The sequence below is a fragment of the Streptomyces sp. NPDC054757 genome (assembly GCF_053612185.1).
Genome location: NZ_JBSHBW010000008.1, coordinates 1 through 56,911, shown reverse-complemented (window position 1 = coordinate 56,911; position 56,911 = coordinate 1). Strand labels below are relative to the sequence as shown.

General features: G+C 71.1%; 51 protein-coding genes and 1 pseudogene (1 of these 52 cut by a window edge). 17 read left to right on the top strand and 35 right to left on the bottom strand.

All coding sequences use genetic code 11. The features are described from left to right. Positions 1-6,883, bottom strand: partial view of a type I polyketide synthase gene (locus ACWGKJ_RS13230; RefSeq protein ID WP_453315728.1) — the 5' portion only. Its footprint begins 7,586 nt before the window's first position; the window shows 6,883 of its 14,469 coding nt (coding positions 1-6,883); its start codon is at positions 6,881-6,883; its stop codon lies off the left edge, out of view. Positions 6,884-7,638: 755 nt separating this feature from the next. After that, positions 7,639-8,307, bottom strand: coding sequence for a DUF1707 SHOCT-like domain-containing protein (locus ACWGKJ_RS13225; protein ID WP_385027198.1), 669 nt, complete (start codon positions 8,305-8,307; stop codon positions 7,639-7,641). Positions 8,308-8,906: 599 nt separating this feature from the next. Here ACWGKJ_RS13225 and ACWGKJ_RS13220 point away from each other — a divergent pair. Next, positions 8,907-9,935 (top strand): methyltransferase, encoded by a 1,029-nt coding sequence (locus ACWGKJ_RS13220; protein ID WP_385027201.1) that lies wholly within the window; start codon positions 8,907-8,909, stop codon positions 9,933-9,935. Positions 9,936-10,052: 117 nt separating this feature from the next. Here the strand turns inward: ACWGKJ_RS13220 and ACWGKJ_RS13215 are convergent, their stop codons facing one another. Beyond that, positions 10,053-11,519 (bottom strand): MFS transporter, encoded by a 1,467-nt coding sequence (locus ACWGKJ_RS13215; RefSeq protein WP_385027204.1) that lies wholly within the window; start codon positions 11,517-11,519, stop codon positions 10,053-10,055. An 81-nt stretch (positions 11,520-11,600) separates the two neighbouring features. Here ACWGKJ_RS13215 and ACWGKJ_RS13210 point away from each other — a divergent pair, with 81 nt between their 5' ends. Both ACWGKJ_RS13210 and ACWGKJ_RS13205 read left to right on the top strand, forming a co-directional pair. After that, the gene (locus ACWGKJ_RS13210; protein WP_385027207.1) at positions 11,601-11,990 is read left to right on the top strand and encodes a winged helix-turn-helix transcriptional regulator; all 390 of its coding nucleotides are present in this window, start codon (positions 11,601-11,603) and stop codon (positions 11,988-11,990) included. Between the two features lie 209 nt (positions 11,991-12,199). Continuing rightward, on the top strand, positions 12,200-12,799 hold the full coding sequence (locus tag ACWGKJ_RS13205; RefSeq protein WP_385027210.1) for a GOLPH3/VPS74 family protein: 600 nt from the start codon (positions 12,200-12,202) through the stop codon (positions 12,797-12,799). 89 nt (positions 12,800-12,888) lie between these two features. Here ACWGKJ_RS13205 and ACWGKJ_RS13200 read toward each other — a convergent pair whose 3' ends face one another. The 13 genes and pseudogenes from ACWGKJ_RS13200 to ACWGKJ_RS13140 form a co-directional block, all read right to left on the bottom strand. Then, positions 12,889-13,764, bottom strand: coding sequence for a class I SAM-dependent methyltransferase (locus tag ACWGKJ_RS13200; protein WP_385027213.1), 876 nt, complete (start codon positions 13,762-13,764; stop codon positions 12,889-12,891). A gap of 30 nt (positions 13,765-13,794) precedes the next feature. Beyond that, on the bottom strand, positions 13,795-14,139 hold the full coding sequence (locus ACWGKJ_RS13195; protein ID WP_385027216.1) for a VOC family protein: 345 nt from the start codon (positions 14,137-14,139) through the stop codon (positions 13,795-13,797). A 1-nt stretch (position 14,140) separates the two neighbouring features. After that, a complete protein-coding gene (locus ACWGKJ_RS13190) occupies positions 14,141-14,320 on the bottom strand; it encodes a CopG family transcriptional regulator (RefSeq protein ID WP_385027219.1) in 180 nt (59 codons plus the stop codon). Positions 14,321-14,378: 58 nt separating this feature from the next. Next, positions 14,379-14,999, bottom strand: a pseudogene (locus tag ACWGKJ_RS13185) (FAD-dependent monooxygenase); the annotation flags it as partial. A 134-nt stretch (positions 15,000-15,133) separates the two neighbouring features. Continuing rightward, positions 15,134-15,385 carry a helix-turn-helix domain-containing protein gene (locus tag ACWGKJ_RS13180; protein WP_385027322.1) on the bottom strand — a complete coding sequence of 84 codons (252 nt, stop codon included), beginning with the start codon at positions 15,383-15,385 and terminating at the stop codon, positions 15,134-15,136. Positions 15,386-15,401: 16 nt separating this feature from the next. Further along, complete coding sequence (locus ACWGKJ_RS13175; protein WP_385027222.1) at positions 15,402-16,109, bottom strand: glycerophosphodiester phosphodiesterase; 708 nt, start codon at positions 16,107-16,109, stop codon at positions 15,402-15,404. Continuing rightward, positions 16,106-17,473, bottom strand: coding sequence for an ABC transporter substrate-binding protein (locus tag ACWGKJ_RS13170; protein ID WP_385027225.1), 1,368 nt, complete (start codon positions 17,471-17,473; stop codon positions 16,106-16,108). The genes ACWGKJ_RS13175 and ACWGKJ_RS13170 overlap by 4 nt, the downstream gene beginning before the upstream one ends. Next, positions 17,470-18,366 (bottom strand): carbohydrate ABC transporter permease, encoded by an 897-nt coding sequence (locus ACWGKJ_RS13165; protein ID WP_385027228.1) that lies wholly within the window; start codon positions 18,364-18,366, stop codon positions 17,470-17,472. Before ACWGKJ_RS13165 ends, ACWGKJ_RS13170 begins: the two co-directional genes overlap by 4 nt. Further along, positions 18,363-19,322, bottom strand: coding sequence for a carbohydrate ABC transporter permease (locus tag ACWGKJ_RS13160; RefSeq protein ID WP_385027231.1), 960 nt, complete (start codon positions 19,320-19,322; stop codon positions 18,363-18,365). The genes ACWGKJ_RS13165 and ACWGKJ_RS13160 overlap by 4 nt, the downstream gene beginning before the upstream one ends. Positions 19,323-19,888: 566 nt before the next feature. Then, complete coding sequence (locus ACWGKJ_RS13155; protein ID WP_385027234.1) at positions 19,889-20,524, bottom strand: hypothetical protein; 636 nt, start codon at positions 20,522-20,524, stop codon at positions 19,889-19,891. A 35-nt stretch (positions 20,525-20,559) separates the two neighbouring features. Next, a complete protein-coding gene (locus ACWGKJ_RS13150) occupies positions 20,560-20,727 on the bottom strand; it encodes a hypothetical protein (protein WP_385027237.1) in 168 nt (55 codons plus the stop codon). Next, the gene (locus ACWGKJ_RS13145) at positions 20,728-22,428 is read right to left on the bottom strand and encodes a sensor histidine kinase (RefSeq protein WP_385027325.1); all 1,701 of its coding nucleotides are present in this window, start codon (positions 22,426-22,428) and stop codon (positions 20,728-20,730) included. Further along, the gene (locus ACWGKJ_RS13140; protein WP_385027240.1) at positions 22,428-23,138 is read right to left on the bottom strand and encodes a response regulator; all 711 of its coding nucleotides are present in this window, start codon (positions 23,136-23,138) and stop codon (positions 22,428-22,430) included. The genes ACWGKJ_RS13145 and ACWGKJ_RS13140 overlap by 1 nt, the downstream gene beginning before the upstream one ends. A gap of 273 nt (positions 23,139-23,411) precedes the next feature. On the opposite strand from ACWGKJ_RS13140, the gene ACWGKJ_RS13135 reads away from it, so the two are divergent. After that, the gene (locus tag ACWGKJ_RS13135) at positions 23,412-24,314 is read left to right on the top strand and encodes a DUF3152 domain-containing protein (RefSeq protein ID WP_385027328.1); all 903 of its coding nucleotides are present in this window, start codon (positions 23,412-23,414) and stop codon (positions 24,312-24,314) included. A 21-nt stretch (positions 24,315-24,335) separates the two neighbouring features. Here ACWGKJ_RS13135 and ACWGKJ_RS13130 read toward each other — a convergent pair whose 3' ends face one another. Continuing rightward, positions 24,336-25,529 (bottom strand): serine hydrolase domain-containing protein, encoded by a 1,194-nt coding sequence (locus tag ACWGKJ_RS13130; protein WP_385027243.1) that lies wholly within the window; start codon positions 25,527-25,529, stop codon positions 24,336-24,338. A gap of 345 nt (positions 25,530-25,874) precedes the next feature. Here ACWGKJ_RS13130 and ACWGKJ_RS13125 point away from each other — a divergent pair, with 345 nt between their 5' ends. Beyond that, entirely contained in the window at positions 25,875-27,206 is a 1,332-nt protein-coding gene (locus tag ACWGKJ_RS13125) for an MFS transporter (RefSeq protein ID WP_385027246.1), read from the top strand. Positions 27,207-27,233: 27 nt separating this feature from the next. On the opposite strand, the gene ACWGKJ_RS13120 is transcribed toward ACWGKJ_RS13125, so the two are convergent. Further along, on the bottom strand, positions 27,234-27,836 hold the full coding sequence (locus ACWGKJ_RS13120) for a TetR/AcrR family transcriptional regulator (protein WP_385027249.1): 603 nt from the start codon (positions 27,834-27,836) through the stop codon (positions 27,234-27,236). A 148-nt stretch (positions 27,837-27,984) separates the two neighbouring features. Between ACWGKJ_RS13120 and ACWGKJ_RS13115 the strand changes: the two genes are divergently transcribed. From ACWGKJ_RS13115 to ACWGKJ_RS13105, 3 genes are all read left to right on the top strand, one after another. Next, on the top strand, positions 27,985-29,586 hold the full coding sequence (locus ACWGKJ_RS13115) for an AMP-binding protein (protein ID WP_385027252.1): 1,602 nt from the start codon (positions 27,985-27,987) through the stop codon (positions 29,584-29,586). A gap of 98 nt (positions 29,587-29,684) precedes the next feature. Next, positions 29,685-30,881, top strand: a complete 1,197-nt coding sequence (locus ACWGKJ_RS13110) for an acyl-CoA dehydrogenase family protein (protein ID WP_385027255.1) — start codon at positions 29,685-29,687, stop codon at positions 30,879-30,881. A gap of 112 nt (positions 30,882-30,993) precedes the next feature. After that, positions 30,994-32,127 (top strand): CaiB/BaiF CoA transferase family protein, encoded by a 1,134-nt coding sequence (locus ACWGKJ_RS13105; protein WP_385027258.1) that lies wholly within the window; start codon positions 30,994-30,996, stop codon positions 32,125-32,127. A gap of 42 nt (positions 32,128-32,169) precedes the next feature. Here the strand turns inward: ACWGKJ_RS13105 and ACWGKJ_RS13100 are convergent, their stop codons facing one another. From ACWGKJ_RS13100 to ACWGKJ_RS13075, 6 genes are all read right to left on the bottom strand, one after another. Further along, positions 32,170-32,751 (bottom strand): hypothetical protein, encoded by a 582-nt coding sequence (locus tag ACWGKJ_RS13100; RefSeq protein WP_385027261.1) that lies wholly within the window; start codon positions 32,749-32,751, stop codon positions 32,170-32,172. Further along, positions 32,751-33,896, bottom strand: coding sequence for an ROK family glucokinase (locus tag ACWGKJ_RS13095; protein ID WP_385027264.1), 1,146 nt, complete (start codon positions 33,894-33,896; stop codon positions 32,751-32,753). The genes ACWGKJ_RS13100 and ACWGKJ_RS13095 overlap by 1 nt, the downstream gene beginning before the upstream one ends. A gap of 25 nt (positions 33,897-33,921) precedes the next feature. Then, positions 33,922-34,866, bottom strand: coding sequence for an ATP-binding cassette domain-containing protein (locus ACWGKJ_RS13090; RefSeq protein ID WP_385027267.1), 945 nt, complete (start codon positions 34,864-34,866; stop codon positions 33,922-33,924). After that, a complete protein-coding gene (locus tag ACWGKJ_RS13085; protein WP_385027270.1) occupies positions 34,863-35,900 on the bottom strand; it encodes an ABC transporter permease in 1,038 nt (345 codons plus the stop codon). The genes ACWGKJ_RS13090 and ACWGKJ_RS13085 overlap by 4 nt, the downstream gene beginning before the upstream one ends. Further along, positions 35,897-36,901 (bottom strand): sugar ABC transporter substrate-binding protein, encoded by a 1,005-nt coding sequence (locus ACWGKJ_RS13080; RefSeq protein ID WP_385027273.1) that lies wholly within the window; start codon positions 36,899-36,901, stop codon positions 35,897-35,899. Before ACWGKJ_RS13080 ends, ACWGKJ_RS13085 begins: the two co-directional genes overlap by 4 nt. Positions 36,902-37,274: 373 nt before the next feature. Further along, positions 37,275-37,994 carry a GntR family transcriptional regulator gene (locus ACWGKJ_RS13075; RefSeq protein WP_385027331.1) on the bottom strand — a complete coding sequence of 240 codons (720 nt, stop codon included), beginning with the start codon at positions 37,992-37,994 and terminating at the stop codon, positions 37,275-37,277. 121 nt (positions 37,995-38,115) lie between these two features. Between ACWGKJ_RS13075 and ACWGKJ_RS13070 the strand changes: the two genes are divergently transcribed. Further along, positions 38,116-39,120 (top strand): Gfo/Idh/MocA family protein, encoded by a 1,005-nt coding sequence (locus ACWGKJ_RS13070; protein ID WP_385027276.1) that lies wholly within the window; start codon positions 38,116-38,118, stop codon positions 39,118-39,120. Between the two features lie 48 nt (positions 39,121-39,168). Here the strand turns inward: ACWGKJ_RS13070 and ACWGKJ_RS13065 are convergent, their stop codons facing one another. The 6 genes from ACWGKJ_RS13065 to allB form a co-directional block, all read right to left on the bottom strand. After that, positions 39,169-39,597 carry a PaaI family thioesterase gene (locus tag ACWGKJ_RS13065; protein WP_385027279.1) on the bottom strand — a complete coding sequence of 143 codons (429 nt, stop codon included), beginning with the start codon at positions 39,595-39,597 and terminating at the stop codon, positions 39,169-39,171. A gap of 43 nt (positions 39,598-39,640) precedes the next feature. Further along, positions 39,641-40,828, bottom strand: coding sequence for a cytochrome P450 family protein (locus tag ACWGKJ_RS13060; RefSeq protein WP_385027282.1), 1,188 nt, complete (start codon positions 40,826-40,828; stop codon positions 39,641-39,643). A 4-nt stretch (positions 40,829-40,832) separates the two neighbouring features. Further along, positions 40,833-41,516, bottom strand: a complete 684-nt coding sequence (locus ACWGKJ_RS13055) for a response regulator transcription factor (protein WP_385027334.1) — start codon at positions 41,514-41,516, stop codon at positions 40,833-40,835. Further along, positions 41,504-42,718 (bottom strand): sensor histidine kinase, encoded by a 1,215-nt coding sequence (locus ACWGKJ_RS13050; protein WP_385027285.1) that lies wholly within the window; start codon positions 42,716-42,718, stop codon positions 41,504-41,506. Before ACWGKJ_RS13050 ends, ACWGKJ_RS13055 begins: the two co-directional genes overlap by 13 nt. Positions 42,719-43,020: 302 nt before the next feature. After that, positions 43,021-43,845, bottom strand: coding sequence for an AIM24 family protein (locus ACWGKJ_RS13045; RefSeq protein ID WP_385027289.1), 825 nt, complete (start codon positions 43,843-43,845; stop codon positions 43,021-43,023). Positions 43,846-44,109: 264 nt separating this feature from the next. Further along, positions 44,110-45,450: an allantoinase AllB gene (allB, locus tag ACWGKJ_RS13040; protein ID WP_385027292.1), complete on the bottom strand. Its 1,341-nt coding sequence runs from the start codon at positions 45,448-45,450 to the stop codon at positions 44,110-44,112. A 297-nt stretch (positions 45,451-45,747) separates the two neighbouring features. Here allB and ACWGKJ_RS13035 point away from each other — a divergent pair, with 297 nt between their 5' ends. After that, positions 45,748-46,551, top strand: coding sequence for an IclR family transcriptional regulator (locus ACWGKJ_RS13035; RefSeq protein ID WP_385027295.1), 804 nt, complete (start codon positions 45,748-45,750; stop codon positions 46,549-46,551). A gap of 138 nt (positions 46,552-46,689) precedes the next feature. Here the strand turns inward: ACWGKJ_RS13035 and ACWGKJ_RS13030 are convergent, their stop codons facing one another. Continuing rightward, the gene (locus ACWGKJ_RS13030) at positions 46,690-47,367 is read right to left on the bottom strand and encodes an ABC transporter ATP-binding protein (RefSeq protein ID WP_385027298.1); all 678 of its coding nucleotides are present in this window, start codon (positions 47,365-47,367) and stop codon (positions 46,690-46,692) included. Next, a complete protein-coding gene (locus ACWGKJ_RS13025; protein ID WP_385027301.1) occupies positions 47,364-48,404 on the bottom strand; it encodes an ABC transporter permease in 1,041 nt (346 codons plus the stop codon). The genes ACWGKJ_RS13030 and ACWGKJ_RS13025 overlap by 4 nt, the downstream gene beginning before the upstream one ends. Before the next feature lie 135 nt (positions 48,405-48,539). Between ACWGKJ_RS13025 and ACWGKJ_RS13020 the strand changes: the two genes are divergently transcribed. Both ACWGKJ_RS13020 and ACWGKJ_RS13015 read left to right on the top strand, forming a co-directional pair. After that, a complete protein-coding gene (locus ACWGKJ_RS13020; protein ID WP_385027304.1) occupies positions 48,540-49,745 on the top strand; it encodes a sensor histidine kinase in 1,206 nt (401 codons plus the stop codon). Beyond that, positions 49,742-50,386, top strand: a complete 645-nt coding sequence (locus tag ACWGKJ_RS13015; RefSeq protein WP_385027307.1) for a response regulator — start codon at positions 49,742-49,744, stop codon at positions 50,384-50,386. Before ACWGKJ_RS13020 ends, ACWGKJ_RS13015 begins: the two co-directional genes overlap by 4 nt. Here ACWGKJ_RS13015 and ACWGKJ_RS13010 read toward each other — a convergent pair. Both ACWGKJ_RS13010 and ACWGKJ_RS13005 read right to left on the bottom strand, forming a co-directional pair. Beyond that, positions 50,355-50,711 (bottom strand): VOC family protein, encoded by a 357-nt coding sequence (locus tag ACWGKJ_RS13010; RefSeq protein WP_385027310.1) that lies wholly within the window; start codon positions 50,709-50,711, stop codon positions 50,355-50,357. The two genes, ACWGKJ_RS13015 and ACWGKJ_RS13010, sit on opposite strands and share 32 nt — an antisense overlap. Next, positions 50,711-51,019, bottom strand: a complete 309-nt coding sequence (locus ACWGKJ_RS13005) for a DUF5955 family protein (protein ID WP_385027313.1) — start codon at positions 51,017-51,019, stop codon at positions 50,711-50,713. The genes ACWGKJ_RS13010 and ACWGKJ_RS13005 overlap by 1 nt, the downstream gene beginning before the upstream one ends. 194 nt (positions 51,020-51,213) lie before the next feature. On the opposite strand from ACWGKJ_RS13005, the gene ACWGKJ_RS13000 reads away from it, so the two are divergent. The 4 genes from ACWGKJ_RS13000 (at position 51,214) to ACWGKJ_RS12985 (ending at position 54,869) form a co-directional block, all read left to right on the top strand. After that, complete coding sequence (locus ACWGKJ_RS13000) at positions 51,214-51,846, top strand: nucleotidyltransferase family protein (protein ID WP_385027316.1); 633 nt, start codon at positions 51,214-51,216, stop codon at positions 51,844-51,846. A gap of 214 nt (positions 51,847-52,060) precedes the next feature. After that, on the top strand, positions 52,061-53,683 hold the full coding sequence (gene aceB, locus ACWGKJ_RS12995) for a malate synthase A (RefSeq protein WP_453315727.1): 1,623 nt from the start codon (positions 52,061-52,063) through the stop codon (positions 53,681-53,683). A gap of 179 nt (positions 53,684-53,862) precedes the next feature. Further along, positions 53,863-54,183 (top strand): divalent-cation tolerance protein CutA, encoded by a 321-nt coding sequence (gene cutA, locus ACWGKJ_RS12990; protein ID WP_385034104.1) that lies wholly within the window; start codon positions 53,863-53,865, stop codon positions 54,181-54,183. Positions 54,184-54,215: 32 nt separating this feature from the next. Then, a complete protein-coding gene (locus tag ACWGKJ_RS12985; protein ID WP_385034101.1) occupies positions 54,216-54,869 on the top strand; it encodes a TIGR03086 family metal-binding protein in 654 nt (217 codons plus the stop codon). Positions 54,870-54,923: 54 nt separating this feature from the next. On the opposite strand, the gene ACWGKJ_RS12980 is transcribed toward ACWGKJ_RS12985, so the two are convergent. Beyond that, complete coding sequence (locus ACWGKJ_RS12980; protein ID WP_385034098.1) at positions 54,924-55,607, bottom strand: alpha/beta fold hydrolase; 684 nt, start codon at positions 55,605-55,607, stop codon at positions 54,924-54,926. Between the two features lie 311 nt (positions 55,608-55,918). Here ACWGKJ_RS12980 and ACWGKJ_RS12975 point away from each other — a divergent pair, with 311 nt between their 5' ends. Continuing rightward, positions 55,919-56,803 (top strand): chitosanase, encoded by an 885-nt coding sequence (locus ACWGKJ_RS12975; RefSeq protein WP_385034095.1) that lies wholly within the window; start codon positions 55,919-55,921, stop codon positions 56,801-56,803. Positions 56,804-56,911: the final 108 nt, after the last annotated feature.

Sequence of the window (56,911 nt, the reverse complement as noted above, 5' to 3'; positions counted from 1 at the left end):
CGCGTACGGCCGCGGCGGGCATCACCACCGACAGCATGCCGCCGCCGGTGCCCAGACCGGACAGCTCCTGGCTGCGCACCGCCACGACCCTGGCCGCGTCCGGGAGGGAGAGGATGCCGGCCACCGTGGCAGCGGCGATCTCCCCCTGCGAGTGGCCGACCACCGCGCCGGGGGTGACACCCGCGGCCTCCCAGACCGCGGCCAGCGACACCATCACCGCCCACAGCGCCGGCTGCGCCACGTCGGCACGCTCCAGCCCCGGCGCCCCGTCCGCACCGGCCAGCACATCGGCCGGCGACCAGTCCACGTACGGTTCGAGCGCCGCGGCGCACTCCGCGAACCGGGCCGCGAACACCGGCGATGCGGACAGCAGTTCCCGGCCCATGCCGGCCCACTGGGCGCCCTGGCCGGGGAAGACGAAGACGGGCTCGTCGCCCTCGACGGCCGCGGCGGTACCGGCGACCACCCGGGGGTCGCTCTCCCCGGCGGCCAACGCGGCCATTCCCGCAGCGAGTTCGGCACTGTCGCCACCGGTCACCACAGCCCGGTACTCGTGCACCGAGCGGGTCGCCGCAAGGGACCAGGCGACATCAGCGGGGTCCGCCCCGGGGTGAGTCGCCAGGTGCTCCGCCAACCGGGCCGCCTGCCTGCGCAGACCGTCCGCCGTACGCCCGGACACCAGCCAGGCGACACCGCCGGTCGCGTCGAGGACCGCGGGGGGCCGCGGCGCCGCGGCCTCAGCGGCCCCGGCCCCGCCGGACGGGCCGGTGGCCGCGACCACGTCCGACCCGGCCGGCTCCGGGGCCTCTTCGAGGATGACGTGCGCGTTGGTGCCGCTGACGCCGAAGGAGGAGACCCCGGCCCGTCGTGCCCGCACGCCGTCGGACGGCCAGGGCTGCGCCCTGGTCAGCAGCCGTACGTCGCCCGCTTCCCAGTCCACGTGCGGCGACGCCTGCTCGGCGTGGAGGGTTTGCGGCAGCTGCTCGTGCTGGAGCGCCAGGACCATCTTGATCAGGCCGCTGATACCGGCCGCGCCCTGGGTGTGCCCGATGTTGGACTTCACCGAGCCCAGCCAGAGCGGCCGGCCGTCGGGGCGGCCCTGGCCGTAGGTGGCCAGCACCGCCTGTGCCTCGATGGGGTCGCCAAGGGTGGTGCCGGAGCCGTGTGCCTCCACCGCGTCCACATCGGCCGTGGTCAGCCCGGAGCCGGCCAGCGCCTCCCGGATCACCCGCTGCTGCGAGGGTCCGTTGGGCGCGGTGAGGCCGTTGGAGGCACCGTCCTGATTGACGGCGGAGCCGCGCACCACGGCCAGTACGGGGTGGCCGTTGCGCCGGGCATCGGAGAGCCGCTCAAGGACCACCATGCCGACGCCCTCGGCGATGCCCATGCCGTCCGCGTCGGCGGAGAACGACTTCGAGCGGCCGTCCGGGGCCAGCCCGCGCTGCTTGCTGACCCAGACGAACAGTTCCGGGGTGGACGCGACGAAGGCGCCACCGGCCAGCGCCAGCGTGCACTCCCCCGAACGCAGCGCCTTCGAGGCCATGTTGACGGCCACCAGCGCCGAGGAGCAGGCGGTGTCCACGGTGACCGCGGGGCCCTCAAGGCCGAAGCTGTAGGCGATGCGGCCGGAGAGCACGCTGGTCGTGGTGCCGGTCAGCAGGTGCGCCTCCAGGCCCTCGGTGGCGTCCGGGCGGGACAGGCCGTAACCGGCGAAGCTGGCGCCCGCGAACACCCCGGTACGGCTGCCGCGCAGCGAGCCGGGGACGATACCGGCCCGCTCCAGGGCCTCCCAGGACGTGCCGAGCAGCAGCCGCTGCTGCGGGTCCATGGCCAGCGCCTCGCGGGGGCTGATCCCGAAGAAGCCCGGGTCGAACCCGGCGGCGTCGTAGACGAACCCGCCCTGGCGTACGTATGCGGTGCCCGGCGCGTCCGGATCCGGGTCGTAGAGGGCGTCCAGGTCCCAGCCGCGGTCCTGGGGGAAGGCCCCGATCGCGTCGGTGCCGGTGGCCAGCAACTCCCAGAGGTCCTCGGGGGACTTGACGCCGCCGGGGAAGCGGCAGCCCATGCCGACGACGACCACCGGATCGTCGTCCGCGGCCACCGTGTCCGGGACGGGGGTGGCGCCGGCACTCGCGGTCCGGCTGCCCAGCAGCTCGGTGACCAGATAGCCGGCCAGCACCGTGGGGCTGGGGTAGTCGAAGAGCAGTGTGGCGGGCAGCTTGAGTCCGGTGGCGGTGGCCAGCCGGTTACGGAGTTCGACCGCGGTCAGCGAGTCGAAGCCCAGCTCGCTGAAGGCCCGGCCGCTGCCGACCGCCTCCGGAGAGGCGTGCTCCAGCACGGCTGCCGCTTCGCCCCGGATCAGTTGGGTCAGGGTGCGCTGCTGCTCGGTCCCGGTCTGCTCGGCCAGCTGCTGCACCAGCGGGCTGCTCGCCCCGGGCTCGACGTTCTGCTCGGAATCGGTGCCCGCGAGGGCCTCGACGACCTCGGGCAGTCCGTCGATCAGCGGGCTCGGCCTACGCAGGGTGAACGGCGGGGCGAACCTCGCCCAGTCCACGTCCACCACCGCCGGCCGGGTCTCGCCGCAGTCCAGGATCCGGGCCAGTGCGCCGGTGGCCAGGTCCGGGTCCATCAGCCGCAGCCCGCGCCGCTCCAGCTGGACGCCGTCGTCACCGGTGCTGGTGGTACCGACGTTCCACGGGCCCCAGGCCACCGATACCGCGGTCGCGCCGCGGGCCCGCCGTTGCTCCGCCAGCGCGTCCAAGTAGGCGTTGGCCGTCGAGAAGCCGGGCTGGCGGCCGCCGCCCCAGACGGCGGCGACCGAGGAGAACAGAACGAAGGCGTCGAGGTCCGATCCGGCGGTCAGCTCGTCCAGTACGGCTGCCGCGCCCGCCTTGGCCGCGAGCACCGGGGCGAGCTGCGTGGCGTCCAAGCCGTCCACCGCGACGCTGTCGACCACCTCCGCGAGATGGAAGACCGAGGACAGCGCCGGTCCGGACGCCTCGGTCCAGGCCAGTGCCCCGGCCGTCCGGGCGCGGTCGGCCGCGTCGCAGTCCAGTACGTCCACCCGGCATCCCCGGGCGGCCAGTTCGGCGGCGAGCGCGGCAGCACCCTCGGCCTCGGGGCCTGCGCCGCCGGTGAGCACCAGCCGGGCGGCACCGCGTGCGGCGGCCCAGCGCGCGACCTGCCTGCCCACGGCTCCGGTGCCGCCGGTGACCAGGACGCTTCCGCGTGGCCTCCACTCCTGGTCCGCCGCGCTCAGCTGCGGGGCTCGGGTCAGCCGCCGTCCGAGGATCCCGGCCGGACGGATCGCCGCCTGGTCCTCTCCGCAGCCCGCGAGCACCGCGCCCAGCCGGGCAGCGGTCTTCCCGTCCTGCCCGTCGAACTCGGCAGGCAGATCGACCAGCCCGCCCCAACGCTCCGGATGCTCAAGACCGACCACCCGGCCGAAGCCCCAGATCTGCGCCTGCACCGGGTCGGCAGGCGCCTCACCGGGCCCGGTCGCGACGGCGCCGCGGGTGGCCACCCAGAGCGGGGCCTCGACCTCGGCGTCGCCGAGACCCTGCACCAGGCCGAGCGTCGCACCCAGCCCCACCGTCACCGCCGGGTACGCGGCCATCGGCGTCTCATCCAGCGCGAGCAGCGAGAACACCCCGGCGAATCCGTCCACCGGGACCACCGCGCGGACCTGCTCGGCCACCGTCGACCGCCCGGCGGCCCCGGCCACCTCCAGCAGCTCGACATCCGCTCCGCGCGCCATCAGCACCTCGCGGCACTGCCCTGTCCGACCGCCCTCGGCGGAGCCCGCGGGAACTACGAGCAGCCACGTACCGGACAGCCGGGCCTGGCCCCTTTCGGCAACCGGCGTCCAGCCCACCTGGTAACGCCAGTCGGCGGTGGCCGTACGCTCCTGCTCCCGGCGCCGCCAGGACGCCAACGCAGGGAGTATCTCGGCCAGTTGCTGCTGGTCCTCCAGAGCCAGTGCGTCCGCGACACCCGAGAGGTCACCGCCCTCGACGGCCGCCCAGAACCGGGCCTCCGCCTCGGTCGACGCACCATCCGCACCGGCCACCGCCGTGGCGGAGGGCTCCAGCCAGTAGCGATGACGCTGGAAGGCGTACGTGGGCAGCTCCACCGCCGCACCGGCCGGGAGAACCTTGCCCCAGTCGACGGGGAGCCCGTTCACATGCGCCTCTGCAAAGGACCGCAGGAGACGCGCGGCCCCGGCATCCTCCTGAGCCAGCGTGCCGATCGACAGCACCTCACCGACCCCGGCGTCCTCCGCCGTCTCCGTCACCGAAGCAGTCAGCACCGCATGCGGCGACACCTCGACGAACGCCCCGTAACCGGCGTCCAGCAGGCTCCGTACGGCTTCCTCGAACCGCACCATCCGCCGCAGATTCGCGAACCAGTAGGCCGCGTCCACCTCCTGACCCGTGAGCCACTCACCGGTCACCGTGGACACCATCGGCACCCGACCGGTACGCGGGACGATCCCGGACAGCTCCCCCTCCAACTGCCCCGCCAACGGATCCACCGCCGGGGAGTGCGCCACGAAATCCGTCGCCGGAATCCGCCAACGCATCACCCTGCGAGCGGCCAACTCCCTCTCGAACTCAGCCAACGCCTCCGGATCACCTGAGACCACCACGGCGGCCGGGCCATTCACCGCGGCTACCGACAACCGGCCGTCCCAGCCGTCCACCAATTCCCGCACCGGATCGGCGGGCATGACCACCGACACCATCGACCCCGACACCGCGAGCCCGGACAGCGCCTGAGACCGCACCGCCACCACACGGGCCGCATCCTCCAGCGACAACATCCCCGCCACCGTCGCCGCAGCGATCTCACCCTGCGAATGACCCACCACCGCGTCAGGGGCGACACCCGCCGCCTCCCACACCGCGGCCAGCGACACCATCACCGCCCACAGCGCGGGCTGTACGACTTCGGCCGCCTCCAGCTCGGGAGCCCCGTCCGCGCCCGACAGAACACCACTCAGCGACCAGTCCACATACGGGGCAAGCGCAGCCTCACACTCCGCGAGACGGGCGGCGAACAACGGCGAGGAGCCCAACAGCTCCCGCCCCATCCCCACCCACTGCGCACCCTGACCCGCAAAAACAAACACCGTCCGACCGGTCGAACGCGCCACCCCCGACACCACCGAAGGCGAAACCACCCCCGAAGCCAGCCCGTCCAGACCGGACAACAGCCCGTTCCGGCCATCCCCGACCACCACACCACGGTGCTCGAACACCGACCGGCCGGCAGCCAACGACCACGCCACATCAGCCGGCTCCAGCGACGGGCGACCCGCGACCCACTCCCGCAGCCGGTCGGCCTGCGCGGTCAGCCCCGCGACGGACCGGCTCGACACCAGCCACGCAGCAGCCTGCCCATCCGAGAGCACCGCCGGCCCGGCAGATCCCACAACTTCCTCGGCGGGCCCATCCAGCACATCGGCCTCGCCCGGCTCCGCAGGCCCGACCTCCCCGACCGGCGCCTCCTCCAGGATCACGTGCACATTCGTGCCACTCATCCCGAAACCGGACACACCCGCCCGCCGCACCCGCTCACCACTCGGCCACGCAACCGGCTCAGCCAGCAGCTCCACGCCACCCGCCGACCAGTCCACGTGCGGCGTCGGCTTGTCCACATGCAGCGTGCGGGGCAACTCGCCGTACTGCAGGGCCAGTACCGTCTTCATCACACCCGCGACGCCCGCGGCGGCCTGGGTGTGGCCGATGTTGGACTTCACCGAACCCAGCCACAGCGGCCGGCCCTCCGGACGCTCCCGGCCGTAGGTCTCCAGCAGCGCCTCGGCCTCGATCGGATCACCCAGCCTGGTCGCCGATCCGTGTGCCTCCACCACGTCCACGTCGGACGCCGATACACCGGCGTTGGCCAGTGCCGCTCGGATCACCCGCTGCTGCGCGGGCCCGTTGGGCGCCGTCAGACCGTTCGACGCGCCGTCCTGGTTGATCGCCGAACCACGCATCACAGCAAGGACCTTGTGCCCGTTGCGCCGCGCGTCCGACAAACGCTCCACCACCAGGAGGCCCACACCCTCGGCCCAGCCCGAGCCATCCGCCCCCTCGCTGAACGACTTGCAGCGCCCGTCCACCGACATGCCCCGCTGCCGGGAGAAGCCCACGAACACGGAGGGTGCGGAGATCACCGTGGAGCCGCCGGCCAGCGCCAGCGAGCACTCCCCGGAACGCAGCGCCTGGGCCGCCATGTGCAGAGCCACCAGCGAGGACGAGCAGGCGGTGTCCACCGTCACCGCCGGGCCCTCCAGGCCGAAGGTGAACGCCAGCCGCCCCGAGGTGACGCTGGTCGACACGCCCGTGAGGAGGTGACCCTCGGAGCCGCCGGACCTGGTCGAGGGGTCGGTGCCGTAGCCCTGTCCGTAGGAGCCGGCGAACACGCCGGTGGCCGAGCCGCGCAGCGAGTCCGCGTTGATGCCGGCCTGTTCGAACGCCTCCCAGGCCACTTCGAGCAGCACCCGCTGCTGCGGGTCCATGGACACGGCCTCACGCGGACTGATCCCGAAGAATTCCGCGTCGAAGCCGGTGGCGTCGTAGACGAAGCCGCCGTGCCGCGCGTACGAAGTGCCCGGGTGGTCCGGGTCGGGGTCATAGAGGTTCTCCAGGTCCCAGCCGCGGTCCTGCGGGAACGGGCCGATCGCGTCGGTGCCCGATGCGAGCAGCTGCCACAGGTCATCGGGGCCGTGGACACCGCCGGGGAAGCGGCAGCCCATCCCGACGATCGCAATCGGCTCCTGGCCCCGTTCCTCGACCTCGGCCAGCCGGCGGCGGACCTGACGCAGATTGGCCGTCACGAGCTTGAGGTAATCGCGGAGCTTGTCTTCGTTGGCCATCTGAATCCGCCATCCCTGCTTGCCGAGAATACGCCGCTGCTGATCTCCGCGACCGCGATGCGGGTTACCTGGGAATTACGCAAAATTGATGCAAGGGCAACAGGGGAAGAACACCCGCGCCCGGCTGTGGAATACAGTCACGCTTTCACCGCGGAAAGGCCCCGGGGCCCCTGCCGCACAACACGCCACCTCACGATTGCCGTCAGTAACTTCAAGACAGAGATACCGGGTGACGTTGATGAATACCCTGAGAGTCGAGCCCACCGGCGACAGGAACATATCCAGAGCCCATGAGTGCCGCAACGTCTCAGTTGAACGCCCGCGACCAGGGTGAGAAGGCCGGAGCCGGGCGTTCGATCTGCTCACTGAGCAGGGAAGTCACGCACTCTTCGGCGGCCCCCGGATCGCAGTAATTACTCGTCGGAAAGGGCGCAGGACTCGGCGGGCGTGGAAGCGGCGGACAACGGGCGCGGAACGGCGGTATTCGGGCGGGGAACGGCGGCCCGTGGGCGCTCGGCGGAGATGAACGGGCTAAGGGCTGTCCCGTGATCCCTGGTGGATCAGCGCGCGGCGTCAGATGCGGTGCATCGCAAGGCGGAGGGGCGTCCGCATACTGGTTGTATTCGGGCGTTCCGACAACGCGGTGAGGTGCCGTAGCTGTCGTCGCGCGCCCGCCAGGGATTGCGGGACAGCACTTAGGGGCGGCGTAACGGCTCAGTGCCGTCCCGCCGCCCCCGGTCGTACCGGAACCTGCTTCAGTTCTGTGCTTCGGATGCGCTCTTGGCGCTGTCGCCGCGGATCCACTCGCTGAGCTTCCGCCGCGGGTGGCGGACCACCACGTCGCCGCCCTTGAGGCGCCCGGTGACGTTCACCAGGAGTTCGACCGGCGCCTCCGCGTCGGATGCGGGATTGCGGTACTTGACCTCTCCCACCCCCACGGTCAGGTCGTCGGTGCGGACCACGATGCCCGGCCGGACGACCAGGATCAGGTTCCCGCCGATGCTGATCCGGGCGTCGATGTCCAGCTTGTCGTAGCCGATCACGGCCTCGGTGAAGTCGAGTTTGACGTCCCCTCCGTGCATCCGGATGTCCAGGTGGCGCGGGACCTCCCAGGTGCCGGAGCGGTGCAGGGTGCCCCAGCGCTGGTCGATCTCCACGACGTCCTTGGGACGTTCGGGCCGTTTCTCCGGATCGCCGGGAACGGGTGAGACCGGCAGATCGCGGGTCAGCCGGGCGAGTTCGCTGATGGTCCGGGCGTTCAGCGCGGCCTCGACCCGTTCGCTGACCTCATCGGAGGTCAGCCGGCCGTCCCCGGCGGCGTCCCGCAGGATCTCCACCACCTGGTCGCGGTCCGCGTCCGAAGCCCGCATGGCTGCCTGCGTGTTCTCCACGCCGTCATCGGTCGACGACTTGTCATCACTCATGCGGCCAAGCCTCTCCTTCCTCAGGCGGAACCTCAAGGTCCGGAATCCGGCCACCCCGCCGAGGCCCTGTACGCAGCGGTTCCGTCCACCGATGTTCAACTGCCGACCGTGCGCGCGTGAACGGACCCGCCACTCCACGGGCGACCGGCGGCCCGCCACGGGCCGGTGCGGAAAGCGGGCGGCCGGTGTTCGGACGGCGGCTCGGGCGGGACCCGCCGGGCTGCCGGAGCACCGCGGGGCCAACACCCCCGGCTGCCCGACCGGTTGCCGTACGGGGCGGTCGGGCCGGTTGAACGACACGACGTACGGTGACCGCCCGTCTAGCGTGTGGCGCACAGACCGCACCTGCGCAGCAGTACTGCTGTGCCCGGTCTGCGGCGCGACAGGTCGCGACTGCCGCCTCCGGCCGGCGCCACCCGCAGCGGCCGGCCGAGTGCCGTCGGCAGTGCACACCGCCGTCCGGACCACCCGGCGCCGCGCACCGCACGACGGCACCAGGACGGCACGGCGTGGCGGCTCCCGGCGTACGGCGGGGACGACCGACACCGGCCCGGCGTCGGCGGCGCGCCGTCCGGCCAGAGCGATTGGGGAACCTGTAAATGTCGTTGATGAGCCTGGTCATGGGGGCCATGGCCTCCTCGGCGGTCGGCACCGCGGCCCAACTGGGCATCGCGGACGTGCTGGCGGACGGCCCCGCCACCGTTCCCGAGCTGGCCAAAGCCGTCGATGCGGACGCCGAATCGCTCGGCTCCGTGCTGCAGGCCCTGACCGCGCTCGGGGTGTTCGCCCGGGACGAGGAGGGCCGGTACGTCAACTCGCCGCTCTCCGAGCAGCTGAGGAGCGACCACCCGGAGTCGGTACGGAACCTGGCCGCGCTCCTGTGCGGCCTCTACGGTCACGCCGCGACCGGCGGGCTCACCGAGGCGGTTCGGACCGGGAAGTCGGTGATGCCCTGCGCGTTCGGCGTCCCGCTCTATGAGTACCTGGACCAGAACCCGGAGAGCGCCCGGATATTCGACCGCGCCATGCAGGACTGGGCCCGGCCGATCGGCACCATCCTGGCCGAGCATGTTCCGTTCGGGAATGTGCGCACCGTGGTCGACGTCGGCGGCGGCAACGGCACCCTGCTCAAGGCCGTCCTCACGGCTCACCCGCACCTGCGCGGCGTCTGTGTGGACCGCCCCGACACCTGCCGCAGGGCCGAGGCCGAGCTCGCCGCTTCGGGCGAGCCGGACCTCGTCCGCCGGCTCACCTTCCAGCCTGCGGACATCCTGCACGAGGTCCCCGCCGGCGGTGACCTCTACATCCTCAAGAACGTTCTGCACGACTGGAGTTCGGAGAGCGGCGTACAGATCCTGCGGAACATCCGCAAGGCGGTGGCCGATACTGTCAACACCACTGACGGCCCGACAGAGGAGGGCCCGAAGCTTCTGGTCATCGACCCGCTGGTGGAGCATGACTCCGGGGCCGCGTTCCGCAACCTGATCAAGATGGTGGTCGGCGAGGCCCGGACCCGTGAGCGCAGCGAGGCCGATATGCGCCGGGAGGCGGTGGAGGCGGGCTTCCAGGTCCTGTCCATCACCCCGTGTCCGGCGGATCTCAGTATCACCGCCTGCGTCCCGGCCTAGGTACCACGGCCTGCCCCCACGCCGTCGAGTCGCTCATGCAACTCGGCGGCGTGGGGGCGGGGTTCGGGGCGGGGTTCGGGGCTGCCGGCCCGGTCGCCGAGCGGCCGGCCTGCCCGGTCAGGGCGCGGCGTTCTCAGTGACCGGCCTCTCGTCGGACGCGGGGCGGGGCGCCGTGGCAGGCGCCCGCAGCAGAGTGGCGGCGAGGAGGAGAGCGACGGCGACGAGGCCCGAGCCGGTACGGAAGGCGAGCTGGTAACCGCCCGTCAGCGCCGAGGCCGTGCTCGCACCGTCGCCCAGCATGGCATCCGTACGCGAGGCGGCGAGCGTGCTGAGGACGGCGAGGCCGAAGGCGCTGCCGATCTGCTGCATGGTGTTGAACATGCCGGATGCGACCCCCGAGTCCTGGGGCGTGGCCGCCGACATCGCAAGGGTGGCCAGCGCCGGCATCGCGAGACCGAAGCCGACGCCGAGCGGCAGCAGTGCGGGCAGGACGTCCACGACGTAGCTCCCGCCTGCCGGTGCGCGGCCGAGCAGGGCGAGACCCGCAACGATGAGCGAGAGTCCCGGAAGAAGTACGGCACGGGGGCCGAAGCGCGAGATCAGCTTGGGCGAGAGGCGGAGGGACAGCACGCCGATCGCGACCGAGACCGGGAAGACTCCCAGGCCGGTGCGTATCCCGTCGAGGCCGAGCACCTTCTGCAGGTAGAGCACGCACAGGAATTGGAAGCTGAACATCCCGGCCACCATGAGGGCCTGGATGCCCATCGCCCCCGAGACGTTGCGCGAGCGGAAGACGCGGAGCGGCAGGAGCGGGTGGGACGCCTTCGCCTGCTGTGCGACGAAGGCCAGGAACAGGGCGAGTGCCCCGGCGCCGAAGCTCAGCGTACGTAGGGAAGTCCAGCCGTGACCGGTGGTCCCGACGATCGTGCAGATGCCGAGCATCAGCGCGGACGTGGCCAGGAGCGCGCCCGGGAAGTCGGTCCCCTTGTCGAGGCCGACGCCGTACTCGGAAGCGAGCAGGCGTCCGGCCAGCAGCGCGGCCACGATGCCGATCGGTACGTTGACGAAGAAGATCCAGTGCCAGCCGACGGTCTGTGTCAGCGCGCCGCCGGCGAGGAGGCCCAAGGAGCCGCCGGCGGACTGGACGAAGCTGTAGACGCCGATGGCCTTGGCCCGCTCCTTCGGCTGCGGGAAGAGGGTCACGACCATGCCGAGCGTGACAGCGGAGGCCACCGCGCCGCCGATGCCCTGGAGGAACCGGGAGGCGAGCAGCATCGCCGGGCCCTGGGACACACCGCACAGCAGCGAGGCAGCCGTGAAGACGCCCAGACCGGTGATGAAGACGCGCTTGCGTCCGATGAGGTCGCCGAGCCGTCCGGAGAGCAGCAGCAGGCCGCCGAAGGGGACCAGATACGCGTTGACCACCCAGGCCAGCCCCGACGGGGAGAAGCCGAGGTCCCGCTGGACGGAGGGCAGCGCCACGCTCACGACGGTCCCGTCGAGGATGACCATCAACTGGCCTGCGCAGAGTACGGCCAGGGCCGGCCAGGGCGATGTCTGTGCTGACGCGTCGGTTCTCCGCACGGGGATCCCTTCCTTTGGTGCACGACTTGTTACAGCAGTCACCCTCTGTAACCATGGCGTGCGGCGGAAGGAGGCACTTTTATGTCACGCAGTCACACCGATGTGTCCGACCAGGTCAGCAACGAGACGTGCCCGCTCACCGAGGTCCTCGACCGCGTCGCGGGCAAATGGAGCATCGGGATCCTCGTCGCCGCCGCGCACGGCCCCGTACGGTTCACCGAGCTGGAACGCACCATCACCGGCATCAGCCGACGCATGCTCACCTTGAATCTGCGCAAGCTGGAACGTGACGGCCTGCTCATCAGGACCGTCTACCCCACCGTCCCGCCCAAGGTGGAGTACAGCCTCACGCCCATGGCCCGCGAACTCCACGCAAGCCTCACCGGGCTCGTCGGCTGGGCGGAACGCCACCGGGCCGACATCACCGCCGCCCGCGCCACCTACGACGCCGCCTCCGCACCCGCTCTCTGACGCCTGCCGAATGAGCGCCGGCAGAACACCCCGCCGTCCCGCGAAACGGCTCCGACCGTGCGGCGGGGGGCGATACTGATAGCAAGCGCGGCAGTCGCCCCGCCGCCGGACCTGGCCCCGGACAGGACGTGGCCGCCCACACCGACGCGGACGCCGACGCCGACAGCAGCGACACGCCGCGCTGCCGAAGCCTCCGAGGGGAGCCATTCATGACCACGGCGAAAGACCTGTTCCTCACCGCCATGGACTCGAAGCGTCCCGTGGGACAGGGCGACCTGTCGCTCGCTCTCGCGGGAGCCGAGCTGATCGACCTCATCGATACGGAGGCGGTCGCCGTGGACGGCGACCGCATCGTGCCGGGCGGGCCCCCACTGCCGACCGACCGGCTCATGGACGAGGCCGCGGCAGAGCTCACCCGGCAGGCGCCCTACGAGCGGATCGAGGACTGGCTGTGGCGCCGGGGCAGCGACCTCTCGGCCGCGTACCAGGCCGCCCTGGAGGAGGACGGCGAGCTGACGCCGAAGCGGAGCGGCCGGTTGTCCTTCGGCTCCGAACGCATGGAACCGGCCGACACCCCCGCGCGCCGCCACGCGGCCGACCGCTGGAAGGAGCAGGACCCCGTGCTGGCCGCTCTCGCCTCGGTCGTGGGCATCGAAGGCGAACGGTCCGACGACGAGCCCGGCCTCGGTGACGCGGCGGTCACGACGGTGGTGGCCATTGTCCATGACGCGGTGATGGAACTGGAGGCCGTACGCCAGCGGCGGTCCATCGAGAAGGCGGCCTTCGCCAACGTCTGGCGCGGACCGTGAGCGGAGGCAGGCGCTGAGGCAGACGCTCACCCGTCCGGGACTTCACGGCGTACCGGACGCTGCCTCGGCCGCGTTGACCACAGGGCCGGTCAGGTGGTGGCCAGCAGCAGGTCCTCTCCGCTCGACGGGCGGAGGCCGTCGGTGCGATCGGCGAAGTAGCGCGGGGCGAGCGAAGCTCCCGACACATGGTGGGCGTCCTCGAAACCGGCTTCGTGGGCCAGCGCCAGCATTTCCTGCGGGGTGTAGAAGCTGATGAACGGCGTTCCGGACGCCTGTGCGCCTTCCTTGCTCGCCCGGAGGCCGGAGCGATCGGTCTCGTCAACAAGGTCGGTGGCCAGCAGGAAGGTCATGGCGAGCGTCGAGCCGGGGGCGACCGCGGCGATCTGCCGCAGGGTGGCCGCGGTGGCATCCTTCGTGAGGTACATGGTGACGCCGGTGGAGACGATGACCGCCGGTCGGCCGGGGTCGAAGCCAACAGCGGCCAGCTGCTTCAGCCAGTCCTCGTTCGCCTCGAAGTCGACCGGCACCAGGTGCAGCCAGTCCGGGATGCCGTAACCGAGTTCGACCAGGCGGCGGCGCTTCCATGCCTGCGGGCCGGGCTGGTCGACCTCGAAGACCCGCAGGCCCGCGAGGGACTCCGGCTTGCGCTGGGCGAAGGTGTCCAGGCCGGCCCCCAGGATGACGTACTGGGTGACGCCTGCGCGGGCCTGCTCGGCGATCAGATCCTCGATGAAGCGAGCACGTGCCACGATGGCCGCCCGGAACGCCCTGGTGGCATGGGGGTCCATGTCCGGGCGGTCGCGCCAGTCGTCGCCCGGATCTGCCAGCCGCAGACCGATCTCGTCCTCGATCACGTGCGGGGGCGGGTCGACCTGGACATGCATGGCGCGCCAGAGGGCGGTCCGTACGGCGGTACTGTCCGGCACCCCGCTGCCGTCCGCCGGCCCGGTCTGCGCGTCTGTCATGGTGTCCCCTTTCGTCGCGTTACGTCGCCGTCAGTTCTCGACGGGAGCCTGGAGGCTCCACAGGCGCCCGTCGGGATCGCGGACAGTCATCTCCCTGGTCCCGAAATGGGTCTCCTCGAACGGCGTGACCACCTCGACGACGGGATCGGGACGGAACGCGTCCGCGTCCGGCACCTTCAGCACGATCCGCGTCTCGGGTTCCCGGTCCTCGGGGACCTCGGCGATGAAGACGTACGGCCCGTCGCCGTTGCGGAGCTGCCCGGAGTTGTGGTCCGTCGCGAACTCCAGCTCGTAACCCAGCTCCTGGAAGAATTTCGCCGCCTTGCCCCAGTTGTGGGTCGTCAGGAACACGGCCTCGATTCCTTCGGTCGGCATGTCAGGTCTCCTCATCAGTCGATTGCCGCCTCTGCCCCTCGGCATCGTCGAGGTAGGCCCGCATCGCGTCCGCGACCAACGCGGACAGTGACGTGCCGGACTCGATGGCGCGGTACTTGATCTGCTTGATCAGCCCGACGGGCAGGTACACGTTGAACTGTTTGACTTCCTCATCACCCACAAAGGCGATGCTAGCATACTAGCAAGCTAACCTCCGGCTCGGCCCGATTGACGGCCCGTCAGTTGGCTCCGGCGGTGAGTTCGCCGAAGAGCCTGTTCGCCGCGGACGAGGTGAACCGGCGCCGGAGTTCGGCGCGGGCGACCTGCTTGCGGAAATCGCCCTCGTGGCCCGTGAAGCCGGCGTTGTGCGTCATGTCGGTGATCCAGGTCGCGAACGCCTGGTAGTTCCAGATGTGGGGCAGACAGGTCTCCGAACAGCCGTCGAGGAGGCTTCGGTCCCCGTCCTTGATCCGGCGGATGACGGCGCGGGCGAAGACCTCGGTGTCGTGCAGGGCGAGGTGAATGCCCTTGGCGCTCATCGGCGGGACGATGTGGGCGGCGTCTCCCAGGAGGTAGAGCCTGCCGTGGCTCATCGGGTCGAAGACCACGCTGCGCAGCGGCACTGTCCGCTTGTCGATGATCTCGCCCCTCGTCACGGCCGTACCGAAGCGGGCTTCCAGTTCGCTCCAGACGCGCCCGTCCGGCCACTGCCCGGGGGTGTCGTCGACCACGCACTGAAGGTAGATGCGGCTGGCGTGCGCGCCGCGGGGGATCATGCCGGCGAGGCCACGTGAGTGGATCGCCATCCCGGAAGGGCCGGCCGGGACCGCGGCCAGGACGCTGAGCCAGGAGTAGCCGTACGTAGATGCGGCGTACCGCTCCCACTCTGGAACGGCCTGATGCCCGCGCTCCACCGGTGTCTGGACAGCCGGTACCGGAAAGCCGCCAACCTCGCGGAGCGGGTGCCCGGCCCATGGCGATGGCAGGCCGGTGACTACCGACGGCTGCGCAGATCCGCCTGATAGCGGCCGGGCGTCTCACCGACGACTTCGGTGAACGCGTCGATGAAGCTGGAGGGGTTGGACCAGCCGCACGCCACCGCGGTCTCGGTGACCAGTTCACCGGCGGCCCTCAGCAGTGGGAGGCGGACCCGGCCTCCGCGGCAATGGGAGTCACACCCCGGCCCCCTCGGCCGGTGGGAGGCGCACCCCAGCCTCCTCCCACCACCGAAGGGACCGGGGCACACCGTCAACCGCAGACCGTCAACTGCCCGACGTGGCCAGCCACTCGCCGATCCGCCCCGGGTAGTCCGTCGTCACGGCGTCCGCGCCGATCGCGACCCAGCGAAGCAGCTGGGCGCGTTCCGCGGTGGGCCAGGCGTCCACCTGGATGCCTCCCTCGTGGCAGCGGTCCACGAGGTCACGGGTGAGCTCGGGCTTCAGCTCCGGGCACACCCAGGTGGCCTTGAGGTCCAGGGCTTCCTTGATCATTTCGTCACCGGGGTGGTGGGTGATCAGGCCCCGGGGGACGTGCGGCAGCCACCGGGCGGCCTCTTCCACGGCGGCCTTGCTGAAGGAGGTCAGCACCACCGACCCGGGCAGCGGGGTGCGGCGCTCCCGCTCGGCGAGCGCCTCCACCGCCTCCAGGGCCTTGATCTCGATCTGGACGACGTCTCCGCAGACCTCCATGGCCTCGTCGAAGGTGGGTATACGCTCCCCCTTCCCCGCATCCAGCGCCTGGAGACCGGCCAGTGTGAAGTCGGCGACCAGGCCGGTGCCGTTGGTCGTACGGTCCACGGACTTGTCGTGGATGACGACGAGGTGGCCGTCGGAGGTGAGGCGGATGTCGAGTTCGATGCCGTCGGCGCCGAGAGCGAGAGCCCGCCGGAAGGACCGCAGGGTGTTCTCCGGCTCCTCGGCCCGCGCTCCGCGGTGTGCGTACACCACGGGACGCCTCACGGGGTGGTTCACAGGTGCTCCTCAATCATGGGTCCGTAACGGTCGACGCCCTTGCGCAGCTGGTCGGCGACCTCCGCGAAGGCCTGCTGTGCGGGGGTGTTCGCCGACCATATGCGCTGCAGGGCGGTGTAGATACGCACATTCGCGTTCGGGATCATCATGCGTACCTGGTCGCCGGGGCGCGTGAGGTCCAGCTGCCTGACGGCCGTGGCGAAGTTCGGGTCGTCCTTCATCAATTGGGCGAGAGTGGGCTCCTTGACCGCCGCGGGCACCACCGGCAGGTAGCCGGTCTCGACGGCCCACTGCGCGGCGTTCTCGGGGCGGGCCAGGAAGCGTACGAACTGGGCAGCGGCCTCCTTGCGTTCGCGTGGCACGCGCTTGAAGATGCCGAGGCCGCCACCACCTGTGTTGACCGCGAACTTCTCCTTCTTCGGCAGGAAGCCGGTGCCCAGCTCCCAGCCGGCCGCCTTCGCCATCTCGTTGATCTTCTTCAGAGCGCCGGTGGAGGTCACCAGCGTGGCGATCAGCTGGTTGCCCATGTCGGCGGTGGGCTCGGTCGCCATGTAGGCGATCCTGTCCTTGAAGACCAGCTTGCGCTGCCACTCGCCCGCCGCCACCGCTCCACCCTCGTCGACGGTGACGTCCAGGCCCCTGGAGTACGCACCGCCCCACTGCCAGGCGCTGCACTGGAACTGCCAGTCCCCGTCGACCGGTTGGTACGCCTCCAGGGCCACCCGCTTGCCGCCCACGCTCTGCCGGGTGATGTGGTGCGACCAGTCGTAGAGCTCGTCGTAGCTCTCCGGGGGGCGTACCGGTACGCCCGCCTTCCTGAAGAGGGTCTTGTTGTAGTAGAAGAGCGGCGTGGAGCGGGCCAGCGGCAGCCACCAGGTGTGCCCCTTGCGGACGCCCTCGCTGAGCAGCCTCGGGTTGTAGGTACGCTCCAGCTCACCCCGTGCGAAGTAGCTGTCCCAGGGCTCCAGGGCGTCACCGAAGTAGAACTTGTACCACTTCACGTCGGAGAGCACGCACAGGTCCGGGGCCTGGGCGCCGAGGAGGCTGATGACCGCCTTCTGGGCGCACTCGTCGTAGGTGCCCTGGAACTGCACCTCCACATAGACGTCCCGCTGCTCGCGGTTGAAGGCGTCGACGAGCTTCTGCAGGGCCGGGCCCACCGGATCGGCGAACGTCGACCAGAGCACCACCCTGGTGCGCCCCCGGTACGCGTGGGGCACCGAACCGCCCGGCTGCGCGACCGTCCCCGTGGTCTGGCCACAGGCGCTCAGCGCGGCGGCCAGCCCCAGCCCCGCGCCTGCCCCGAGCACCCTGCGCCGGCCGGGCACGGGGCCCGCGGGCTTCCGCGGCGAGATCCGCGTCATTTTCCGGCTCCCTGGGTCAGTCCCGCGATGATGTAGCGCTGGGCGAGGAAGAACACGACGAGGACCGGCACGATCACCATGACGGCGCCGGCGAGGATCGCGCCCCAGTTGGCGAAGGTCTCGGTGTTCTTGAGGAAGAGCAGACCGATCGGCAGGGTCCGCATGTCCGCACTGCTGGTGACGATCAGCGGCCAGATGAAGTCGTTCCACTTGCCGACCAGGACGACCAGGGCGACGGTGATCACCATGGGCCGCGACATCGGCAGCACCACCCGGAAGAGGATGCGCAGATGCCCCGCCCCGTCGACCTTGGCCGCGTCCGTCACTTCCTGAGGCAGCGTCAGCATGTGCTGGCGCAGCAGGAAGGTGCCGAAGACCGAGCCGAGGCCAGGCGCTATCAGCCCCGCATAGGAGTTGACCCAGCCGAGCTGAGCGATGGTCAGGAAGTTCGGCAGCAGGGTGACATGGCCGGGCACCATCATCGCGCCCAGCAGGAAGAGGAAAAGGACCTTCTTGCCGGGGAACGGCAGGAAGACGAAGGCGTACGCACACAGCAGCGCGGCGGCCAGCTCGATCACGGTGCCGGTCACGGACACGATCAGTGAGTTGAGGAAGAACCGGCCGAACGGTGCGGCGCTCCAGGCGTCGGAGAAGTTGGACCAGCGCAGGTCCGTCGGGATCCAGTGCGGGGGGTAGCTGTAGATCTGCGGGTTGGTCTTCAGCGCCGATGAGATCAGCCAGTACAGCGGACCGCCCGCGATAAAGGCGACCAGGACGAGCAAGGCGTACAGGCCGAAGCGACGGGCGCGGGCGCGGCGGGGCCCTGAGCGGCTGCCCATGGCGTCCGGGTGGGTGCCCGGGCAGGCGTCCGGCAGGGAGTCGGCGACGGTCACTGGTAGTGCACCTTTCGCTGGAGGAAGCGCGCCTGGAATCCAGTGATCAGCACCAGCACCACGAACATGATCATCGCGGCGGCCGATGCCCGGCCCGCGTCGAAGGTACGGAAGCCCTGGTCGTAGATGAACCAGCTGAGGATCGAAGTGGAGGTGCCGGGCCCGCCGCCGGTCATCACCGCGATCACATCGAACGCCTGGAAGGTGCTGATGGTGCAGGTCACCAACAGGAAGAAGGTGACGGGCGAGAGCAGCGGCAGGATGATACGGCGCAGCCGCGTCCACGCTCCCGCGCCGTCCAGGGCCGCCGCCTCGAACACGTCCCTGGGCAGGCCCTGCAGACCGGCGAGGTAGACCACGGCGACGAAGCCGGTGTTCTTCCAGAGGTAGACCAGGACGAGGCCGGGCAGCGCCCACTTGGAGTCGGTCATCATCGACGGCGCTGTCATGCCGAGGGGGGCGAGCAAGGGGCGTATCAGCCCGTAGTTGGGATCGAAGACGAACAGCCACAGGGTGCCGACGGCGGCTCCGGAGAGCACGTACGGGGCGAAGGCCAGCGTCCGTACGATGTCCCGCCCGCGCAGCCGCTGATTGAGCAACAGGGCGGTGGCCAGGCCGAGTACCAGTCCGCCGACGACGATTCCGACGACGAACAGCACGGTCGTCCACAGACTGGCGCGGAAGTCGGGGTCGGCGAAGAGCGACGCGTAGTTGTCCAGGCCGATCATGTGCCACGACGAGGAAACCATGTCCCAGTCGGTGAGGCTCAGATAGGCGTTGTAGATCACCGGCCAGTAGGCGAAGACCAGCAGGAAGAAGAAGTTCGGGGCGGCGAAGGCGGCGAACAGCAGATACTCGCGCCGCCGACGCCGCGCGCGGATCCGGTGCCCTGCCTCCCCGGCAGTCGCCGGACCTGGCGGAGCGGCTCTGCCGTCCTGCATCAAGTCGGTCGTCAAGACAGCGTTGTCCTTCCGGTGACCGACACTGCACCCCCGGCTGGACGCGGTGTCGGCCCCAGGAATACCAACAAAGTGAACGAGAAGAGAACACCGCTGCGTGTTACGAATTGGCAGCCGGGGCCCTGGGCAACTCCCCTGCACTCTCCGCGATTTCCGGCTTGACCTGGTGTTTTCCTGGGCATCAGGGGGGCGGTGGCCGTCTCACATCTGTCGTGTGATGTCGGCCTGGGCGGCGTTGGCCGGGGGCGGAGCGGTGTACCGGGCCCGTACTGTTCGTCATCCCAGCCAGGTCAGAAAGCGCATGCGTTCCTCGCCGCATCCTCCGGGCCCCGAGGAGTGCCCTGCACTCCGCGGGCTGTAGCTCGATCCGTATGGCTCGGAGGAGAGAGAGCACTGGGTCTGCACGGGGAACAGGGCGTAGAGACAGAAAGCGGTCACCACGAGAAGGGCCAGGCCCCAGGCTGCCCTGCGGCGGATGACGGGGAGGACCATGCCTCGATCATACGGAGCCTGGCGCTGGGTCACTTTTCACGACCGTACGCGGCAACTGCCCGGCGGCCTCCCTACGACGGGCAGGCGCCATCCGTCACCCCGGTGTCCCAGCCCTTGCCCGGCTTCCCGCCGCCGCCCCGCCGCCGGTCGGTCACCCGGATCTCGACCGGGCCCCGTCCTGTTGGCGCGGCCTCGGTCGGCGGGGCCGGGAGGGCGGGGCCGGTTGTCGCGGACTGGCCTCCCTGGCTCTGGGTCAGGCGGTGGGCCCGTGCGGCCGTGCAGGCCAGTTGTTGCAGGGCCGGGTCGGTGAGCCGGGCGGTGCCGGCGGGGAACCGGATGACGACCGTGTCGGCGTTGCGGCCGTTCTCGACCGTGATGCGGGACGGGTGTTTCACCGGGGGCAGGGCTGTGGTCAGCTCGTCGGACTCCCCAGTCGTCGGCCCGTCGGCCAGTTGCCGTACGGCGTAGGAGACCGGGTCGGTGCCGGACGACGGCGGGCGGGGCACCGCGACCAGATGCCCGGTATCGGTTGCCTCGGGTGGCGGTGCCGCTCCCGCGACGCCCGGGACTGCGGCGCCCGTCCGGCCGGGCCTGCCCGGGGGCGAGCTCTCCGGGGAGCCGTTCTCCGGGGTCAGGGACACCTGCGGGTCCCTGGCGAAGAAGTAGACCGCCGCCGCCGGCAACATACCGGTCGCCGGCCTGCCCACCTCGATCACCTCCGACGGAGGGACCCCGCACCCCGTCAGGCCGACCGCGAGCGCCACCAGCACCGGTCCGGCCGCCGCACTCCACCGCAGTGGCGCCCGGCCGCCACCTCGTGCCTGGGGTTCCGTACGTACGGCAGCCCGGCCGCCATCTCGCGCCTGCCGTCCCCCACGTACGGCACCCCGGCCGCCATCCATAGCGTCACTCACGCGGGTCCCCCTCCGTCATCCTGCCCGGCATCCACAGCCGGGGCCGGAGCGGGCCCCACCGGAAGGACGACGGTGAGGACCGCGCCGCCGCCCGGACGGTTGGCCGCACGCACCCGTCCGCCGTGCAGATGGACGTTCTCCGCCGTGATGGCGAGCCCCAGGCCGCTGCTCTCGCTGCGGGCCCGCGCCGAACTGGCCTTGTAGAAACGGTCGAAGACATGGGGCAGCGCCGTCCGGTCGATCCCGGGGCCGTGGTCGGCCACCTCGATCACCACCCACCTTCCGGGTCCGAACGCGTACTGCTCGTCCGCTCCGTCCGCCCTGCCCGCTCCGACTGTGCCAACTTCCCCTTCCGTACCGTCCGTCCGGGCCTGGCCGACGGGCCGGTCCTGCCGTCCGGTGCTTCTGACCCGTTTGATACGCCCCGGCAGCGCGGCGTTCTCCAGCCATCCGGCACGGTCCGCGTCCTGTACCGCCGCCGTCCCTCCCTCCACCGGGCGCAGCGTGAGCGTCACCGGACGGCGGCCGTGCCGCAGCGCGTTGCCGACCAGATTGGCCACCACCACATCGAGACGGCGCGGATCGACCCGCGCCCGCACGCCGCTCGTCAGGTCCGTGTCCACTTCCCCGAGCCAGCCACGCGCCGCGAGGGTCTGCCGCAGGGACTCCGCGAGGTCGATGTCGTCGGGATGGAGTTCCGCCGCTCCGGCGTCGAAGCGGGAGATCTCCATCAGATCGTCCACCAGCCGGGTCAGCCGTACGGTCTCCTCGGTGATGAGCCGCACGGCGTCCCCGGTGTCGCCCTCCAGGTGCGGGGCCTCGTCGGCGAGCACATCGGTGACGGCGGTCATCGCGGCCAGCGGGGTGCGCAGTTCGTGCGAGACGTCGGCGGCGAAACGGCGGGCCCGGTCCTCCATCCGGCGCAGTTCCGCGACGGATTCCTCCAGCGCGGCAGCGGTGTCGTTGAACGCCCTTGAGAGGTCGGCGAGTTCGTCGGATCCCTGGACGGTGAGGCGGGTGTCCAGGCGTCCCGTGGCCATCCGGCGGGTCGCTCCACGCAGCGCCCGTACCGGCCGCAGTACACCCCGTGCGAGGAGCAGCGCCAGCAGGACGGCGAGCACCAGGGCGGGCACCGTGGCGTGCTCGACCGCGGTGACCAGCGCGTTGACATAGGTCTGTTCGATGCGCTGCGGCACCACGAGATAGAGGGAGAGTCCGGAGAGCGTGCGGTAGCTGTAGGCGCTGTCGGCGTAGGTGACCGGGAGCCCGACGACGAGTACCGACTGCCCGTTCACCCGTACCCGCTGGAAGACGGCCACCGCACGGGTGGTGACGGACTTCCGCAGCGACGCGGTCAGTTCACCGTAACCGGACGACGGGGCGGAGGCCGCGGTGAGCCCGCGGTAGGTGGCCAGGACCTGCCATCCGTCCATCCGGTGGTCCTTCGCGAGCCGTGTCACCAGGGCGTCGAGATCGCCCTGGTCCGGGGTCGGGGACAGCGCGGGGGCCAGGGTGTCGACGCTCTGCCGGAACTGGTTGACCACGGAGTCCTGGCTCTGCTGGAGAACACCGGTGCGCGCCTCCCGGAAGGTCAGGGCGCCGGTGCCCAGGGCGCTCACGGTGGCGACCAGGACGAAGGAGAGCACCAGCCGGACCCGGAGGCCGCTCAGGGGCCGCCGGGCGGCGGCCAGTGGTATCACCGGTCGTCGTTCCTCTCCGACGCCGAACGGAAGCGGTAGCCGAAGCCGCGCACCGTCTCGATCCACTGGGGCCCTGTGCGCGACTCGCCCAGCTTGGAGCGGAGCCGTTTGACGCAGGCGTCGACCAGGCGGATGTCGCCGTGGTAGCTGTGCTCCCAGACCGCTTCGAGGAGTTGCTGCCGGCTGAACACCTGGCCGGGTGAGCCGGAGAGGGTGAGCAGCAGGCGCAGTTCGGAGGGGGCGAGGACGACCGGAGTGCCGTGCCGGGTGACGACCAGCCCGGCCCGGTCTATGGCCAGCGAACCGTGCGACTCGACGGGCGGCCTGTCGCCCGCCGGTACGGGGGCGTCGGCGCGGCGCAGCACCGCGCGTATGCGTGCGTCGAGGACCCGGGCCCGTACCGGTTTGACCACATAGTCGTCCGCGCCCGCCTCAAGGCCCACCACCACATCCACATCGTCACCCTTGGCGGTCACGATGATGATCGGCAGCTGCTCGCTCTCCCGCACCCGGCGGCACACGTCGAGGCCCGCCATCCCCGGCAGCATCAGGTCGAGCACCAGGACTTCGGGCCGGAAGGAAACCATCCGGCGCAGCCCTTCCTCGCCGGTCACCGCGGTGCGGACCTCGTGGCCCTGACGCCTCAACCCCAGGTCGACGGCTCTGCGGACAGAGTCGTCGTCTTCGATGAGCAGCACGCGGGACATGTCCCCAGTATGGTGCGCCGACTTCGCTGCCGGGGTGGGTGGTGGGGCTGTGGGCGGCAGCTGTGACGGAATGGTCTCAACCGCCGCGCCGGTACTGCCCGCAGAGCACCAGGCACACGATCGTACGACAATCTAACTTTTGTTACGCCTCTGTTACCCCTTGCGCAACATCCCATCATGTGGGTTTCCCAGCCTGGGACCACCTCGCTCCTCCGGGGCACTGTCATCAGCCCCGGCTCCCCGGCCACCGACAAGGGAACCCCTCGCCGCACCATGCGCCACGCCAAGAAGCCATCCCCCCGACGTCCCTCAGGGACCGGCCCGTCCGCGAGCGCGGACAGCCCGTCCACCCACCGCGCCCACCGGCCCCCCACCCACAAGGGGAAGTGGTTCGGCCTGCTGGCGCTGGGCGGCGTGACCACGCTGACCCTGGTGGTGGTGTACGGGAGTGGTGGCCCGGCGCGGTCGGCCACCGAGCCGGGTGACGGGGCCAGGAAGTACGACGCCTCACCGCTGCCGGAGGACACGCCTTCGGCGCAGCGGACTCCGTCGAAACCGGCTGCTCCGCCCAAGCCGTCCCTCACTCCCACCGCGTCCACGTCGCACCCCGTTCCGCAGAGCGGGACCGGGGTGTTCACCACCGCTGCGGCCTCCGGTGGCGCGGTCGGCAAGGGCGACATCCGGCGGTACAAGGTGGAGGTGGAGGGCGGCTCGGGTGTCTCCGCGAAGAGCGCGGCCGGGGAGATCGACGGCATCCTCGGCGATCCGCGCGGCTGGACGGCCGACGGCCACGACGGGTTCCAGCTGGTGTCATCGGGGCCGTACGACTTCGAGGTGAAGATAGCGACGCCGGACACGGTGGACCGGATCTGCGGTGCGGCCGGGCTGCACACCCACGGCGAGGTGAACTGCGACGTCGGCGACCAGGTCATCGTGAACCTCAAGCGCTGGAAGAAGGGCTCGCCCCAGTTCCCCGGGTCCCTGCACGACTACCGGGCCCTGATCATCAACCACGAGGTCGGCCACCGCATCGGCCACGGCCATGAGACCTGCCCGGGGCCCGGCCTCCCCGCCCCGGCGATGATGCAGCAGATCGACGGGCTGCACGGCTGCCGGGCCAACGCCTGGCCGTACGACAGCCACGGGAAGTACCTCGGGGGACCGCACGTGTCCTGAGCCGGGGCCCTTCCCCCTGGGTCAACGGGTGCGCTGCAGATGGGCGGCGAGCTGCAGGAAGGCCGGGACGAGCGGGGCGGCGGGCACGGCCGGGGACATGACCTGGGAGCCGTAGTGGACGATGACGGTCTCCAGCCGCGGTGAGACGAAGAGTCGCTGGCCGTGGATGCCGCTGGCCATGAACGAACCGTCGCCGTCGTTCAGGATCCACCACAGGTCGTGGTACGAGAGGTTGGCGGGAGCGCTCGGCGGCGCGGCGGGGAAACGGACGTGCCTGGCGTAGCCGTCGGGGGCGTCCGCGATCGTGGCGGCCACGGCTTCGGGGACGACCTGCCGCCCACCCGTGGCGCCTCCGCAGCGAACCATCTCTCCCAGCCGGGCCACATCGCGGGCCGTGGCGCTGAAGCCGCCGCAGGCCGCTTCGGTGCCTTCGCCGTCGAGCACGTAGTAGGCGTCCTCGTCGGCGCCGAGGCGGGACCAGATCATGTCGCTGAGCAGAGCCGATGTGGTGACCCCGGTGACCCGGCGGAGGATCTCGGCGAGGGCTTCGACATTGCCGTTCTCATAGCGGAACTCGGTGCCCGGGGCAGCGGTGGCGCGCGCGGTGGCCAGATGCTCACGGATGCTGGCCGGGCCGCTGTAGCCGTAGGGGCGCAAGGGCGGGGCGATGACGGCGAAGTAGCGCTGGGCCTCGATCGGTTTGTCGAAGGGGCGCCCGCCGTAGGAGACCTGCGTGCCCATGTGCAGCAGATGGTCGACCGTGCTGTCGCCGAAGGCCGTACCGGCGAATTCGGGGACATAGGTGGTGGCCGGTGCCGCGCGGTCCAGTACCCCCTGATGGGCCAGCACGGCCGCCACCAGGCCCAGATACGACTTCGCCGCCGAGGCGTTGAAGTGGGGTTCGTGGGGCCGCAGACCGTGCGGATAGGTCTCATGGACGAGAGTCCCCCGGTGCATGACCAGGAAGGCATCGGTCTGGGCGGCCTCGAAGAGCTGCGCGAGCGTCATGGCGGCGCCGTCGGGGGTTGTGACGGTGAACTCGTCGAGACCTGCCGTACCTGCCGTATCCACCGGGAGGCTGCGGGCTGCGTCCGGCCCACGCCAGACGCGTCGGCTCGGCAGCAACTCGCGTTCCGATGTGGTGTACCGGCGCACCCAGGCCGGGTCGGTGTAGCCGCGGGACCAGTGCAGGTTCATGAGTGGTGTGTCGGTCATCTGGACCCCTCGATATTGGCGAACTGTTCGACCTTAAACATACAACCCGTTCAGAATCGTACGCCAGACCCACCCGCTACGAACTCGATCGGACAGCGATCTGACATCGATCCGACAGTGGCGATGTGCACATCCGGGGCTCCTCACGGCGGAGCCATTGACCAGAACCGGTCAGCCAGCTACTTTGCCGGACAGTTCAATCGCTAATAGACGAGTTGTTCAGTTGCCCTGCATGCCACGCCCGCCCCCACGGGCGCGACCGGCGCTCCCGGCTCCCCCGGGGATCCCGGCTCCCCCGCTGCAGAGCCCTCCGCCTGTTCTTCCTGAACCGCAGGAGTTGAGTCCATGTCCCCCCGGCCGTCACCGCAGTCGTCACCGCAGCTGGCTCCCGATGTCCCCGACGACCCGGAGCCGGTGTTCGACCGGCGTCGCGCCTGGCTCATCACCGCGCTGATCGTGACGTACATGATCGTCAACTTCGCGGACAAGTCGGTCCTCGGCCTGGCGGCCGGCCCGATCATGGAAGAGCTGGACATCAGCCACAGCACCTACGGGCTGATCTCCAGCTCCTACTCGCTCCTGTTCAGCCTCTCCGGGGTCGTGGTCGGCGTCCTAGCCTCCCGGATCTCCAGCCGGGTCCTGCTGTTCGTGATGTGCCTGCTGTGGGCGGCGGCCCAACTGCCGGTCCTGATCGTGACGGCCGTACCGGCCCTGATCGCCGGACGGGTGCTGCTCGGCGCCGCCGAGGGACCGGCCACGCCCATGTCGATGCACGTCCTCTACACGTGGTTCCCGGTCGGGCGCCGCGGTCTGCCCTCGGCCCTGCAGATCAGCGGCGCCGCGCTGGGCACCCTGATAGCGGCGCCCGTGGTGACCTGGCTGATCACCGACTTCGGGTGGCGGTCCGCGTTCGCCGCGCTGGCGGTGGTGAGCCTGCTGTGGAGCGGGGTGTGGTGGTGCGTCGGGCGCGACGGGCCGTACGACCGCCCGGCGGCGCGGTCGCGTTCGGGGGCCTCCGGACAACAGCCCCGAGTCCCTTACCGACGGCTCCTGCTGTGCGGCACGGTGGCCGGGAGCGTGGCGAGCGCGTTCGGGGCCTCGTGGGCGATGGCGCTGAGCCAGGCATGGCTGCCCTCGTACCTCAGGACCGAGCTGTCGCTGAGCCCCGGGGCTTCGGCCTCCGTGCTCAGCGCCGTATCCGCTCTCAGTTTCCTGCTGCTGCTCGCACTGTCCCCCGTCGTCGACCGGCTGACCCGGCGGGGGGTGTCGCTGCGCTGGACGAGCGGGGCGCCCCAGGGGCTGGCGGTGGCGTGCGCCGGCGTGGCGATGGCGCTGATCCCGGTCGCGGGTGCGTCATCGGTCCGACTGGCCCTGATCGCCGTCGCGTTCGGGGCGCACTCGGTCGCCTTCCCGCTCCACTACATGACGGCCGCGGCGGTGACGCCCGCACCTCAGCGGGCAGCGTTGTTCGGCATCGTGGCGGCGACGGGGACGCTCCCGGGTCTGCTGGCGCCCTCCCTGACCGGCCGGATCCTGGACATGGCGCCATCCCCGGACGCGGGCTATGCCCAGTCGTTCGCCCTGGCGGCGGTGGTCATGACCGTCTGCGGGCTGGTCGCCGTCTGCTGCATCCACCCGGCGCGGGACGCCGCGCGCCTGGGAACAGCCGTTCAGTGACCGGGGGCGATTCCCTTACGAGCAGGGTCAGTTCACGTGCGCGGCCGGGAAACCGCTGGCCCAGTAGCGGCCGTGCAGGGCCAGGTCCAGGAGCATGCGTACGACTTCCTCGGCCGGCATGGGCGGGGTGTCCTGCTCGGCCCACCAGCGCAGGACGGCGACCTGCTCCCCCACCCAGACCCGGGCCAGGAGGTCGGCGTCGATGCGGGGCTGGACGTTGTTGCGTTCGGCTCGGGCCTTGAACTCCCTGGCGGTGGCCTCGGCGCAGGAGTCCACGAACATCTGCAGCGGCCTGCCGTCCCCCTCCCCGCGCAGCACCGCACGGTACGCGTCCCGCTCCTCGCTGACGTGACGCACCATCTCCAGCAGGGGCTTCCCGGTGAAGCCGACCGCGCTCTCGGAGACCACCGGCTCCAGGCGCTGCGTGAGCTGCTCCAGCAGATCGGCGGTCACGCGCGCGAACAGGTCGTCCTTGCCCTTGAAGTGCGCGTAGAAGGTGGCGCGCGCGACATCGGCCCGCTCGGTGATGTCCTCGACGGTGAGCGCGCCGAAGCCGCGCTCCAGCACCAGCTCCACCAGTGCCCCGCCGAGAGCCCGGCGGGTACGCCTGGTGCGCCTGTCCTCGGCCATGCGGATCCCCTTCGCCTTCTCCCGATGCCCCTTGCCGTGCTGCGCCCACAGTCTAGAGGGCTCTTGACAGCCCACACGTTACTGAACAAGCTGTCTGGAAACATTCTGGTTGTATTCAATCAGTCACAGCGTCAACAGGAGACCGCTGATGAACCTCGGCACCTACCTCACCCGCAGCGCCCGGTACTGGCCCGACGCGACCGCACTGGTCTGCGGGGAGCGCTCCCTCACCTACACGGAGCTGGACACCAGGAGCGACCGCCTCGCCGCTGCCCTGCTCGCCCGTGGACTGCGGCCCGGCGACGCGGTCGCCTCCCTCGCCTGGAACCGGGACGAACTGGTGGAGATCGAATTCGCCCTGTACAAAGCGGGTTTGGTGCGTGCGCCGGTCAACGCCCGGCTGGGGCGCACCGAGATCGAGCACATCCTGCGCTATGCGCCCGTGCGCGTACTTGTATGCGACGAGGCCCACCGGCAGGATGCGCTCGCCGCCATCGCGACGGCCGGCACCGGTTGCCTCCCCGTGTTCCTCGACACCGCACCGGGCCCCGCCGCCGACGCACCCCCCGGCCACGAGGCACTGCTGTACGAGACACTGCTCCACGAGGCACCACCGGCCGGGGCTACGGACGCACCCGCCCTCCCCGTCGATGTCGGCGAGGACGCCCCCTGCGTCCTGAACTTCACCTCCGGCTCCACCGGCGCACTCAAGGCGGCGGTGCAGACCTTCGGCAACCGGCTGGCGAACATGCGCAAGCTGCTGATGAGCCAGGAGTCCAGGCCGGAGCCCGGCTCGCGCTATCTCGCCTGCGGCCCGATCACCCACGCCACCGGTATGACCCTGCTGGCCAATGTCTTCGCCGGGGCCACCACCCATGTGCTGCCCGCCTGGAGCCCCGGGGCGTTCCTGGACGCGGTGGAGAAGGAGCGCATCACCACGACCTTCCTGGTGCCGGCCATGGTGAACATGGTGCTCGCCCACCCGGGCGCGGCCGGACGGGACCTGTCCAGTCTCACCAGTGTGCGCGTCGGCGGCGCCCCCATCTCACCGCAACGCCTCAGGGACGCCGTGGAGTTCTTCGGCCCGGTGGTGGCCCAGGGGTACGGGCTCGGCGAGACCACCAGCGTGGTGGCGGCCCTGAGCAGCCAGGAGATCGCCCACGCCGTCAGCGACGACCCGGAACTGCTGCAGTCCTGCGGTCGTGCGGTGTACGACACCGAACTCCGTGTCGTCGACGGGAGCGGGCGCCCGGTGCCGTCCCGCGAGGTCGGCGAACTCATCGTCCGGGGCCCCGACTGCGTACGCGAGTACTGGCAGGAGCCCCGGCTGAGCGCCGAGACGTTCCGCGACGGCTGGGTGTACACCGGGGATCTGGCCTGGATGCGCGAGGACGGCTATGTGTTCCTCGTCGACCGCAAGAAGGACATGATCATCTCCGGTGGGTTCAACATCTACTGCACCGAGGTCGAGGCCGCCCTCTACGAGCACCCCGGCGTCCAGGAGGTCTGCGTCGTCGGAGTCCCGGACGAGAAGTGGGGGGAGGCGGTCAAGGCCGTCATCGTGCCGCGCCCGGGTCACACCCTGACGGCCGACGGGCTCGCCGCCTTCTGCGTCGCCCGCCTCGACCGCTTCAAGAAGCCCCGGAGCGTCGACTTCGTGGACGAACTGCCGCACAACCGCAACGGGAAGCTCGACCGCAAGGCCGTACGTGAACCGTTCTGGGCCGACGCCGCGCGCCGCGTGAACTGAGCCGCGCACCCCGTCCCGTCCCTCCGCGGGCCGGCGGCCACCCGCCCAGCCCCGCAACCCGTTCAGTCCCGCCATCCTCCACACCCCCAGGACGCCCGATGACCTTCTCCTTGCGCCCCGTCCACACCGACCCCAGGACCGCATCCCTGGTCGACCGGCTCCGCAGCTATCTCGACGGCGAACTGGCCGACTACGAAAGGGAACGCGGCATCACCCACGAGTCCCGGCTCACCCGGGCCGATCTGGAGCCCGTCTGGGAGCGCAGCCGCGAACTGGGCTTCTACGGCATCCACCTGCCCGAGCAGTACGGCGGCCAGAACCTCACCTACACGGCGCTGGCCGCCCTCAAGGAGGAAGTCGGCGCCGCCGGACGCGTCCTGGGCCACAGCGTGCTGGGCGACATGGGCGGCCCGCTGCGCGCGGGCGACATCCTGCGGCACGCCACCCCCCACCAGCTGGACACGTATCTGCTCCCTCTCGTACGCGGCGAACGCGCCTGCTGCTTCTCCCTCACCGAGACCGATGCCGGATCCGATGTGCGCTCGATGCGTACCACCGCCGTCCGTGACGGCGACGGTTACCGTCTCACCGGCCACAAGGTGTTCAGCTCCGCCGGTCCGTTCGCGGACTTCGCCATCGTCGTCGCACGGATGGCGGGCACCGGCGAGGGAGAGGGCGAGAAGCCCGCCTTCTCCGCCTTCCTCGTCGATCTCGACAGCCCCGGCTGCCGGGTGGCCGACGGGGCCACCCCCATGTCGGGCGAGCACATCGAGAGCGACATCGTCCTGGACGACTGCTTCGTCCCCGCCAGGAACCTGCTGGGCGAAGAGGGCGGCGGTATGCGTATCGCGCTCGGCCGTGTGACCACCAACCGGCTCCTGCACTGCCCTACGGTCATCGGCGCCACCCGCCGTGCCCTCGCCCTCACACTCGACCGCACCCGTACCCGCAAGGTCGCGGGCGGACAGCCCCTGCTCACGCTGCAGTCCATCCAGCACAAGGTCGCCGATATGGCCACCGAGCTCTACGCCGCCCGTTCCATGACCTACACCGCGCTCGCCGCCCTGGACCGCGGCGACGACGTCCGCACCGAGGCGTTCATGTGCAAACTGTTCGTCGCCGAGTCCGCCTTCCGCATTCTCGACGAGGCCGTCCAGATCCACGGCAAGGAGGGCCTCACCCGAGGCAACGAGATCGAGTTCCTCTTCCGCAAGATCCGCATGTTCCGCATCCTCACCGGCACCTCGGAGATCCAGCGCAACGGGATAGCCCACGGCCTCGCGTTCACGGACTGACCCACGGGTCCGTCAGGTCCACTTCCCCACCTCCCCGCCTCCTCCCCTCCCTGGCCCCGCCCGCCAGCAGGAACAGGTATCCGATGGCCACTTCCCGTAGTACGGAGCCCACTTGAGTACGGAGCCCACTTGGTCGGCCCTGTCCGGCATCCGCGTCCTCGATCTTTCCCGGCTCCTGCCGGGCCCGTACGCCACCTCACTCCTCGCCGACCTGGGCGCAGACGTCATCAAGGTCGAGGACCCCGGCTCCGGCGATCCTCTGCGTACCTCGCCCGCCCTCTTCGATGCCCTCAACCGCAACAAGCGCTCGGTCACCCTCGACCTGCGCACCCCGGCGGGCCGCAGCGCGTTCCTCGGTCTGGTGCGTACGGCCGACGCCGTCGTGGAGAGCTTCCGCCCGGGTGTTCTGGACGCCATGGATCTGGGCTACGCCACCCTGCGGGCCGCCAGCCCGCGCCTCGTCCTGTGTTCTCTCAGCGGCTACGGCCAGACCGGCCCGTACGCCCACCGGCCCGGCCACGAACTCAACTTCCTCGGGCTCTCCGGATTCTTCGGCGTACCCGGGCGCCTGGACGGCCACATCACCCGCCCCGGCGTCCGGGTCGGCGACATGGCAGGCGCCCTGCACGCGGCGCTCGCGCTCACCGCCGCACTCGGCCCCGGCCACGAGGGACAGCACATCGATGTGGCCCTGAGCGAATCCATCGCCGCCTGGTGCTCACTGTTCGCGCTGCCGCTGCGCGGCCTCGCCGACCCGCTCGAAGCCGGCCTGGTCCAGGGTGACAACGACGTCTTCACCACCGGCGACGGACGCCTCCTGTCGCTGGCGACGTTCGAGGACAAGTTCTGGTACCGCTTCCGCACCGGGCTGGCCGACGACTTCCCCGAGCTGGACACCACCGCCTACGACCGGCGCGCCGACCGCACCACGGCCCGCAGGCAGGTCGGCGACCTCCTGCACGGCGTGTTCCGGGCGCGCGACCACGCCTGGTGGGAGGAGCGCCTGACCGGGCTCGACGTCCCCTGGGCCCCGGTGGTGGCCACCCCGGAGGAACTCCTCGCCGACCCGCACACCATCGCGCGCCGGCTCTTCGCCACCCCGCAGGACCGCGGCGGCGGCCCGCAGGCCCGCTTCCCCGTCGTCTTCGGGGCGGGCCTGGACACCTTCCGCCGCCCCGCACCCGCCCTCGGCCAGGACAACGGGGAACTGCTCGGCCGGGCCGACCCGCGAGGTCACGACCGCTGACCAGCGTCAGTCCGTAGCGTCAGTCCGTACGGAACAGCGGCCTCAGGGAGTGTCGGTCGACACCAGGTACACCCGCTTGCCACGCGGGAAGGTCCGGTCCACCGTGATGTCGACGGTGGGCAGCGGCTTCTTGCGGGTGACGGTCGTGCCCGCCCAGTCGCGGGTGTCGGGGAACTTCCAGCCGACGATCTTCGCGTTCCGCGGGCTGACGCTGACCTTCCCGTCCTTGAGCGCCGCGCTGCTGGTGCCCGCCTCCTTGAGGAAGGCGTCGAGACCGGCCTGGGTGGTGGTGAACCGGACGTACAGCCGACTGACCTTCCAGTTGCTGGTCTGGTAGTACCAGACGCCCACCGCGTTCTCCGGGATCGGTACGTTGAACGTACGGCGCTGCACCTTGGACGGCCAGTGGTGCACCAGTCCGGTCGCCATGGCCTCCTTCTCGTTGGCCCGGCCGCTGTCGCGGCTCTGCCCGGCGGAGATGACCAGATAGCCGGCCGGGATACCGATGAGAAGCACGATGATCACCGCGGTGAGCCAGCGGCGGCGGATCATGTGCCGGTGGTCCTCCGGCGACCGCTCACCGCCCCCGGGGGGCGAGGTCTGCTGCGGCACGGGCGTCGTCATTACGGGGATCCCTGGGTGGTGCGGGTGGTACGGGCGGCCTGTGCGTACCGCTCGTAGCGCTCCACACGGCGGCGGTTCGCCCTGCGGAACCGCCGGGCGATCAGCCTGGAGAGGTCGGCCGCCCCGACCATACCTGCCTCCGGGCCGAGCTGCGCCTTCGCGATCCGGGCCTCGGGGCGGTAACCGCGGCCCGTCAGCTGGCGCCGGAAGGCGTCCCGCGCGGGCCCGATCAGGAGGTCGTCGGCGGCGCTGACGCCCCCGCCGACGACGAAGCAGGACGGGTCGAGAGCGGCGGCGAGATTGGCGATTCCGACGCCGAGCCACTGCCCGATGTCCTGGAACAGCTCGACGCACATCGCGTCGCCCTCACGGGCCAGTTCGGTGATGAGCGGGCCTGTGATGTCGGGGATGTTGCCCTTGACGCGGTCGATGATGCTGTACGCCACCGGGGAGTCGGCCGCGGCCATCTCCTTGGCCTCGCGGACGAGTGCGTTGCCCGAGCTGTACTGCTCCCAGCAGCCGCGGTTCCCGCAGGGGCAGCGGTGGCCTCCGGGGACGACCTGCATATGACCGAATTCACCCGCGACGCCGTACTTGCCGCGCTTGACCTGACCGTCCTCCAGGATGGCCCCGCCGATGCCGGTACCGAGCGTGATCATCACCAGATGGTCCTCGCCCCGGCCCGCGCCGAAGCGCCACTCGGCCCAGGCGGCGGTGTTGGCGTCGTTGTCGACCATGACGGGGACGGCGAGCCTGCCCTGGAGCGCGTCGCGCAGCGGCTCGTCCCGCCAGGCGAGGTGCGGGGCGAAGAGGACCCTGGAGCGGTCGGCGTCGACCCAGCCGGCCGCTCCGATGCCGACGGCGTGCACATCGTGACGGTCGGAGAGGTCGAGGACCAGCTCCACGATGGTGTCCTCGACGACTTTGGCGCTCTTGGACTTGTCGGGCGTCTCGGTCTTGATCTTCTCCAGGATGACGCCGTCGGCGTCGACGACGCCCGCCATCACCTTCGTACCGCCGATGTCGATGCCGACGGTCGGGACGCGGGGCGCTGTGAGGTGCGAGCGCCGCTCGCGGGTCCCGACGGTCCGCAGGACCGTGGCGCGGGCGGAGCCGCGGTGCGCGAAGTCACGGTACGTACTCATCGGACAGATGATGCCACCCGAATCCTCAGGAGGCGTCCCCGGCGGGGTTTCCGCCCGTCTTGTCGGAGTCGGATGCGGTGCTGCCGGGTCCGTCGTCCGGGCCGGGTCCGTCCGGGCCGGGTCCGTCCGGGCCCGGCTGCGGCGGGCCGGGCTCGCCGGGGCGCGGTGCCCGCTGGAGCTCGTGGCTCAGCTCCTCCAGCTCGCTGCCGCCCGCCATCTGCCGGGTCAGCTCGTCCAGGGTGATCCGGTCCTTGCTGTGGCTGCCGAACATCGCGCCCCGCTTCAGCAGGACGAAGCGGTCTCCGACCAGATAGGCGTGGTGCGGGTTGTGCGTGATGAGGACCACGCCGAGCCCCGCGTCCCGGGCGGCGGCGACGTACTTCAGCACCACCCCGGACTGCTTCACACCGAGCGCGGCGGTGGGCTCGTCCAGGACCAGCACCCTGGCCCCGAAGTGGACGGCGCGGGCGATCGCCACGCACTGCCGCTCACCGCCGGAGAGGGTGCCGATGGGCTGGTCGACATCGCGCAGGTCGATACCCATGCGCGCCAGCGCGGAGCGGGTCGTCTCACGCATCAGCCGGACGTCGAGGCGTTTGAGCGGGCCCGCGCCCTTCACCGGCTCCGAACCGAGGAAGAAGTTCCGCCAGACCGGCATGAGCGGGACGACGGCGAGGTCCTGGTAGACGGTGGCGATGCCCCGGTCGAGCGCCTCGCGCGGTTTGCCGAGACTCGTCTCCTCGCCCTCGATCAGGAAGCGTCCCGCGTCGTGTCGGTGCAGCCCGGAGATGATCTTGATGAGGGTGGACTTGCCCGCGCCGTTGTCCCCGAGCACACAGGAGATCTCGCCCGCGTGCACGACGAGGGAGACCTCTTCGAGCGCCTTGATGTTCCCGTAGAACTTGCTGACGCGGTCGAGTTCCACCAGGGGTGCCCGCTCCGGCTCCCCCGGCGTGATCTGCTCCGTCATCGAGACGCCTCCGCTCGCTTGCGCACCCAGGCATTGAGCAGGGCGGCCAGGAGCAGCATGGCTCCCAGGAAGAACTTGAACCAGTCCGGGTTCCACTCCGCGTACACGATGCCCTTGCTGGTCATGCCGAAGATGAAGGCACCGACCGCGGAGCCGATCGCCGAACCGTAGCCGCCGGTGATCAGACAGCCGCCGATGACCGCCGCGATGATGTACGTCAGCTCGTTGCCGACCCCTTCGCCCGACTGCACCACGTCATAGCTGAAGAGCAGGTGCTGACCGGAGATCCAGGCCGCGAAGGCCACACCCATGTAGAGCCCGATCCGGGTCCTGACGACCGGGACGCCGACCGCGCGGGCCGCGTCGTCGTTGCCGCCGACCGCGAAGATCCAGTTCCCGGCGCGGGTGCGCAGCAGCACCCAGGTCGCCACGGCGATCAGCGCGGCCCACCACAGGAGGGTGACCTTGAGGTCGACGTTGCCGATGCTGAGCTGGGAGGCGAAGACCTTCTTCGCCGAGGGGAAGCCCTCCATGTCGCCGATGGACTTCGTCGACACGGTGCCGCTGATCAGCTTGGTGAAGCCGAGGTTGAGCCCGGTCAGCATCAGGAAGGTGCCCAGCGTGATGATGAAGCTGGGGAGCCTGGTGCGGGTCAGCATGAAGCCGTTGAAGGCGCCGATGGCGAGCGTGACGAGCAGCGATACCCCGACGCCGACCCAGACGTTCGCGGTCATCTGGTAGCTGAACATCGAGGAGACCAGCGCCGAGCTGGTCACCATCACCCCGGCCGACAGGTCGAACTCGCCGCCGATCATCAGCAGCGCCACCGGTACGGCCATGATGCCCAGGGTCGACGCCGCGTACAGCACGGTGGAGAGGCTGGAGGGCCGCAGGAAGCTGTCGGCGACGAAGGAGAAGAAGACGAAGACGGCGACGGCGCCCACCACCGAGCCCAGCTCGGGGCGGTTGAGCAGCCGGCGCAGCAGTGAGGGCCGCAGCAGCCGCTCGTCGGGCGCCCGGGTGGCGGTGCTCATCGGGTCCCCCGCTGCGTGTAGGCGGCGAGCGTGCCCGCGTCCTTCTTGGTGATGACCTGGGGGCCGGTGAGGACCGGGCGGCCGCCGCCGAGGACGTTGCGGTTGTACTTGTAGAGCCAGAGCAGGTCGACCGCCTCGTACCCCTGGAGGTACGGCTGCTGGTCGACGGCGAAGCCGAGGGTGCCCTTCTGAAGGGCGGAGGCGACCTTGGCGTTCAGGTCGAAGGTGTCGATCTCGGCCTTGCTGCCCGCGGTGTCCTTGGCCTGGACGGCGGCGTCGGCGAAGGGCGCGCCGAGGGTGACGACCGAGTCGATGGAGTGGTCGGCCTGGAGCTTGGCCTCGATGGAGGACTGGACGTCGGGCATGTTGGTGCCGTCGACGTACAGGTTCTCCATGGTGCCGTGGAAGTTCTTCTTGGCACCTGCGCAGCGCTGCTCATGGCCGACGTTGCCCTGCTCGTGCAGGATGCAGAGCGCCTTCTTGCGTCCGCGCTTGTTGAGTTCGTCGCCGACGGCCTGGCCGGCGATCGTCTCGTCCTGGCCGATATGGGTGAGCGCGCCGAACTGCTTGGACTCCTCGGAGCCGGAGTTCACCGTGATCACCGGGATGCCGGCCTTCTCGGCCTTCTGCACGACGGCCTTCATCGAGTCGGGCTTGGCAAGGGTGACGATCAGCCCGTCGACCTTCTGGTCGATGGCGGTCTGCACCAGCTGGGCCTGCTGCTGGCCCTCCTCGCTGTGCGAGTAGAGGAAGGTGATGTTGTCCTTGGCCGCCGCCTGCTTGGAGCCCTTCTGGACGATGTCCCAGAAGGTGTCGCCGTCTCCCGAGTGGGTGACCATCGCGAACTTCCAGCGGGGGGTGTTCACCGCCGCCTTTCCGACGGCCGCGGCCCGCGATGCGCGCTCCTCGGCCCGCTTGCCCCCGGTGCTGCTGCATCCCGCCAGGGAGAGCCCCAGCGCCAGCGCCAGCGCCCCGCTGACCCAGCTTCGTACCCTTGCCACGACGTGATGCCCTTCTCGGTGTTCCTGTGCCTGCCGCGGTCGCCGTGTCTGCGCCGGCCGCCGCGCCTGCTGCCGTGCCCGCCGGTGCGGACGCTGGCCGGTCCCGTCCGGACCGGCGGCCCAAGTATGGGTCACCGCTGGTCGCGGACGAGTCATCGGGTACCGCCCAGGGGTGCGGAGGGGTGCGCTGCTGCTGTACGGGTCGTACGCAAGGGGGTCCGCCCTCTCTCCCGGCCGCCGGGTTGCGGCAGAGGAGTTCTAGCGGCGGGCACCCGGCCTCGTCAATGGTTTGTCAGAACATTCTTACGAGCTGTGGCGGCCCGGACGACCGCGCGGCGGACGGCACTTCGCGTCCGCACTTCGGCGGCAGGCCCTACGGGCGTACCAGCAGCTGGAACTCGAAGGCGTACCGCGAGGCCCGGTAGGTGTGGGTGCCGAACTCGACGGCCCGTCCCGTGGAGTCGTAGGTGGTCCGCTCCATGGTCAGCAGCGGCGCCCCCTCCTGCTCCCCGAGCCGGGCGGCCTCGTCGGCGGTCGCGGCGCGCGCGCCCACCGACTGGCGGGCGCTGTGCAGGGTGATCCCCGCGACGCGCAGCAGCCGGTACAGACCGGTGGACTCCAGCCGCGCCGTCTCCAGCGGCAGCAGCCCTTCGGGCAGATAGTTGCGGAGCTGCGCCATGGGCTCGCCGTACGCGAACCGCAGCCGCTCGACATACCGGACCTGGCCGCCTTCGGGCACTCCGAGTGCGGCGGCCGCATCGGCGGGCGCGGGGACGGTCTCGTTGCGCAGGACCGTGGTGGTGGGGTGCTGTCCCGCGGCGAGCAGGTCGTCGTAGAGGCTGCTCAGTTCGAGCGGGCGTCTGATCCGGCTGTGCACCACCTGGGTGCCGACTCCTCTGCGGCGGACCAGCAGCCCCTTGTCGACGAGCGACTGGATGGCCTGGCGGACGGTGGGGCGCGACAGGCCGAGGCGTCCCGCGAGGTCGATCTCATTGCCCAGCAGGCTGCCCGGGGCGAGCCTGCCCCGCTCGATGGCCGACTCCAGCTGCTGGGCGAGCTGGAAGTACAGCGGGACCGGACTGCCGCGGTCCACGCTGAGCTCAAGGCTGAGGGCGGGGTCCGCCTCGGGTTTGGACACGCCGAGAGGGTAGCCCAGGTCCGGTTGTCAGGACAAAGGCTTGACAGGGGGCGGAGCTGCGGCCACGTTGGGGTCCATGCGTATCGGACTCATCGGGACAGGCCGGATCGGTTCCTTCCACGCGAGGGTGCTCAGCGGCCACCGGGACGTCGGCGCGCTGCTGGTGGCCGACGCCGAAGGTGCGCGCGCCGCGGAGGTCGCGCGGCAGACCGGGGCGACGGCCGTCCCGTCGGTGGACGAACTCTTCGCCCGGGGCGTGGACGCGGTGGTCATCGCATCGGCGACCTCATCGCACGCCGCCCTGATCGGCCGGGCCGCCCGCTGCGGACTGCCGGTCTTCTGCGAGAAGCCCGTCGCCACCGATCTGCCCGGCACCCTGGCCGCGCTCCGGGAGGCCGAGGAGGCGGGCACCGTCCTCCAGCTCGGCTTCATGCGGCGCTTCGACGCCGGGTACACGGCGGCCCGCGAGCGGGTACGGTCGGGCTCGCTCGGCCGGCTGCACACCGTCCGCGCGCTGACCTCCGACCCCGCGCCGCCGCCCGCCGCGTATCTGCCGCTCTCCGGCGGGCTCTACCGGGACTGCCTGGTGCACGACTTCGACATGGTGCGGTGGGTGACCGGGCGCGAGGTGGCCGAGGTGTACGCAACCGGGTCGGACGCGGGGCCCGCGATGTTCCGCGAGGCCGGTGATGTGGACACGGCTGCCGCGCTGCTCACCCTGGACGACGGGACGCTGGTCACGGTGACCGCCACCCGGTGCAACGGGGCGGGCTACGACGTACGGATGGAGCTGGCCGGGGAGCTGGACCAGATCGTGGTGGGGCTCGACGGCCGTACGCCGGTCACCTCGACCGAACCGCAGGGCCCGCCGCCCGCGGGCCGGCCGTGGCCCGGCTTCCTGGAGCGGTTCGCCCCGGCCTACGAGGCCGAGCTCGACGCGTTTCTGCGGGTGGCACGGGGCGAGCTGGCCAATCCGTGCGACGGCCGGGAGGCGCTGGCCGCGCTGCGCGTCGCGGAGGCGTGCGAGCTGTCGCGCCGGGAGCGCCGCCCGGTCCACGCGGCCGAACTGGTCGCGGGATGACCGGAACACTCCCCAACACTCCTGCCCGCTAAGCGGATTGACGCCCTGTCACGTCGATGGCGGCGCGGCGGCCGAGAGCACCGTGCCCTGCGCCACGGCGCACAGCACCTCGTCGCCGTCGTCGCGCACCATGAACAGCTCGCAGCGGACCGTGGCCTGGCGGCGCCCGGTGTGCACCACTTCGGCGCGGGCGACGAGCGTACGGCCCGCGCCCGGCCGTACGTACTGGATGGAGAAGCCGCCGGTCAGCACGGCGGCCCCCAGCGTGGTCCCGGCGGCGAACGTCAGGGCGTTGTCCGCCGCGTACGCCAGGACTCCCCCGTGCAGAAAGCCGTCCTGCTGGAGGAGTTCGTCGCGTACGTCCACCTCAAGGACGGCCGCGCCGTCGCCGAACCCGGTGACGCGCGTGCCCAGCAGCCGGCTGAAGGGCTGCGCGTCGAGCGTCCTGCGGGCCAGCTCCAGGTCGGGTCCGCTCATCACACCACTCCTCGTCGTCCGGCGGCGTCCCGTCGTCCCGGTGTCACCAGCGCACCGGCAGTTTCCGCACCCCGTGCATCAGCAGCCCGGGAATCCACTGGTATGCGCCGCCGTCCGGGTCGAGCGCCAGGGCGGGGCAGCGTTCCAGCAGCGTACGGACGGCGATCCGGCCCTCCATCCTGGCCAGCGGCGCGCCCAGACAGAAGTGGATGCCGTGCCCGAAGGCGAGGTGTCCCTGCGGGGCGCGCCGGATGTCGAACCGGTCGGCGTCCGGGAAGCGGTCCGGGTCGCGGTCGGCCGAGCCGAGCGAGACCAGTACGGGATCGCCCGCCGCGATGTCGGCCGAACCGATCCGCAGGGGCTCCGCCGCGTGCCGGTAGGTGGCGGTCTCCACCGGTCCGTCGTAGCGCAGCATCTCCTCGACGGCTCCGTCCAGTAGGCTCATGTCGGCGCGCAGCGCGGCCAGTTGGTCCGGGTGCGCGAGGAGCGCGCGCACGCCGTTGGAGATGAGGTTGACGGTGGTCTCATGGCCCGCGACGAGCAGCAGGAAGGCCATCCCGACGAGTTCCTGGGCCGACAGCTGTCCGCCGTCCTCGTCACGGGCCCGGATCAGCGCGCTCAGCAGGTCATCGCCTGGCCGCTCCCGCTTGGCCTCGATGAGCGAGACGAGATAGCCGCTCATCGCCCGGACCGCGGCGCTCTCCTGGTCGCCGCCGGAGGGGCCGATCAGCTCGTTGGACCAGACCCGGAAGCTCGCCCGGTCCAGGTCGGGCACGCCGAAGAGTTCACAGATGACGGTCATCGGCAGCGGGAAGGCCAGCGAGTCCACCAGATCGGCCGTGCGCTCGGGCGCCGCAAGCATGGCGTCGAGGCAGGCGTCGGTGATCTCCTGCACCCGCGGGCGCAGCGCCTGGACGCGGCGCGCGGTGAACTCCCGGGCCACCAGCTTGCGCAGCCGGGTGTGCTGGGGCGGATCGGTGTCCAGCATGTTGGAGAAGAGGCCGTCCGACTCGTCCTTCCAGTCGCTCAGTCGCCGGGGATCCTTGATCAGCCTCGGGTCGTTGAACGCGGCCCGTGCCTCCTCGTGACCGACAACGAGCCAGACGCCAGCGGCGTCGGTGTCCTCGGTCCGGATACGGTGCACCGGCCCGGCGGCGCGCATCTTCTCGTAGTACGGATACGGGTTCGCGTTGAAGTCCGCCGTGTCCTGCCGCAGATCGATCAGCGTCATCGCCTCAGCGTACGTCGCCGCCGCCGTCCAGGAACCCCGCGTCGTGGACCAGCAGCGCGATCTGGACACGGTTGTTGAGGCCGAGGCGGGCCAGGATGCGCGACACCTGGGTCTTGACGGTGGGCACGCTCAGATAGAGGGCCGCCGCGATCGCCGCGTTGGGCTCGCCGCGTCCGACGGCGACCGCCACCTCCCGCTCACGCTCGGAGAGTTGGCCCAGCCGGGTCCGGGCCCGCACCGCCCGGTCGTCGGCGGCGCCGCCCGCCGCGTGCCGCATCAGCTGCCGGGTGACAGCGGGCGAGAGCACCGGGTCGCCGGCCGCCACCCGGCGGACCGCGGCGACGATCTCGGCGGGCGGGGTGTCCTTGAGCACGAACCCGGCCGCGCCCGCGCGCAGCGCCCGCAGCACCTGTTCGTCGGCGTGGAAGGTGGTGAGCAGGACGACCTCGGGGGCACCGGCACCGCCGCGCAGCCGTTCGGTGGCCGTCAGTCCGTCGACGCCCGGCATCCGGATGTCCATCAGGACCACATCGGGATGGAGCGCCGCGACCAGCGCGGGCACCTCGGAGCCGTCCGCCGCCTCACCGGCGATCTCGATGTCGTCGGCGCCGCCGAGCATGAGGGCGAGCCCGGCGCGTACGAGGGGGTCGTCGTCGACGACGAGGAGCCTGATGGTCACGCCGGCCAGGGTAGCCAGGCGGCGAGCCGGAAGCCGCCGCCGTCCGCCGCGCCGTGGTCGAGCCGGCCGCCCGCGAGGGTGGCCCGCTCGGTGAGCCCGATCAGCCCCTGGCCGGAACCGGGCACCTTCGGCACGGCACCGGGCGGCGGCGGGTTCCGTACCTCGACGGTCAGCCCGGTGCCGGGGCTGCCCGCGACCGTGACGGTGACCTCGGCCCCCGGCGCGTGTTTGCGGGCGTTGGTGAGCCCCTCCTGGGCGATGCGGTAGGCCGTGCGTCCGGTGGCGGCCGGGACGGTGGACGGGTCGGCGACCTCGTCGTGCAGGGTGACCGACATCCCGGCCTGCCGGGACTCGGCGGCCAGGGCGCCGAGCGTGGCCAGGGTGGGCTGTGGCCGGTTCTCCTCGCCGTCGCCCGGGGTCCGGAGCACGCCGATGATCTCGCGCAGGTCCTGGAGGGCCTCGTGGGCGCTGTCCCGGATGACCCCGGCGGCGCGGGCCACCTCGGGCGGGGGTGCGTCGGGCCGGAACTCCAGGGCTCCGGCGTGGACGCTGAGCAGGGTCAGCCGGTGCGCCAGTACGTCGTGCATCTCCCGGGCGATGGCCTCGCGGGCCAGCCGCTGGGCCTGTTCGGCGCGGAGGTCGGCCTCCGCCTCGGCGCGGTGGGCGCGTTCGCGCAGCACGACGACGAGCTGGCGCCGGGAGCGTACGAACATGCCCCACAGGATCACCAGCAGGACCAGGACCATCCCGTACAGCGTCGAGCTGATCCAGGACATGGACGGGTCGGGGCGCAGAGCGGGCTGCACTCCCCCCGCCGCGACCGCCGCAGCCCCCAGCACCAGGACCGGCCGGAACGGCCGGTGCACGGCCACGCTGAACAGCGCCACCAGCACGGCCCCGGCGGCGAGCGGCGCGAACGCGCTGACCACCACGAGCACCGCGGCGAGCCCCACCGGCCAGCGCCTGCGCACCCACAGCGCGCAGCAGGAGACGGCGCCCATCAGCATGTCGGCGACGCTGTCGAGGTCGGAGTAGCCCGGCTGGTTGCTGAGGGAGTCCAGGGCCAGCACCCCGATGACCAGCGCGATCACGAAGGCCGTGACGTCCACGATCCAGTCGCGCAGGGTACGGCGCGGCCTCACCCGGTCCGGGGCGGGTTCGCTGCCCGCGAGGGCCGATGGCAGCAGCCAGGGGTACTCCGAACGCGTCATATCGACAAAGTTACGCAGCGGTCCGCGCCGGTGCGGTGTTCAGGCGGGCAGTCGAGACCAAAGTCGCGGAGTCCGAGACTTTGGGAGCTGCCGGGACCGCGGGAGCTGCCGGGACCCGGGATCCACGGCGGGCGGGCGCACCGCCGGGCCCGGCCGCACGCTGCCCCGCCGGGGCCGTGGGCCGGTCAGGGGCCGTACGCCGCCGGGGCCTGACCGACAGCGACAGCGTACGGCCCCGTCCGACAGCTCCGGTCCTGGCCGACGGCGTACGGCCCGGCCGGTCTACCCGGGCGCCGGCCGGTCTATCCGGCGTTCGTGGAGAAGAGCCCGCCCGTGGGTCCCTGCTTGTCGCCGCCCTGCGCCTTCTTCAGGGCGTTCGCGAGACCCTCGATGGTGAGCGACTGGAGGATGACACGGCCGTTGCCCTCAAGAGTGGCCAGGGACAGGCCCTCGCCGCCGAAGACGGCGTTCATCATGCCCTGGCGGTTGAGTCCGCCGATGCGCTGGACGCCGTACTCGATGCCCTCCTCGAAGGCGACGATGCAGCCGGTGTCGACCTCGATACGGCCGCCGAAGTCGGCCGGGTTGAGGTCGATGAAGTTGCCCGCGCCGCAGATGATCACGGTGCCGCGGCCGGTGAACTTCTCCAGGATGAAGCCCTCGCCGCCGCTGCGGCCGGTCCGGCCGCCCTGCCAGGCGATACCGAAGTCGACCGTGGACTCCGCCGCCACGAACGCGTCCTTCTCGGCGAACCACGCCCGGCTGCCGTTCAGCTCCAGGGCCCGCATCTCACCCGGGAGCACGCCCGCGAATCCGACCGTGCCCTCGCCTCCGGTCGCCGCGAAGTACTGGAAGGCGAGCGACTCGCCCGCCAGGGCCCGCTGGCCGACCTGCATCGCGGTGCCCATGGCCTGCCTGAGCATCCCGCCCATGCCACCGCTCGCCCCCTGCTGGCCCGGCCCCTGCTGGCCGCCGCCACCGCCGGGACCGGAGAGACGCGTCTCCATGCTCACGTTCGAGGTCTTGAAGAGGAACTTCCCGGCCTCGCAGTAGACGGTCTGGCCTGGCTGAAGGCTGACGACGGCCATCTGCATGGCATTGCCGACGATCTCTTGCTGGAGGGTCACGGCCGGTTCTCCTTGGGGCGGTGGCGGGGCGGGTACGTACGTCCGTACCGGCAGATGAACGGCCGGCACCGGCCGTTCGGTTCCGGAGGCGGTGCGAGGCGCCCGCTCCGCTTCCCACCGGGACTGGGACCTGCCGGTGCCGTCCTCCGCTCTGCCGGGACGTGCGAACCCTACTGTCCACGGCCCGGCGGGGCGGCCCGGCCGATGAGACCGCCTCGACGGCGCCGCCGGGCGGTCCCGGCCCCCGAACCGTCGTCCCGCCCCTCAGCCGCCGTCGCGTTCAAGCAGTCGGCCCACCGGCTCGCCCGGTACGCCGTCCTCGGCGATCCGTACGCCCCGCAGCCAGGTGGAGCGCACCACCCCGTACAGGGTCTTGCCCGCGTACGCCGTGACCTGGTTCCGGTGGTACAGCTCGGCCGGGTCGACGGTGAACGTGTCGTCGGGCGCGAGGACCGCGAAGTCGGCGTCCCGTCCGGCCTCGATCGCGCCCTTGGCGGAGAGCCCGGCGAGCGCGGCGGGCGCCGTGGACATCCAGCGGACCACGTCGTCGAGGGTGTGGCCCCGCTCGCGTGCAGCCGTCCAGATCGCCGGGAGCCCCAGCTGGAGGGAGGAGATCCCGCCCCACGCGTCGGCGAAGTCGGGGGTCTTGAGGTCGGTGGTGCAGGGCGAGTGGTCGGAGACGATGCAGTCGATCGTCCCGTCGGCGAGCCCCTGCCACAGCGCGTCCTGGTTGGCGGCCTCGCGGATCGGCGGGCAGCACTTGAACTCCGTTGCCCCGTCCGGGACTTCCTCCGCCGTCAGGGTCAGGAAGTGCGGGCAGGACTCCACGGTGACGCGGACGCCCTCCCGCCTGGCCGCGGCGATCAGCGGCAGCGCGTCGCTGGACGAGAGATGCAGGATGTGGATCCGTGCGTCAAGGCGCCGGGCGAGCGCGATGAGGCCCTCGATGGCCGCGTTCTCGGCGGCGCGCGGGCGGGAGGCCAGGAAGTCCGCGTACTGCGGGCCGCTGCGCTGCGGGGCGTCGGCCAGCTGGTGCGGGTCCTCGGCGTGGACGATCAGCAGCCCGCCGAAACCGGCGATCTCCGCCATGGAACGGGCGAGCTCCTCCTGGTCCAGCTCGGGGAACTCCTCGACGCCGGACGGCGACAGGAAGCACTTGAACCCGAACACCCCGGCGTCGTACAGCGGGCGCAGGTCCTTGACGTTGGAGGGGATCGCGCCGCCCCAGAAGCCGACATCGATATGGGCCTTGCTGCGGGCCACATCCTGCTTGGTCCGCAGATTGGCGGCGGTGGTGGTCGGCGGCAGCGAGTTCAGCGGCATGTCGAGCAGAGTGGTGATGCCGCCCGCCGCCGCGGCCCTGGTGGCGGTCCAGAACCCCTCCCACTCGGTACGCCCGGGGTCGTTCACATGGACATGGGTGTCGACGAGACCGGGAAGCAGCACATCGTCCCCGAAGTCCGTCAGCCGGGCACCCTCCGGCACCTCCGCGTCGTAGGGCAGCACTGCCGCGATCTTTCCCTCGGCAACGGCGACCGATGCGGCGCGTGTCCCCTGGGGGGTGATGACACGCGTCGAGCGCAGTACCAGTTCGGTGGTGGACACCCGGGCCCCTCTTTCCATATAGCGAAATTCACGTTCCAGTAATGGAGTGTTCGCCGCACACCGTGGCGCGTCAAGACCGAACCGGTCGCCTGTACGATTCCACAAAGCAAAAGCCAAATTTCGGCCACCGGAATGTGCTTCTCGTGGTGACCCTGGGGCCGGATCGTACCCATCCGACGGCCCGATCCGGACAAAGGGGTCCTGACCGGCGCCTACGCCCGTCGCCTGAGCGGATGCCGCGGACCGCGGACCGGTAGGCTGGCGCCTTGCCCCGCCCGCCTCGAAAGGACCGCCGCCGTGCCGCAGTCCCACGCCAGCGCACCCGACGCCAAGACCGCAGCACCGAGCGGTGGCGTCCAGTCCCTGGAGCGCGCCTTCGACCTGCTGGAGCGGATGGCCGACTCCGGCGGGGAGGTCGGCCTGAGCGAGCTCTCGGCCGCCAGCGGTCTGCCGCTGCCCACGATCCACCGGCTGATGCGCACCCTGGTCGCCTGCGGTTACGTACGTCAGCAGCCCAACCGGCGCTACGCCCTGGGCCCGCGGCTGATCCGGCTCGGCGAGTCGTCGGCCCGGCTGCTCGGGACCTGGGCGCGCCCCTATCTCGCCCGGCTGGTCGAGGAGACCGGCGAGACCGCGAACATGGCCCTGCTCGACGGGGACGAGATCGTGTACGTCGCCCAGGTCCCCTCGAAGCACTCGATGCGGATGTTCACCGAGGTGGGACGGCGGGTCCTGCCGCACTCCACCGGCGTCGGCAAGGCACTTCTCGCATACACCCCGGCGCCCGAGGTCAGGGCGCTGCTCGCGAGGACCGGTATGCCGGCCGCCACCGAGAAGACGATCACCACGCCCGAGGGGTTTCTCGACGCGCTGGAGGCCGTGCGCCGGGCGGGGTACGCGGTGGACGACAACGAGCAGGAGATCGGGGTCCGCTGTCTCGCGGTCCAGGTCCCCAACTCCCCCACCGCCGCCGCGATCTCGATCTCGGGCCCGGCGGGCCGGGTGACGGAGGAGGCGACCGAGCGGATCGTGCCGATCCTCCAGGGCATCGCACTCGAACTCTCGGCCACCCTCGCGAGCACGGGACCGCAGCAGGTCTGATCCCGCCCTCCTCGCGGCCACGGGGCCGCAGCAGGTTGGCCCCGGCTTGTCCGGGTCCAGGCCCCTGTCCGGGTCCGGGCGTCCCGCCCATCCGTGCACCTCAGCCGCCCTGCACCATGAGCCGCCTGTCCGCGTGCTTCATGCCACCGGCACCGTGAGCCGCCCGTCCGCCATCGAAACCGTCCGGTCCATCCGGTCCAGATGGGCGTGGTCATGGGTGACCAGCACCGTCGCGGTCCCGCGCGCCCTGGTCAGCGTGGTCAGCAGGTCGAGCACGCCCGCGCCCCGCTCGTGGTCGAGGGCGCTGGTGGGCTCGTCGACCAGCAGCACCGACGGCTCGTTCATCAGCGCACGGGCGATGTTGACGCGCTGCCGCTGCCCGCCCGACAGCTGGTGCGGACGCCGCCCCGCCTGGTCGGCGAGGCCCACCGCGTCCAGCAACTCCCGCGCTCTCTCCCGTACTTGCCCGGTGGATCTGCCCGCGAGATGCGCCATCACCTGGAGCTGCTCGGCGGCGGTCAGCGCGGGGAGCAGATTCGGCTGCTGGAAGACGATCCCGATACGGTCGCGCCGGAGCGCCGCCTTCCCCGCGCGGTTCAGCGAGGCCGTGTCCGTTCCGTCGACCACCACCCGGCCGCGCTCGGGGGTGACCAGCGTCGCCGCCACGGCGAGCAGGCTCGACTTGCCGGAGCCGGAAGGCCCGACCACCGCCGTCAGCGAACCGGCCGGGACATCGAGGGAGACCGCGTCCAGGGCGACCAGCCGGCCGTCCCCGTCGGGGTAGGTCAGCGTCACGGCGTCGAGGGTGAGGGTCATCGTGCGCTCCCGAGTGCGGTCAGCGGGTCGACGGCGGTGATCCGCCGGATGGACAGAGCGGCGCCGAGCACCCCGAGGGCGACGGTCACGGCGGCGGGGACGGCAGCGGTCAGCGGATCGAGCACAAACGGAACACTCGCCGGTACGACTGCGCCGGTCCCGGCCGCCACGGCGGTGCCCAGCACCACCCCGGACAGCAGCATCACGACCGCCTGCCCGAGCGCGTCGCGCAGCAGATACGGGGTGGAGGCGCCCAGCGCCTTCAGAACGGCGATGTCGCCGCTGCGCTGGATCGTCCAGACGGTGAAGAACGCGCCTGTCACCAGGGCCGAGATGACGAAGAGGAAGCCCCGCATCAGCTGGAGCGAGCCGTTCTCCGCCTGGTAGGAGGGGAGCGCGCCCAGCGAGCCGTCCCGGGTCAGCGTCGTCGTACCTGCGGCGCGGTCGCCCGTGCCGATGTCGGCCCCGTGGGTGGTCAGGGCCACCACACTGGCCTGCTCCCCCTTGGCGAGCGAGGTCCAGGCGACCGGGGTGTGGCTGTACGAGTCGTCCCCGGCGACCGCCTTCACCGTGAGCTTTCGGCCGGACAGCGTGACGGTGTCCCCGGCCGCCGCCCCCAGGTCCTCCGCGGCGCCGGTGGACAGCACCACACCGGAGCGCCCCGGGTCCACGGGCGCCAGACCTGAACCGGGCCGCACCCCGAACGCGGAGACCGCGGCCGTGCGCCCGCCCGCCTCGGCATCGGCGGTGTCGATGGCCACCGGCTGCGCGCTCCGCACTCCGGGCTGAGCGGCCCAGGTCCGCCAGGCGCTCTGCGGCAGCCGCGACCCGGAGAAGGACGGGGACTGCCCGGAGGGCGGCGCGGCGAAGGCCAGATGGTCGGCGGGCAGCCGGGTGATGGCGGACGTGTTGTCCTTGGCCAGCCCGGCGGTCAGCCCGGACAGCAGCCCGACCAGCAGCGTGATGAGTACGACGACCGTCCCCATCAGGGCGAACCGCCCCCGGGCGAACCTCAGATCTCTCCATGCGACGAACATGTGCCCCACCCTGCTGGCCACAGAGGTGCGCGGGCATCGCGCCACGGATGGCTCCGCGCGGATCGAAGGGCGGAGCCGGCAGTCAACCTTTCGATTGAGGGCGTTCCGGGACGATCCGCCTACGCTGGAGGGATCATGGACCCCCGTGCACTGACCCCCGCCCTGCTCGTCCTGCGGCTCTGCCTCCATCTGCTGATGGCGGGGCTGCTGGCGCTGGCCGCGGTGCGGGCGCTCGCCGGTCAGCCGGCGGACGCGCCCGCGGTGGTGGCCGCCGCCGCGGTCATGGGCGCGGTGTACGCGGCGGGCACGGCCTGGCCTTCGGTACGGAGTTCACGCCGCTCCGCCGCGGTCTGGCTCGGGGTCCTGGGCCTCGCCTGGCTGGGGCTGCTCGTGGTCTCGCCGGACGGGCTGTGGATGGCCTTCCCGCTGTACTTCCTCCAGTTGCACCTGCTGCCGGTGCGCTGGTCGGTTCCGGTGGTGCTGGTCACGGCGGGTGCGGCCATCGCCGCCTATCTGGGGCACGGCGCGGCGCTGAATCCCGGTGCGTTCATCGGGCCGCTGCTCGGGGCGGCGGTCGCCGTGGCCACCGTCCTCGGCTACCAGGTGCTCTACCGCGAGAGCGAGAGCCGCCGCCGGCTGATCGAAGAGCTGATCTCGACCCGGGCCGAACTCGCCGAAGCCGAACGGGCCGCGGGCACACTCGCCGAGCGCGAGCGGCTCGCCCGGGAGATCCACGACACGCTCGCCCAGGGGCTCTCCTCCATCCAGTTGCTGCTGCGGGCCGCGGGGCGCACGCTGCCCGCCGGAGCTCCGGCCGCCACCCACATCGAACAGGCGCGCCAGGCCGCGCAGAACAATCTGGCCGAGGCCCGCCGCTTTGTGCGGGCGCTCTCGCCGCCCGCGCTCGAACACGGTTCGCTGGCGGCCGCGCTCGACCGCCTCAGCACCGGCAGCCCCGGACCGCGCGTCCGGTTCTCCACCAGTGGTACGCCGGTCGCGCTGCCCACCCCGTACGAGGTGGCGCTGCTGCGTATCGCGCAGTCGGCGCTCGCCAACACCGTGCGGCACGCCGGGGCGTCCCGCGCCGGGATCACCCTGAGCTTCATGGAGACCGCGGTCGCCCTGGACGTCGTCGACAACGGCTCCGGCTTCGATCCGCTCTCCGCCGGTACCCCGTCGACAGAGGGCGGATTCGGGCTGCGCGCCATGCGTGCGCGGGTCGAGTCGCTGGGCGGCACCTTCGCCGTCGAGTCCGCGCCGGGCCAGGGGACGGCCATCGCGGTCACCCTGCCGCTGCCCGAATCCGATCAGGCGCCCGCGCCGGAAGAGGTGTCCGCATGACGATCCGGCTGCTGCTCGCCGACGACCACCCGGTGGTACGGGCCGGGCTGCGCGCCGTACTCGACACCGAGCCGGGTTTCCGGGTCGCCGGGGAGGCGTCGACCGCCGAGCAGGCCGTCGAGCTGGCCGCTTCGGGCGGGTTCGATGTCGTCCTGATGGACCTTCAGTTCGGCGCGGGCATGCACGGCGCACAGGCCACGGCCGCGATCGCCGCCGCCGAAGGCGCGCCCAGGGTCCTGGTGCTGACGACATACGACACGGACGCGGACATCCTGGCCGCTGTCGAGGCCGGGGCGAGCGGCTATCTGCTGAAGGACGCCCCGCCGGAGGAGCTGGCCGCCGCCGTGCGGACCGCGGCGGCGGGCCGCTCGGCGCTGGCCCCGGCCGTCGCCCACCGGCTGATGGACCGGATGCGCACACCGGGCGAGTCGCTCACCCGCCGGGAGCTGGAGGTGCTGCAGCTGGTCGCGGACGGGCTGTCGAACCAGCAGATCAGCAAGGCGCTCTTCCTCAGCCAGGCGACGGTGAAGTCCCATCTGGTGCACATCTACGCGAAGCTGGGTGTCGACTCCCGTACGTCGGCGGTGGCCGCGGCCTCGGCGAAACGGCTCATCCGCCGTGCCGGTGGCTCAGCACATTGACCACCGTGCCGTTCGGATCGCGTACGAAGAACCGCCGGACGCCCCACTCCTCGTCCTGGAGCGGACGCACGACCTCCGCCCCGGCGGCCAGCATCGCCGCGTGCACCGCGTCCACGTCCTCCACCTCGACCGAGACGTCGGGCTGGACCGCGGCGCTCGCGTCCTGCGTGGTGAGGGTGATCTGCGCGGTGGGGTTGACGGGCGAGGCGAGGGTGATGAGCGAGCCGTGGTTCATGACCTCGCCGAGCCCGAGCAGAGCGTAGAAGTCGCGGCTCTCCGCCATGGCGTCCGTGGTGATGTCCGGCACCACTCTGCGGACGGACATCAGGTGGCCGATCCGAAGAGCTCCACCGCGTTCCGCACCTCCGCGAGGGAGACCGCGAGGGCGCTGACCGAGCCGATCGCCCCGGCGACCAGCAGCAACGAGCGGCGCAGCGGCAGGATTTCCGGCACACCGCTCCTGGCCATGGCCTCCAGGGCGGCCAGTTCGTCCTCGGCGATGGCACGGTCCGGGAACTGGGCCGGGTGGGCGGCCAGTTCACGGCGGAGCCGGGCGACCGATGAGCTGAGCTCCGACACCCTGGGGTCGTCACCGGTGCCCGTTACGCGTTTCTGGCCCGCACTTCGCAACAAAGTTCCCCCTCGCACCACTCTGTGCCGGTCGTTCCCTACGGTTGATCGACCGTGTGGCGCTGGTCGGACACCGCGGGTCACGAGTCAGTTAACGCCACCGCCCGGCGTTCTCGCCACTCCACAGCGGGAATTCAGCCGGACGGGGTGGTGTCCATGAGGTATCCAGTCCTGATGCGACACGAAGGCGGAAAAGAATGAACACGACGGACCCGAAACACCCGGGCGCCACCGGTCCGGCCGGACCGGTGGTGGCCGGGCTGCTGCTCGCGGCAGGCGGCGGGCGGCGGCTGGGCGGACGGCCGAAGGCCCTCCTTGAGCACCGCGGCCGGCCGCTGGTCGAGCATGCGGTGCGGGTGCTGCGCGAGGGCGGCTGCGGACCGGTGCATGTCGTCCTGGGCGCCGCGGCGGACGACGTACGGAAACGGGCGGAACTGTCCGGATGCGTACTGGCCGACAACGCCCGGTGGGAGGAGGGCATGGGCTCGTCCCTGCGCACCGGACTCGCCTCGCTCGCCGGGTCGGGGGCGGACGCCGCCCTCGTCCTGCTGGTCGACCAGCCGGGGATCGGCGCGGCGGCGGTGACCCGGGTACGGGAGGCGGGCGGCTCCGCGACAAGCCTGGTGGCCGCCTCGTACGGGGGGAAGCGCGGCCACCCGGTCCTCTTCGGCGCCGACCGCTGGACGGACATCGCGGCCGGCGCCGTCGGCGACCGCGGGGCCCGCGGCTATCTCAGGGCCCACCGGGCGGCCGTCACCCTGGTCGAGTGCTCCGACATCGCCGAGGAGTACGACATCGACACGGTAGAGGACCTGTTCCACTTGGAGTGACCGGCCTGGCACTCTGCGACGACTTCTGTCGATCCGGAGAATCTCGATGTCAACATAGCGTTGAACTTCCACCATGAGGAAACTAGTATCCACACGTCAGAAGCGCTCTGTGCCCCACAGAGCGCCCGCGACCGTATCGCGACCCCGTGGCACTCCGTGCCACCATGAGAGTCCTGCGGCCGTCAGGTACCGCCCGCTGAAGGAGTGACAGCTCATGTCCGCACCAGCGCCGTCTCCGCTGGCCATCGTCGATGCCGAGCCCCTGCCCCGGCAGGACGAGGTCCTCACCGATGCGGCCCTGGCCTTCGTGGCCGAGCTGCACCGGCGGTTCACCCACCGCCGTGACGAGCTGCTCGTCCGCCGTGCCGAGCGCCGTGCCGAGATCGCCCGGACGTCCTCGCTCGATTTCCTTCCGGAGACCGCGAGCATCCGCGCCGACGACAGCTGGAAGGTCGCGCCGGCCCCGGCCGCGCTGAACGACCGCCGCGTCGAGATCACCGGCCCGACCGACCGCAAGATGACCATCAACGCCCTCAACTCGGGCGCCCGGGTCTGGCTCGCAGATTTCGAGGACGCGTCCGCCCCCACCTGGGAGAACGTTGTCACAGGCCAGCTCAATCTGACCGACGCCTATGAGCGCCGGATCGACTTCACGGACCCGAAGTCCGGCAAGTCGTACGCCCTGAAGCCCGCGGACGAGCTGGCGACCGTCGTGGTGCGCCCGCGCGGCTGGCACCTCGACGAGCGCCACCTCGTCCTCGACGACCGCCCCGTCCCCGGCGCGCTGGTCGATTTCGGCCTGTACTTCTTCCACAACGCCAAGCGCCTGATCGAGCTCGGCAAGGGCCCGTACTTCTACCTGCCGAAGACCGAGTCCCACCTGGAGGCGCGCCTCTGGAACGAGATCTTCGTCTTCGCGCAGGACTACGTCGGCATCCCGCAGGGCACCGTCCGCGCGACCGTCCTGATCGAGACGATCACGGCGGCGTACGAGATGGAGGAGATCCTCTACGAGCTGCGCGACCACGCGTCCGGGCTGAACGCGGGACGCTGGGACTACCTGTTCTCCATCGTCAAGAACTTCCGCGACGGCGGCTCCAAGTTCGTCCTGCCGGACCGCAACCTGGTCACGATGACGGCGCCGTTCATGCGCGCGTACACGGAGCTGCTGGTCCGCACCTGCCACAAGCGCGGGGCGCACGCCATCGGCGGTATGGCCGCCTTCATCCCCTCGCGCCGTGACGCCGAGGTCAACAAGGTGGCCTTCGAGAAGGTCAAGGCGGACAAGGACCGCGAGGCCGCCGACGGCTTCGACGGCTCCTGGGTCGCCCACCCGGACCTGGTGCCGATCGCCATGAAGTCGTTCGACGCGGTGCTCGGCGAGAACCCGAACCAGAAGCAGCGGCTGCGCGAGGACGTCTCGGTGGCACCCGGTGACCTGATCGCGATCGACTCGCTGGACGCCAGGCCGACGTACGAGGGCCTGGTCAACGCGGTCCAGGTCGGCATCCGCTACATCGAGGCATGGCTGCGCGGCCTGGGTGCGGTGGCCATCTTCAACCTGATGGAGGACGCCGCGACGGCGGAGATCTCCCGCTCGCAGATCTGGCAGTGGATCAACGCGAACGTGGTCTTCGAGAACGGCGAGCACGCGACGGCGGAGCTGGCCCGGAAGGTCGCGGCGGAGGAACTGGCCGCGATCGAGAAGGAGATCGGCGCGGAGGCGTTCGCTGCGGGCAAGTGGCAGCAGGCACACGACCTCCTGCTGACGGTGTCCCTGGACGCCGACTACGCGGACTTCCTGACGCTGCCCGCGTACGAGCAGCTGGGGAACTGAGGCTCGGTCACGCAGGAGAGGAACGGGGGCAGCCCCGGCGCCGCACGCGCCGGGGCTGCCCCCGTCCACCGTTCTCCCGTGCGCCGTTCCCGTGCGCCGTTTCCGTGCGCCGTTCCGTCTGCCGTTCTGCCCGACGTTCTTGCGGTAGCGTCGCGGCACAGCGAGCCGAAGGGGGCACCATGGCCGGATACCTGGCCGTTCTCACCACGACGGACTCCGAGAGCAAGGCCCATGACCTCGCGGCGTCGGCCGTCGAGAAGCGTCTCGCCGCGTGCGCGCAGATCGACGGGCCGGTCAGGAGCGTCTACCGGTGGGAGGGCGGGATCGAGACGGACACCGAGTGGCGGGTGCTCTGCAAGACCACGGCCGACCGGTTCGAGGAACTCGCCGCGCACATCAAGGCCGTGCACGACTACGACACCCCGGAGATCATCGCCACCCCGATCACAGCCGGCAGCGATGAATACCTCGCCTGGCTGGCATCCGGGACACGCCGCTGACCGGACGGACCTGGCGGACTCCGCCGCGACCGATGAGTTCCCGTACCGGGTCCGGTCTGAAGGGTATGGACACCGACTCGCATACGGATACTCACAAGGACCCGGAGAGCGCTCCGCCCGACCTGGAGCCTCCGGCCCGGCACATGGCACGGCTTGCCGAGGGCGTGCGGGACGGGCAGCTGGACGGGCCCACGCCCTGCCCGGACTTCGCGGTCCGGGACCTGCTCGCTCATGTCTCCGGGCTGACCGTGGCGTTCTGCTCCGCGGCCGGGAAGGAGTTCGGGCCCGACACGGATACGGCCCCGGGCTCCGGCCACGGGCCCGAACTGGCCATGGACTGGCGCACCGCGCTGCCCCGGCAGCTGGAGGAGCTGATCGCGGCCTGGCGCTCCCCCGCCGCCTGGGAGGGCGAGACAAGGGCGGGGGGTTTCACGTTTCCGGCAGCGGTCGCCGCGCGGATCGCGCTGAACGAACTCGTCGTGCACGGCTGGGACCTGGCCCGCGCGACCGGGCAACGGTTCGCGCCGGATCCGGCGAGCCTCGGCGTCTCCTATGCGCTGCTCGGCCGGCCGGACAGCCCTACGCGCGCACCCGCGTTCGGCCCGGCGGTCGCGGTTGCGCAGGACGCACCGTTCGTCGACCGGGTGATCGGCCTCAGCGGGCGCGATCCGGAGTGGAAGCCATAGAGCCTGTGGCGGGTGCGGACGACCGCACCCGCACCCCGTCTCCCGTACCCGGGCTCAGCTGGTGAAGAAGTCGCTGACCGCCGCCGAGAACTGGCCGGGCTCCAGAGCGTGCACGGTGTGGCCGACCGGGATCGTCATCACTCTGGAGTCCGGAATCCCCGCGGCCATGTCGGCGATGCGCTCCTGCGGCATGGAACTGGCCGGACCACCGGTCACGATCAGCGTCGGGGCGACGATCTCGCCGAGCCGGTGCGCCCACTCCGGGTCGGGCCGCCCGACCTGGCCCCTGATGGCAGGCACCACGTTCCAGTCGTAGTCGACCGGCTCATCGGGGCGTACCGGCTCGGCCATTTCCCTGGGGTACGGCGGCGGGGTCTCCTCCAGGACGAGGCGCTCCACCCGGTCCGCGTGCTCCTGGGCCAGCAGATAGGCGACGACCCCGCCCATGGAGTGGCCGACGATGCCGACCCGGTCCAGTTCCAGTTCGTCCAGGAACCCCAGAATGTCGTCGCGCATGAGCTCGAACGAGTAGGTGTCCGGCCAGTCGCTCTCCCCGTGTCCCCGCAGGTCGACGGCGTACACCCGCCACTCCGTACCGAGCGCCCGGCCGGTCTCCTCCCAGGTCCCGGACGAACCGCCGAGGCCGTGCAGAAGCACCACCGGGGCGCCGAAGGGGTCGCCCCAGGTGCGGTACGCGAGCCGTACGTCGCCGACATCGACTACAGAGTGATCGTCCATACCGCAGACGCTACAGCGCGCGGCCCGGCGCCCTCGCCGCTCCCCCGCCCCGTCCCGCTCCGTCGCCTCCCGCGCGTTGCACAGGAGTGTCGCCCGGCGGTCCGGGGGTCGCATGCGGGCAAAATACGCCACCTCGGACCCATCGGCACGTCACATCCTGCCTCCATCCGCAAACCAGCCGGTCGTGACTGACCCCGGAGGCGTCCGGTTCGCTCAACTCCTTTCGTTCCAGGGGGTGTACGGCCTCCCGTACAGCTGATAGGAAAGCTTCCTAACAGAACACCGACGCACGAACTCCCCTTGGAGGACCGGTGAAAGCCCCCCACCGCACCACCGCTGGACGAAGCAAGAGGATCATCACGCGCACCGTGCTCGGACTGGCCCTGGTGGCCGTGCCCGCCACCGCCCAAGCCGCCACCACTCATGCCGCCAACACCCCTGCAAAGCAGCTGAGTTCGCACAGCACCCGGCAGGTCGCCACAGCGGCGACCGGACTCGACGACCCGGCGAAGAAGGAGATCGCCATGAAGCTGGTCTCCAGCGCCGAGAACTCGTCGCTGGACTGGAAGGCCCAGTACAAGTACATCGAGGACATAGGGGATGGCCGCGGCTACACCGCCGGCATCATCGGCTTCTGCTCGGGAACCGGCGACATGCTCGACCTGGTGCAGCTGTACACCGACCGGGAGCCGGGGAACCCGCTCGCCAAGTACCTCCCCGCGCTGAAGAAGGTCAACGGCAGCGACTCCCACTCCGGCCTCGGCTCCGCCTTCGAGAGCGCCTGGAAGACCGCGGCCAAGGACAGCGTGTTCCAGACGGCGCAGAACGACGAGCGCGACCGCGTCTACTTCAACCCGGCCGTCAAGCAGGGCAAGGCGGACGGCGTCGGGGTCCTGGGCCAGTTCGCCTACTACGACGCCATCGTCATGCACGGTGACGGCGACGACAGGACCAGCTTCAGCTCCATCCGCAAGAGGGCGCTGGCCAAGGCCAAGACCCCGGCCCAGGGCGGCAACGAGACCACCTACCTCAACGCCTTCCTCGACGCCCGCGTCTGGGCGATGCAGCAGGAGGAGGCGCACAGCGACACCAGCCGGGTCGACACCGAGCAGCGCGTCTTCCTGAAGGACGGCAATCTCGATCTGCACACGCCGCTCAAGTGGAAGGTCTACGGCGACCCGTACAGCATCAGCTGACCGGTCCGCCGACAGCGGCGCCGGCTGACCGGCCCGCATGGAGCACACCCTCAGGCGCCCGGTCCACCGACAGGCAGCGGGGCGCGTTCCGCACCAGTGGTGCGGAAC

Excerpts from the sequence above, each read along its gene's own strand:
- ACWGKJ_RS13225 (WP_385027198.1), bottom strand. The coding sequence starts at position 8,307 with ATGAGTGATGACAAGTCGTCGACCGATGACGGCGTGGAGAACACGCAG.
- ACWGKJ_RS13220 (WP_385027201.1), top strand. The coding sequence starts at position 8,907 with ATGTCGTTGATGAGCCTGGTCATGGGGGCCATGGCCTCCTCGGCGGTC.
- ACWGKJ_RS13210 (WP_385027207.1), top strand. The coding sequence starts at position 11,601 with ATGTCACGCAGTCACACCGATGTGTCCGACCAGGTCAGCAACGAGACG.
- ACWGKJ_RS13205 (WP_385027210.1), top strand. The coding sequence starts at position 12,200 with ATGACCACGGCGAAAGACCTGTTCCTCACCGCCATGGACTCGAAGCGT.
- ACWGKJ_RS13200 (WP_385027213.1), bottom strand. The coding sequence starts at position 13,764 with ATGACAGACGCGCAGACCGGGCCGGCGGACGGCAGCGGGGTGCCGGAC.
- ACWGKJ_RS13195 (WP_385027216.1), bottom strand. The coding sequence starts at position 14,139 with ATGCCGACCGAAGGAATCGAGGCCGTGTTCCTGACGACCCACAACTGG.
- ACWGKJ_RS13170 (WP_385027225.1), bottom strand. The coding sequence starts at position 17,473 with ATGACGCGGATCTCGCCGCGGAAGCCCGCGGGCCCCGTGCCCGGCCGG.
- ACWGKJ_RS13140 (WP_385027240.1), bottom strand. The coding sequence starts at position 23,138 with ATGTCCCGCGTGCTGCTCATCGAAGACGACGACTCTGTCCGCAGAGCC.
- ACWGKJ_RS13135 (WP_385027328.1), top strand. The coding sequence starts at position 23,412 with ATGCGCCACGCCAAGAAGCCATCCCCCCGACGTCCCTCAGGGACCGGC.
- ACWGKJ_RS13130 (WP_385027243.1), bottom strand. The coding sequence starts at position 25,529 with ATGACCGACACACCACTCATGAACCTGCACTGGTCCCGCGGCTACACC.
- ACWGKJ_RS13125 (WP_385027246.1), top strand. The coding sequence starts at position 25,875 with ATGTCCCCCCGGCCGTCACCGCAGTCGTCACCGCAGCTGGCTCCCGAT.
- ACWGKJ_RS13120 (WP_385027249.1), bottom strand. The coding sequence starts at position 27,836 with ATGGCCGAGGACAGGCGCACCAGGCGTACCCGCCGGGCTCTCGGCGGG.
- ACWGKJ_RS13115 (WP_385027252.1), top strand. The coding sequence starts at position 27,985 with ATGAACCTCGGCACCTACCTCACCCGCAGCGCCCGGTACTGGCCCGAC.
- ACWGKJ_RS13110 (WP_385027255.1), top strand. The coding sequence starts at position 29,685 with ATGACCTTCTCCTTGCGCCCCGTCCACACCGACCCCAGGACCGCATCC.
- ACWGKJ_RS13100 (WP_385027261.1), bottom strand. The coding sequence starts at position 32,751 with ATGACGACGCCCGTGCCGCAGCAGACCTCGCCCCCCGGGGGCGGTGAG.
- ACWGKJ_RS13095 (WP_385027264.1), bottom strand. The coding sequence starts at position 33,896 with ATGAGTACGTACCGTGACTTCGCGCACCGCGGCTCCGCCCGCGCCACG.
- ACWGKJ_RS13090 (WP_385027267.1), bottom strand. The coding sequence starts at position 34,866 with ATGACGGAGCAGATCACGCCGGGGGAGCCGGAGCGGGCACCCCTGGTG.
- ACWGKJ_RS13085 (WP_385027270.1), bottom strand. The coding sequence starts at position 35,900 with ATGAGCACCGCCACCCGGGCGCCCGACGAGCGGCTGCTGCGGCCCTCA.
- ACWGKJ_RS13070 (WP_385027276.1), top strand. The coding sequence starts at position 38,116 with ATGCGTATCGGACTCATCGGGACAGGCCGGATCGGTTCCTTCCACGCG.
- ACWGKJ_RS13065 (WP_385027279.1), bottom strand. The coding sequence starts at position 39,597 with ATGAGCGGACCCGACCTGGAGCTGGCCCGCAGGACGCTCGACGCGCAG.
- ACWGKJ_RS13060 (WP_385027282.1), bottom strand. The coding sequence starts at position 40,828 with ATGACGCTGATCGATCTGCGGCAGGACACGGCGGACTTCAACGCGAAC.
- ACWGKJ_RS13050 (WP_385027285.1), bottom strand. The coding sequence starts at position 42,718 with ATGACGCGTTCGGAGTACCCCTGGCTGCTGCCATCGGCCCTCGCGGGC.
- ACWGKJ_RS13030 (WP_385027298.1), bottom strand. The coding sequence starts at position 47,367 with ATGACCCTCACCCTCGACGCCGTGACGCTGACCTACCCCGACGGGGAC.
- ACWGKJ_RS13025 (WP_385027301.1), bottom strand. The coding sequence starts at position 48,404 with ATGTTCGTCGCATGGAGAGATCTGAGGTTCGCCCGGGGGCGGTTCGCC.
- ACWGKJ_RS13020 (WP_385027304.1), top strand. The coding sequence starts at position 48,540 with ATGGACCCCCGTGCACTGACCCCCGCCCTGCTCGTCCTGCGGCTCTGC.
- ACWGKJ_RS13015 (WP_385027307.1), top strand. The coding sequence starts at position 49,742 with ATGACGATCCGGCTGCTGCTCGCCGACGACCACCCGGTGGTACGGGCC.
- ACWGKJ_RS13010 (WP_385027310.1), bottom strand. The coding sequence starts at position 50,711 with ATGTCCGTCCGCAGAGTGGTGCCGGACATCACCACGGACGCCATGGCG.
- ACWGKJ_RS13000 (WP_385027316.1), top strand. The coding sequence starts at position 51,214 with ATGAACACGACGGACCCGAAACACCCGGGCGCCACCGGTCCGGCCGGA.
- aceB (WP_453315727.1), top strand. The coding sequence starts at position 52,061 with ATGTCCGCACCAGCGCCGTCTCCGCTGGCCATCGTCGATGCCGAGCCC.
- cutA (WP_385034104.1), top strand. The coding sequence starts at position 53,863 with ATGGCCGGATACCTGGCCGTTCTCACCACGACGGACTCCGAGAGCAAG.
- ACWGKJ_RS12985 (WP_385034101.1), top strand. The coding sequence starts at position 54,216 with ATGAGTTCCCGTACCGGGTCCGGTCTGAAGGGTATGGACACCGACTCG.
- ACWGKJ_RS12980 (WP_385034098.1), bottom strand. The coding sequence starts at position 55,607 with ATGGACGATCACTCTGTAGTCGATGTCGGCGACGTACGGCTCGCGTAC.